The organism is Mycobacterium aquaticum, from assembly GCF_002086485.1.
In the GTDB taxonomy this organism is placed as follows: domain Bacteria; phylum Actinomycetota; class Actinomycetes; order Mycobacteriales; family Mycobacteriaceae; genus Mycobacterium; species Mycobacterium aquaticum.
Genome location: NZ_MVHF01000061.1, coordinates 1 through 40,711 on the forward strand (window position 1 = coordinate 1; position 40,711 = coordinate 40,711).

Consider the following 40,711-nt stretch of genomic DNA (forward strand, 5'->3'; position numbering starts at 1 on the left):
CCCCCCCCCCCCCCCCCCCCCCCCGCGCGCCCCCCCCCCCCCCCCCCCCCCCCCCCCCCCCCCCCCCCCCCCCCCCGCCGCGGGGGGGGGGGGCGGCGCCGATGGTTTTCCGGGTACTTGTGCTCGGCAACGCCGACAGCACTCGTTATAACAGGTCAGACCCTGACAGTTTCAACGAAGCAAATGCGACCAGGGGGTCGACACTACCGGCGGCACACTGGCACGCCGACGGCTCAGACCCCGAAGCGAAGTAGCTCGTCGGGGGTCACCAGGCGTTCGTTCTTGGCCGGAAATTCACGGCTCTTCACGGGGTGGCGGAACCATGACCAGGCGATTCGACCCATCCGCGACCGGCTAAGCGGAATGTTGTACACGGTGATCACTCCTGCGACGTTTTGATAGCTGTACCCGTAGCTCTACGTTACCGCAGCACTCTCATGAAGTCATTAGATACCTGTTCATTGGCAAACAGTGCGAGCCACGCCGCATAAAAAGCCGATGTTTCTGGTGATACTGATGTGATTGTTGTGGCGTCAAATATCGGCCTCCGCGTGGCCTGCATCACGTTGTCGCCGTGTTTGCGCCCCAACATCACGATGGCGTAACAAAGCGGGCAAATATTAAGAAAACTCCGTCAACGCACATCCAGCTCGGCGGTCAGAACGGCTTGGTGGGCAGATACTTCCCATCCAGCGTGATCACCGCGCGCTCCCCGCCTTCGGGGTCGGCGACCTTCTGCACATCGAGCCGGAAGTTGATGGCGCTGATGATGCCGTCGCCGAACTGCTCGTGCACGAGCGCCTTCAGCGTGGTGCCGTACACCTGCAGCATCTCGTAGAAGCGGTAGATGGTCGGATCGGTGGGGACGCCTCCGGGAATCGATCCGCGAGTCGGGATGGTCTGCAGCAGTTGCGCCGCGCCGCTGTCCAGGCCGAGCAGCTCGGCGACAGCCACCGCGGCCTCCGGCGGCAGCGCGTGCTGGCCGAGCACCGCGGCGGTGACGAATGCGACCGAGTATCCGGCGGCATCGGCGATCTGCTGCCAGGTCAGATCTTTGGCGGTCTTGGCAGCGACGGCTTCGGCCGCCAGGATCTCGCGGGCTGTGGGATCGAGTTGTGCGTGTGCCATGGGATGTCCTCGTGGTCTCGTGGTTCTGATGACCCCGCCGAGAGTGCCCGGCCTACTCCCATAGCGTCCAATACCTGTAACCCATTGGCCCGATCGATATCGCCAATAGTCGGGATCAGCCCGGTTGCACCTCGGCCCTGGCCAGCGCGGCGAACGCGTGCGCGGCCGCCGAGTGATAGGCGGCCCCGCGGCGGAGCATCTCGACGGTTCGTGTGGGCATTTCGGGTGTGAGCGCAACGGCGTGCAGGTCAGGGTGCGCCCGGGTGATGGCGTCCGGTAAGACGGTCGCGATGGACCCACGGCGCACCACTTCGACCAGCGCGCTGATCGAGTTGGCTTCGATCGCGATTTGCGGGGCTACCTGGCACGCGGCGAAATACGCATCGATGTGCGTGCGGGTGGCGAAATCCCGGCTGAGCAACGCGAGTGGTTGAGCCGCGAGCCGGCTCACCGCGACCGAACCGGATTCGGCGACGAGCGGATGCGACGATCCGACCACCAGGCCGAGGTATTCGATGAACAACGGCGAGCTGTCGACACCCGCCGCATGGCTGCCGCTGAAGGCCAGGCCCAGGTCCAGGCGGTCGGCCAGCAGATCGGCCTCGATGCGATCCTGCGTGGTCTCGGTGACGGTCAGCGTGATCCCCGGGTGCGCAGTGCGGAACCGATGTACCAGCGGCCCGATCAGGTAGGCGGTGAGGCTGGGTGTCATCGCAATGCGCAGATGGCCGCGGGACAGATCCCGGACGTCGTGCACGGCGCGCTCACCGGCTTCGAGATCGCGCAGCGCGCTACGGGCGTGGTCGGCGAACGCCTCGCCGGCATCGGTGAGCCGGACCGCGCGCCCGGACCGGTCCAGCAGCTGCACCCCCAGCGTCCGCTCAAGCTGGCGGATCTGCTGCGACAGCGTCGGCTGGGAGATGTGCAGGGTCTCGGCGGCGCGCGTGAAGTTTGCGTGCTCGGCGACGGCAAGCAGGTAACGCACGTGGCGCAGCTCCATGCGTCAACGATAGATGTCAGTAATCGCCGCTATGGAGAATCCGTCTGTGCCGCTATCGCGGCTGCACGAGGCGATCGGCGCCGGACCCCGCGTCCTCGACATCCGTCAGCGCCAGCCGCTCATCGAGAAACTCCGGCGGGTAGTCGTCCAGATCAGATGTCGCCATGGCTATCTCGTCACGCCCGCTCAGCTGCAACCAGCTCGCCGCGCCGATCGTGAAGCACAGGAACACCAGCGGATACCAGCCGCTCGCGAGCTGGCCGACCCAAAAAGCGCGTAGATCGATGAAGTTCCAGTACACGCCGCTGAAGTACATGGTGGTGTGGTTGCGTCCGGGGCGGTGCAGCGTCCACATGAACGTCATCGCGACCAGCGCGGCGGCACGGTAGGCCCACCCGCGGGCCCAGTGCCCTCGGGTCGTGCACGCTTTCGCCACGAGCCAGAAGAACGCCGGGGCGAACCACACCCAGTGCGCCGCCCAACTGAACGGCGACACCGCGCAACCCATCAAGCCGACCAGCACTACCGCCAGCACCGGTTCACCGCGTCGCTGGGCCCATGTCGCAACGGCCAGACCGACGGCAACCACCAGTAGGCTCGCGGCGATCCACAGCCACTCCGGGCGGGGATTCGGGGCGAAGAACCGGGCGAGAAAGCCGTTGATCGACTGGTTCGCCAGATGATCCAGACGGCTGATGTGGCTGGTGTCGCCGAGGTGAGTCCAGAACCAGGCGCTGTCGCGCGGCAGCAGCGGCCAGGTCAGTGCTGCGGTGGCACCGAATGTCACTGTGGCAGTGGCAGATGCCCGCCATTGCCGCGTGAGCAGCAGGTACGGCAGGAACACGAGCGGGGTGAGTTTGATACCCGCGGCGATACCCAAACCCGTCCCGCGCCAGCGGGATTCGGCGGGACGCAACAGGTCGAGCAGCACCAGCGCCATGAGCAGGACGTTGATCTGCCCCCACCAGAGCGTCGCCTGCACGGGCTCGAGATCGATGACGATGACGGCCAGCGCACCACTCATCACGCCCAACCGGGCATCGGCGCGAAAGCCGGCCAGGCGCATGATGCGCCACGCGATGAGCCCCAGCACGCAGATCGACAGCGCGAGAAGGGCGTACTTCGCGACGTCGAAGCCGAGCCAGGCGAACGGCGCGAGAACCAGGGTCGCGAACGGCGGGTAGACGAACCACGCTCCGCGCAGCGCCGGCGTGTCGTACAGGCCTCTGCCGTCCCAGACCTGGTGCACAGCCGCCCGGTAGGTGTCCAGATCGTAGTTGTTCTCGGTCAACCCGAAGAACTGCGTCTGGAACGGCACCAGGTGGTTGTGCACCGCGACGGCCAGCACGGCCATGATGACTGCGCCGCAGACCACACGACGGCGCAGTACCATCCCCCTGCCCACCGGGCCTTTACCGCTGCGGCGCGGCGGTCGGCTTGATCGGCGCCGGTAGAGCGCTGTGGCCCATCAGGTAATTGTCGACGCCGGCTGCGGCAGCGCGGCCCTCGGCGATTGCCCACACGATCAGAGACTGTCCGCGCCCCATGTCGCCCGCGACGAACACGCCCGGCTCAGTGGTCTGGAAGTTGTTGTCGCGCGCCACGTTTCCGCGGTCGGTCAGCTCGACACCCAGCTCGGTCAGCAGTCCCTCACGCTCGGGACCGACGAAGCCCATGGCGAGGAACACGATGTCGGCGTCCAGCTCGAAGTCCGACCCGTCGACCTTCTCGAACTTGCCCGCGTTCATGACGACCTCGTGCACCTTGAGCGAGGTCACCCGCCCGTCGGTGCCGACGAACTGCTCGGTGTTCACCGAGAAGACCCGCTCGCCGCCCTCTTCGTGCGCCGAGGACACCCGGAACATCAAGGGATAGGTCGGCCATGGGGTCGAATCCGCACGGGACTCCGGCGGCCGCGGCATGATCTCGAACTGGTGGATGCTGGCCGCGCCCTGCCGGTGTGCGGTGCCGAGGCAGTCCGCGCCGGTGTCGCCGCCGCCGATGATGACGACCTTCTTGCCCTTGGCGGTGATGGGCGGTTCGCCGTCGGGGCCGAGCACATCGTCACCGTTTTGGACGCGGTTGGCCCACGGCAGATACTCCATGGCCTGGTGGATGCCGTCGAGTTCGCGGCCCGGGATCGGCAGGTCGCGCCAGGCGGTCGCACCGCCTGCGAGCACCACCGCGTCGAAGTCCTCGCGCAGCTGCTCGACGGTGAGATCGACACCGACGTTGACGCCCGTGCGGAACTTCGTGCCTTCGGCCTCCATCTGCTCCAGACGGCGGTCGATGTGACGCTTCTCCATCTTGAACTCGGGGATTCCGTAGCGCAGCAGCCCGCCGATGCGGTCGGCGCGCTCGAAGACGGTGACGTCATGCCCGGCGCGGGTCAGCTGCTGCGCGGCGGCCAGGCCTGCGGGGCCGGATCCGACGACGGCAACCTTCTTGCCGGTCAACACCTCCGGCGGCAACGGCTTGACCCAGCCCTGCTCGAAGGCGTTGTCGATGATCTCGACCTCGACCTGCTTGATGGTCACCGGGTCCTGGTTGATCCCGAGCACGCACGACGCCTCGCAGGGCGCCGGGCAGAGCCGACCGGTGAACTCCGGGAAGTTGTTGGTCGCGTGCAGCCGCTCGATGGCGTCCCGCCAGCGGTCCCGGAACACCAGGTCGTTCCACTCGGGAATCAGGTTCCCGAGTGGACAACCGTTGTGGCAGAACGGGATACCGCAGTCCATGCATCGTGATGCCTGAACCTGCAGGGTTTCGTGGGAGAAGTCCTCGTAGACCTCTTTCCAGTCCTGCAGGCGCAGCGGCACCGGCCGCCGGGCCGGCAGTTCGCGTTTGGTGTGCTTGAGGAAGCCGCTCGGATCAGCCACGGGCCGCCGCCATGATCGCATCGTTGACGTCGGAACCGGCGGCCTCGGCCTCGGCAATCGCCGTCAGCACCCGCTTGTAATCCCGCGGCATAACCTTAACGAAGTTCTTCATCTCGCCATCCCAATCGGCCAGGATCCGTTGCCCCACGGCCGAATCCGTCGCGTCGACGTGCGCGGTGATGATGCCGTGCAGCCATTCGCGGTCAGCGTCGTCCAGAGCGTCGAGATCGACCATCTCTGCATTCACGTTCCCCGGCAGTGCGCCCGCCGGGTCGTACACATAGGCCACGCCACCGGACATGCCGGCGGCGAAGTTGCGGCCGGTGGCACCGAGGATGACCACCTTGCCGCCGGTCATGTACTCGCAGCCGTGGTCACCCACGCCTTCCACGACCGCGTGTGCACCCGAATTGCGCACCGCGAACCGCTCGCCCACCACACCGCGCAGGAACGCCTGGCCGCTGGTGGCGCCGAACAGGATCACGTTGCCGCCGATGATGTTGTTCTCGGCGACATAATCGGCCGGGGCGTTATCCGACGGTCGCACCACGATGCGGCCACCCGACAGGCCCTTGCCGACATAGTCGTTGGCGTCGCCGTAGACCCGCAGCGTGATGCCCTTGGGCACGAACGCACCGAAGCTGTTGCCTGCCGAACCGTCGAAGGTGATGTCGATGGTTCCGTCCGGAAGCCCCTGCGCGCCATAGGCCTTGGTGACCTCATGGCCCAGCATGGTGCCCACGGTGCGGTTGACGTTGGTGATCTTGGTGGAGAACCGGACCTTCGTACCCTTGTCCAGGGCCTCACGGCTCTGCACGATGAGCTGCTGATCCAGTGCCTTGTCCAGGCCGTGGTCCTGTCGCGAGCTGCAGTACAGGTCCTGGTTCATGAAGGCCGATTCCGGCTCGTGCAGCACGGGCGCGAGATCGAGCTTGTAGGCCTTCCAGTGCTCTGCGGCCCGGCTGGTGTCCAGCGCGCCGACCTGGCCGACCATCTCGTTGACGGTGCGGAAGCCCAACTGCGCCATGAGTTCCCGGACTTCCTCGGCGATGAACATGAAGAAGTTCTCGACGAACTCGGGCTTGCCGTTGAACCGCTGCCGCAGCACCGGGTTCTGCGTCGCCACGCCCACCGGGCAGGTGTCGAGGTGGCAGACCCGCATCATGATGCAACCCGAGACCACCAGGGGTGCGGTGGCGAAACCGAACTCCTCCGCGCCGAGCAGCGCCGCGACGACCACGTCGCGGCCCGTCTTGAGCTGACCGTCCACCTGCACGACGATCCGGTCGCGAAGCCCGTTGAGCAGCAACGTCTGCTGCGTCTCGGCCAGGCCGAGCTCCCACGGGGCACCGGCGTGCTTCTGCGAGGTCAGCGGCGTGGCGCCGGTACCGCCGTCGTGCCCGGAGATGAGCACCACGTCGGCGTGCGCCTTGGAGACACCGGCGGCCACGGTTCCGACGCCGTTCTCACTGACCAGCTTGACGTGGATACGGGCTGCCGGGTTGGCGTTCTTCAGGTCGTGGATCAGCTGCGCCAGATCCTCGATCGAGTAGATGTCGTGGTGCGGCGGCGGCGAGATGAGCCCGACGCCCGGCGTCGAATGCCGAACCTCGGCCACCCACGGGTACACCTTGTGACCCGGAAGCTGTCCGCCCTCACCGGGCTTGGCGCCCTGGGCCATCTTGATCTGGATGTCGGTGCAGTTGGTCAGGTAGTGGCTGGTGACACCGAACCGGGCCGAGGCCACCTGCTTGATGGCACTGCGCCGCCAGTCGCCGTTGGCGTCGGGGTCGAAGCGGTCGACGCTCTCGCCGCCCTCACCCGAGTTGGACCGGCCGCCAAGGCGGTTCATCGCGATGGCCAGCGTCTCGTGCGCCTCGGCCGAGATGGAGCCGTAGCTCATCGCGCCGGTGGAGAACCGCTTGACGATCTCGCTGGCCGGCTCGACCTCGTCGATCGAAATCGGTTCCCGCACACCTTCTTTGAACTTCAGCAGACCGCGCAGCGACGCCATCCGCTCGCTCTGGTCGTCGACCAGCTGGGTGTACTCCTTGAACACCGAGTACTGCCCGGTGCGGGTCGAGTGCTGCAGCTTGAACACCGTGTCGGGGTTGAACAGGTGGTATTCACCCTCGCGCCGCCACTGGTATTCGCCGCCGACCTCGAGCTCGCGGTGCGCCCACTCGTCGGGACGGTCGAGGTACGCCAGCTCGTGCCGGGCCGCCACGTCCGCGGCGATGTCGTCGAGATCGATACCGCCTGTGGGGCAGTGCAATCCGGTGAAGTACTCGTCGAGCACGCGCTGGCTGACGCCGATGGCCTGGAACAGCTGGGCACCGGTGTAGGAGGCCAGGGTCGAGATGCCCATCTTGGACATCACCTTCAGCACGCCCTTGCCTGCGGCCTTCACGTAGTTCGCCTTGGCCTGGTCACTGGTCAGCCCGGTGATGACCCCGCGGTCGATCATGTCCTCGATCGACTCGAAGGCCATGTACGGGTTGATCGCGGCAGCACCGAACCCGCACAGCATCGCCATGTGGTGCACCTCGCGGGCGTCGCCGGATTCGACGACGAGGCCGACCTGGGTGCGGGTGCGTTCGCGGACCAGGTGGTGGTGCACGGCGGCGACCGACAGCAGCGACGGGATCGGCGCGAGCCATTCGTTGGATTCGCGGTCGGAGAGCACGATGATGCGCGCGCCGTTGCGGATGGCCTGCGACACCTTGGTGCGCACGTCCTCCAGGGCCCGACGCAGGCCGGAGCCGCCGTCGGCGACCGGATACAGGCAGCTCACCACCGCGGCCCGCATGCCGTGCTTGCGACCGCGGATCTCATGGTCGGGGTCGACGTCGATGAGCTTGGACAGCTCGGCGTTGCGCAGGATCGGCTGCGGCAGCACGATCTGGCGACAGGAGTTCTCGTCCGGGTTGAGCAGATCGCCTTCGGGACCGATGACACCCTGCAGGCTGGTGACCACCTCTTCGCGGATGGCGTCCAGCGGCGGGTTGGTCACCTGGGCGAAGAGCTGCTGGAAGTAGTCGAACAGCATCCGTGGCCGCTGCGACAGGACCGCGATGGGCGTGTCGGTGCCCATCGAGCCGAGCGCCTCGGCGCCGGTGCGGGCCATGGGGGCGATCAGCAGGTTGAGCTCTTCGTAGGTGTAGCCGAAGGCCTGCTGGCGCAGCACCACCCGGTGGTGCGGCATCTTGACGTACTTGCCCTGGGGCAGTTCATCGATGTGGAAGAGGCCCGCGTCCAGCCACTCCTGGTAGGGATGCTCGGCGGCCAGCTCGGCCTTGACCTCTTCGTCGGAGACGATGCGGCCCTGCGCGGTGTCCACCAGGAACATGCGGCCGGGCTGCAGGCGCATCTTCTGCACGACGGTCGAGGGGTCGAGATCCAGCACGCCGGCCTCGGATGCCATGACGACCAGGCCGTCTTCGGTCACCCAGATCCGCGACGGGCGAAGGCCGTTGCGGTCGAGCACGGCGCCGACGATGGTGCCGTCGGTGAAGCACACCGAGGCAGGTCCGTCCCACGGCTCCATGAGCGAGCCGTGGTACTGGTAGAACGCCCGGCGGGCCGGGTCCATCTCGGTGTTGCGCTCCCAGGCTTCGGGAATCATCATCAGCACCGCGTGGTGCAGGGGGCGTCCGCCCAGGTGCAGCAGCTCGAGGACCTCGTCGAACCGGGCGGTGTCCGACGCGCCCGGCGTACACACGGGGAAGATCTTGTTCAGGTCGTTGTGGTACCCGAACACGTCGGTGTGGATGAGCGCTTCACGGGCCCGCATCCAGTTCTCGTTGCCGGTGACGGTGTTGATCTCACCGTTGTGCGCGACGCGGCGGAAGGGGTGGGCCAGCGGCCACGACGGGAACGTGTTGGTGGAGAACCGCGAGTGCACGATGCCCAGGGCGCTGGTGAGCCGCTGGTCCTGGAGGTCCAGGTAGAACGCGCGCAGCTGCGGCGTGGTCAGCATGCCTTTGTAGACGATCGTCTTGCCGGACAGGCTGGGGAAGTACACGGTCTCGCGCCCGGGGCCGTCCTGGCCGGGTCCCTTGGTGCCGAGTTCGTGCTCGGCACGCTTGCGGATGACGTAGGCGCGGCGCTCCAGCTCCATGCCTTCGGCGCCGCCGATGAAGACCTGCCGCAGGGTCGGCATGGCGTCGCGGGCCAGGGCGCCCAGCGAGGAATCGTCGTGCGGGACGTCGCGCCAACCCAGCAGTTGCAGGCCCTCGGCCTCGACGATCTTTCCGACGGCCTCGCACGCCAGCTTGGCGTCGCGCGAGGACTGCGGCAGAAAGGCGATGCCGGTCGCATAGCTGCCCTCGGGCGGAAGTTCGAAGCCTTCCTGCTCCTTGCAGACCGCGCGTAGGAACTCGTCGGGCACCTGCAGCAGGATGCCTGCACCGTCGCCGGTGTTGGGCTCAGCGCCCGCGGCACCGCGGTGCTCAAGATTCAGCAGCGCGGTGATCGCTTTGTCGACGATGTCGCGCGAACGACGGCCGTGCATGTCCGCGATCATCGCGACGCCGCAGGAGCCGTGTTCGTACGCCGAGTTGTACAACCCGATTTGCTTTGGAGCCATTATCACCTAGCCCTCCAACCACGCTCTCTTACGAGCTGGCGTTAGCCACTCGGCGAGGGAGGCCGTTCGTGCACCACTGAACGACGGCTATGTCCAACACGCCATAAGTGACAAAACAATAGGGCAAACACCGTGCGACATGCCAACTTAGCTAAGCCTAACCAGGTTGCCCGCCCATCCCATTCGGATCTTGCCGCCCATCCTACGGCAGTCTTGAAATACTTTGTGCGCCTTGCCATTTCGCGTACCTGACAAACAGCTGTGAGGGGTGCACCCCGTCCACTCCGAGTCAACGGCCAGTCTGGACCATTTGCTACATAGACTTAACACAGGCGTTATACAGCCGTTATAAGCGGCTATCCGGTTTGCAGGAAAGCCTAGTCAGATTCTTAGAGTTTGCTCGCGCGACGTTTTGACCGCAGTTTCGGGCCGCAGATCGAGCTTACGCAGCAGCTGCGCGTTGAGGGCGACCACCACCGTCGACACCGACATCAGCACCGCGCCGACCGACATCGGCATCACAAAACCGATCCCTGCCAGCACACCGGCCGCCAACGGAACCGCGATCAGGTTGTAACCCGCTGCCCACCAGAGATTTTGCCGCATCTTTCGGTAGGACTGGCGGGACAATTCGATGACCGACAGCACCGACCGCGGGTCCGAGCTCGCCAGGATCACGCCGGCCGAGGCGATCGCCACGTCGGTGCCTGCGCCGATGGCGATTCCGACATCGGCCTGGGCCAGCGCGGGTGCGTCGTTGACACCGTCGCCGACCATCGCGACCGGACGCCCCTCATGCTGCAGCTCGGCCACCTTGGCTGCCTTGTCCTGCGGCCGCACCCCGGCATAGACGCGATCGATACCGAGATCGGTCGCGACCGCGGCGGCCACCGGTTCGGCGTCACCGGTGATCATCACGACGGTTATGCCCTGCTCCCGCAAGGCATCGACGGTCTGGCGCGATTCCGGCCGCACCTCGTCGGCCAGCCCCAGCGCACCGACCACCTTTCCGTCGACCAGCACGTGCAGCACGGTGGCGCCGTGCCAGCGAGCCGTCTGCTCCGGTGCGGCGGGTTCGAGGCCTTCCTGCTCCAGCAGCCGTGGGCCGCCGACCTGCACGTGCCGGCCGTCGACCGTCGCGCTGACCCCGACCGCCGGGGATGAACTGAATGCGCTCGCCGCGGACAGCGACAGCTCGCGACGCTGCGCGGCCTCCACGATCGCCCTGGCCAGCGGGTGTTCGGAGGCAGATTCGGCCGCCGCGGCCAGGGTCAGCAGTTCGTGCTCCGCCAGGCCCGATGCCAACACCGCGGTCACCGCGGGTTCGCCACGCGTGAGGGTTCCGGTCTTGTCGAAGAGCACCGCACCGACCGTGCGCATCGTCTCCAGGGCCAGCCGATCCTTCACCAACACCCCACCGCGCGCCGCACGTTCGGTGGCGATGGCGACCACCAGCGGGATCGCCAGGCCCAGCGCGTGTGGGCAGGCGATGACCAGGACGGTGATGGTGCGCACCACGGCCTGGTCGGGTTGGCCCAGCAGGGTCCAGACGATCGCGGTCAGCACGGCCGCCCCCAACGCGAACCAGAACAACCAACCCGCGGCCCGGTCCGCCAGCCGCTGGGCCTTCGAGGACGAGTTCATCGCGTCGTCGACGAGCCGCTGAATACCGGCCAGCGCGGTGTCGTCGCCGACTGCCGTCACGCTGATCCGCAACCCTGAGTCGGTGGCCACCGTGCCGGCGATGACGTCGTCCCCGACACTTCGGCGTACCGGACGCGATTCGCCGGTCACCATGGATTCGTCCATGTCGGCAGCGCCGTCGACGATCCGGCCGTCGACGGGCACGCTGCCACCGGGCCGGACCAGCACCACGTCGCCCACGCGAAGCTCGTCGGGGGTGACCGTGACGACGCGCTCGGGGTCGCCCTCGACGCGTTCGGCTTCGTCGGGCAACAGGGCGGCCAGGGAGTCGAGTGCGGACGTGGTCTGGGCCAGCGATCGCATCTCGATCCAGTGCCCGAGCAGCATGATGACGATCAGCAGCGCCAGCTCCCACCAAAAGTCCAGCTGGTGGTGCACCAGCCCGAGGCTGGCTCCCCATGAGGCGACGAACGCTACGGTGATCGCCAGGCCGATGAGCAGCATCATCCCCGGGGCCCGGGAACGGATCTCGCTGACTGCGCCGGTGAGAAACGGTCGCCCGCCCCACAGGTACATCACGGTGCCGAGTACCGGCGACACCCAGCCGACGCCGGGCACGTCCGGGATCGAGTAGCCCAGCAGCATCGCGAACATCGGCGACAGCACCACGGTCGGTACCGCCAGGGCGAGCATGATCCAGAACAGTCTGCGGAATTGCGCCACGTGATCGCCGTGGCCGCCGTGTCCCTCATGCCCGGAATGGCCGTGCTGCGCGTGAGCGGTCATATCCGTGCCCGTCATATCCATATCCACACCATATACCCTCGGGGGGTATATGACCACAGCTGACGGCGTAACTGTTGATCGCAATGCGCTATCCGTCGAATACCCCGTTGGGCCGCTTCCAGATCGAAACACTGGAAGAAAGCGCCGACCGCTGTGTCGCCTCGATCCCGCTCGCGGGCCTGGCGAACCCGCTGACCGGCGCGCCGACCGTCGGTCCGCTGGCCATGCTGGTCGACCACATCGGCGGCCTGGCCAATCACCTGCGCCGCAATCCCGACGAATGGACGGTCACCAGCGAGTTGGCCATCGAATTCACCGGCGCCGCGACACGCGCCATCGCCCGCGCGACCGAGCACCCGGTGACCGCGACGGCGCGGCCGTTCGGCCCCAAAGGCACGACGTCGATGAGCATCTGCGAACTCACGTGTGGCCGCATCCCGGTGGCCACCGCCACCGTGCGGTCGTTTCACATCCGCGCGCCCGAACATCTCGCCCAGTGGCCGCCGAGCTCGCGTGACACCGACACAGCCGGCGTGCCGCCGACGTTGGCCGCGCGGCTGGCGGTCGACGTCGCCGAGGGCGGTGGCGCCAAAGTGCTGCGGCAACTGCCGGACCCGGCGTTGAACAACCTGATCGGCATCGTGCACGGCGGGATCTCGGCCACCGCACTGGAATTGGTGGCCTCCGCCGCGGTCAACGACGGCCGGGCGCAGCATCTGTTGCAGACCGCGTCGCTTCGGGTCAACTATCTGCGCCAGTTCTTGGCCGGCGGAGAATCCCGTTATGAGGCAACGACTTTGCGCGTCGGACGCAGCAGCGGCGTGGCCGATGCGAAAGCCGTCCGCACCGACGGAGAAGTGGCGCTGCTGGCCCGGCTCACGGCGTACCCGGGAACCGACTAGGTGAGGTGGTCGAACTCCCCGCTGACCCAGCGGATGTGGGTCTCGGCCGCCCGGTGCACCACGTCCTTGGCAGCACTGTCGATCTCGTCGCCGCCGAGGGTGTAGAGCCGGTCGTAGTCGTAGGCGTCCAGCCGTGTCACGATGCGCTGCACCACCGCCGCCGACAACGGGATGTTCTTGGGAAAGCTGCGCTGAAAGGACACCCAGTTGCGCGCCAAGCCACCGCTGATGGTGTCCCCCGCCAGCAGCGTGCCATCCGCGGTCACCGCCACCGAGCTACCCCGCATGTGCCCTCCGACGTGCACCAGCCGCACGCCCGGCACCGGCTCGATCTCGTCGCGCCACAGCTCGATCAGCAGATCCTGCTGCGGAAGCCATTCCTGGTCAAGGGCATTCACGTACACCGGCACTCGGTCGAAGGCCCTGCTCCAGCTCAGCTGGGCGCCGAACATGTGTGGGTGGCTGGCTGCGATCGCCGCGACACCGCCGAGCCGGCGCACCAGTTCCACGACGTCGTCATCGAGATAGCTCGGCGCGTCCCACAGCAGATTGCCGCCTGCGGTCTGCACCAGGAACGACCGGTGCCCGATCGCGAACCGGGGCACCCGGCGCAGGCTGTGCACGCCGCGCCCGTGATCGGCGTACTCGGTGTGATGCGGCTGTGCGGCAAGGGCTTCCAGCGTCGTCCAGGTTCCGTGCGGCGGAAGGTCACCGCGCTCCTCGATCGAGACCACCTCCGAGGTGAGCACGCAGCTGTTCTCCGGCGGGCGGGCATCGGAGTGAGGATGTTCGACACCGCATCCGGTGCATATCCAGGTAGGCATGCGTCCCAGGCTGGCACCTCAACCATCGTTGAGGTCAACCGCCGACCTAGAGCGCCCGCAGATTCGGTATCGCCTGCCGGGCGCCCCGGCGCGGATTGCCGGCCATGCCACTGGCATACAGCAACCGCACGGCGCGGTGTCGGTGTGGCCGTAGCGGTTCCAGCAGCTCGACCATGGCGGCGTCGTCGATCGGGGTACCCAGCAGGGTCAGCCCCACCACCGTGGCCAGGTGGTAGTCGCCGACCGATAGCGCATCGGCGTCCCCGAACGCCCGCTGCACGGTCTCGGCGGCCGTCCACTCACCCACCCCAGGCAGTGAGCGCAGGCCCGCCACCGCCCGGTCGGCCGTGAGCCGTTCCAGCGCGTCGGCCCGCTGGGCACAACCGACGATGGTGCGGGCCCGGCCCGGGTCCACGTTGGCGCGGTGAAACTCCCACGACGGGATGCGTCGCCACACCTCTGCACTCGGCGGCACCCGCATCCCGCTGGGCGCGGGGCCGGGCGCCGGAGCGCCGTACTTGGTCACGAGCGCACGCCAGGCCCGCCAGGCATCCATGCCGGAGACCCGCTGTTCGATGATCGCCGGGATCAGCGCCTCAAGCACCCGACCGGTGCGGCCCAGCCGCAGATGGGGCGTGCGCCGATAGGCCGCGGCGATGGTCGGCTCGACAGGGTTGAAGTCGCTGTCGTCATCGGCAGCGCCGAGCAGTTCGGGCAGCCCGTCGAGGAATTCGCCGCTGCCGTCGCCCCAGGCTTCGCACTCGACGGTGTCAGGTGCGGTCTTGACGATCCGCGCGGTCACCGCGCCGGTGCGCATGAGGCTCGTGCGCCAGATCGCCCCGTCGGACGTGGTGCGATAACACGGATCGCGTCCGCTGCGTTGCAGCGGTGCCAGCGTCAGGCCAGGACTCGCCGGGCCGTCGAACACCACACTGGCGGTCGCCACCCGACAAGGTTATGCACCGACGCTGACATCCGCCTTGTCGGTGTAGAAAGCGACTCGTCCGGTGATCTCGGCGACCGCCGGATAGGCCTCTTCGTAGGTCCAGATCGCGTCGTCGACGCCGGCGACGTTGTAGTAGTGGGCCTCGCCCTTGAAGGGACAGTACGTCGTGGTGTCACTACGGGTCAGCGGAGCCACCACGTCGGCCAACGGGATGTACTGGACCGCGGGGTAGGTCGACTCCTGCAGGGTCAACGCGTCGTCGGTCTGCGCGACCACCTCGCCGTTGATCCGGACGGTGACGCGGCGCCCGGTTGGTTCGATGGTGATGGGATGTGCCGCCGTCGGTTGCAGCACCGGTCGGTCTGTCATAGAGATCACAACGCGGGCCGGTAGGCGTCGAATTCCCCGGTTACGATCGGGCCCATGACAGCTTCCGCGCCGGCCTCCGTGACTGCTTCGGTGTCGATCGCCGCCGATCCCGCAGCGGTGTATGCACTGATCACCGACCTGCCGACACTGGCGTCGCTGGCCGAGGAGGCGTACACCATGCGGTGGAAGAAGGGCGATTCGGCCGCGCCCGGTTCGGTGTTCGTCGGCCAGAACCGCAACGGTTCACGCACGTGGACCACCACCTGCACGGTCACCGCCGCCGACCCCGGCAAGACATTTGCGTTCGACGTGAAGTCGCTGGTGTTCCCGGTGGCGCACTGGCGCTACGACATCGCCGCAACCGAAACCGGCTGCACCGTCACCGAGTCCACGTGGGACCAGCGCGCGGGGTGGTTCAAGGTCGTCGGCGGCCTGGCCACCGGGGTTTCCGACCGCGGCGGCGCCAACGCAGAGCACATCGAGCGGACGCTGGAGCGGCTCAAGGAGCGCGCCGAACGGTGACCACTCAGTGCGGCTTGCCGGTGATGACGTCGGCGACCCGCGCGATCGGAGATGTCGACGCCCGGCCACCCGCCTCGTGCCGGTCCGCCAGCTTGTACGCGATGTACAGGCCGCGCACGCCAAGCCAGCGCAGCGGTTCGGGCTCCCAGGTGCGTGATTGGTGCCCGACCCACGGCAGCGCGGTGTTCGGGCTGTCGTGGCCGAGCACCAGATCGGCCAGGGTGCGACCAGCCAGGTTGGTCGCGGTCACGCCGTGGCCGACATAGCCGCCGGCCCAGCCCAATCCGGTGGTTCGATCGAGCGCCAGCCCCGCTTGCCAGTCGCGCGGCACTGCCAGCACCCCGCACCAGCCGTGAGCAATCGGGATGTCACGCACCTGCGGCAGGATCGAGTGCAGCACGTCGGTGAGCTGCCGGATGGTCTTGCCCGGCACCCGGCCGTCCTTGTCGGTGCGCGACGCATAGCGGTACGGCACGCTTCGCCCGCCGATGGCGATGCGGTTGTCGACGGTGCGCTGCGCGTAGAAGAATCCGTGCGCGGCGTCACCGACCGTTTCCCGTGCCTCCCAACCGATTTCGTCCCACCGGTCGGCAGGGATCGGCTCGGTGGCGATCATCGAACTGTTCATCGGCAGCCATCGCCTGCGCAGCCCGGGCAGCGCAGGCGTGAATCCTTCGGTGGTGCGCAGCACGATGGGGGCACGCACGGTTCCGTTGGCCGTGACGGCCCTTCCCGCGACGATGTCGGTGACCGGGGACTGCTCGTAGATCGTGACGCCGAGCCGTTCGACGGCGTCGGCAAGACCGCGTGCCAGCCGGGCGGGTTGAATCCGGGCACAGTGCGGTGTGTGATACGCCGATACCAGACCGGCAAACCGGATACGTTGTGCTGCTTGTTCTCCGGTCAGCTCGGTGACGTCGTTGCCCCACCGGCGTTCCTCGGCTGCGGAGCCGGCCAGGCGGGCGGCCTGCGCCGGGTTGCGGGCGATCTCCAGGGTTCCGCCCTTGACCGCACCCGCGTCGATGCCTTCCCGCTCGGCGACGCCGATGACCTCGTCGACGGCGTCGTTGAGGGCCCGCTGCCACGCCAGTACTTGTTCGCGGCCATGGGTTTTTGCCAATTTGTGCCGGTCGCCGGGGGCCAGGCCCGACAGCCATCCGCCGTTGCGGCCCGACGCACCGAACCCGGCGAACCGCGCCTCCAGGACCGTGATCCGCAAGCTGGGGTCGGCCTGCTTCAGGTAGTAGGCCGTCCACAACCCGGTGTAGCCGGCGCCGACGATGCAGACGTCGGCGTCACGGTCGCCGCCGAGCGCGGGCCGGTATGCGGGCAGTCTGTCGAACCAGTGGGAGACACGGCCGTTCACCGGATTGGAGATCGCGTTGGGCATCGCCAGATTCTGCCAGGACTTGTCGTCGCGCGGGCCCGGAAATCCGGGTGAACATCATTGTTTCTGCCATCCGCCGATCAATTTCTGCCACCGGAATTATCCCTCTGAGCACTGTGTTTGGACAGTCCGAACGGCACGGACCACCCGGAGCCGGAGGTAAAGAGGGAGACAGAGATGAAGAAGTTCGGGATTGCCGTCATCACCGCAAGCGCGCTGGGGGCAGGCCTGCTGGGCCTGGCCGGGCAAGCGCAGGCCGCCGTCCCCGCCACAGCGTCGTCGACGACCATCTCGGCCGGTGTCGATCACCTGGGCTGGCTGGATCAGATCCAGCCGAAGGTGAACGTCCCCAGCGTCGACAACACGGTGCGCCACAGCGGCCGCTGACATACGCAGTCAGAAGGGGCATCCCGCACGGGATGCCCCTTTCTCGTGTGAAGGCCTCAGAATGCGTAGCGGTGGTACTGGGCCATGTACCGCAGCGCGGGCAGCGTCCCCATCGCCTTGACGGTCCAGCGGTAGTACCACACCACGTGGTCGAACGAGTCGTCGTCGAAGGGTGATGTCCAGGCCAGCAACCGGGTACCCGGGACGGCGTCGAGGATGTCCTCGGGTTTGTTGATGGCCCAGTGCAGGTGGGCTCCGGCTCGACGCACGACGGCGTTGGTCCAGTCCCCCTTGATGCCCCACCGGTTGAACGCGTCGAATTGCAGCTCGCCGGTGTCGAAGTGGTCCACGACTCTGCGCAGCAGGGCGATGCCGTCCTGCTCGGTGAGGTACATGGTCAGGCCCTCGGCGATCATCAGGGTGGGCCGTCCGGCCGGAATGCCCTGCAGCCAAGTGGGATCCGTCACAGACGCGGGGACGACGTGATAGTGCTCGGCGGCCGGGTAGAGCTGTGTGCGCAACCGCGCGACGTCGGGATAGTCGATGTCGTACCACTCGACGCCAGGCCCGGGAGCCAGCCGGAAGAACCGGCTGTCCAGCCCGCAACCCAGGTGCAGCACGACGGCGTCGGGATGCACCGCCAGGAATTGGCGGGCCCACCGGTCGAAGTGTGCGCTGCGCGTGGTCACCGCGGGCGACTTGGTCGCCGTGATGGTGGTCTGACTCCAGTCGTAGTCGATGCGGTCGACGATGTCCCTGGCCCAGGTGTCGTGCAGGATCGAGTTGGGCAGGTCGGCGTCGAGAGCCTTGGCGTAGAACGTCGCGAGCATGGTCTGCGGCGCGCCGCGCAGGTCGACCTTGAGCTTTTCGGTCATCTCGCCAGGCTAGCGCGGTAATACAGTTGCAGCACAAGCCTTTAACGCCTACCGGCGTGGCGTTCAGCCCTGCTTCGCGGCGCGTCTGGCCGCGCGCACACCCACCCAGAACTGAGCCGCCTCTCGCACGGAATCCTCGACCGGCCCTGGGCGCCAACCGAGTTCACGCTCGGCCTTGCCGTGGTCGACGGGAGCCTCGGCACGCATCAGCCGCAGCGATGCCAGCGACATCTGCTCTTCGGTGCCTTTGAGTCTGCCTTTGATGGTGCCGATCGTGGCCAGCGCGTAGGTGAGCGGCAGCGGGATGGTTTTCGCCGGCGGCGCGACACCGGCGGCGTCCGCGGCGATGCGGGCCACCTCGGCGTTACTGATCATCTTCGCCGAGATGAGGTAGCGCTCCCCGATGCGACCCTTGTCCGCCGCCAGAATCAGGGCCCGCGCGGCGTCGTTGACGCCGACGGCTTCCAGCTCGATGCCGCTCATCACGAACGGCAGCTTGCCGAACGCTGCCGCCGCGATGATGGAGCCGTGCGGGGTGCGGCCCCAGTCGCGGCCGCCGTAGGTGGTGGAGACGCACATCGCGACGGCGGGTAACCCGCGCTCGCGGGCGTACTGCAGCACCAGGTTCTCGGCAAGCACGCGGGACCGCACGTACGGCGTGAGGCGTTTCATCTGGTTCGGACCGATGACGTCGTCCTCGTTGGACACCCGGGTCCGCCGTCGGTCCACGGTGGCATAACTGCTGGTGAACACGAAACGTCGTAAGCCAGAAGCAATTTCGGGCTCCACGGCGACGTCGAGCACGTTGCGGGTGCCCTCGACGTTGGTGCGGAACAGCGGCGCCGGGTCGCGCAACCAGCCGCGGGTGTCGACGACGCAGTAGTAGACGACGTCGGCGCCGGTCATCGCCTCGCGCAGCACAGCGCTGTCCCAGATGTCGCCGATAAACCGGGTGACATCGAGATCGTCGATGCCGATCGTGTTGGCGCCGGGCCGCACCATCACCCGGACGTCTTCGCCGGCCTCGACGAGCTGGCGGGTGACGTGCGAGCCCAGATATCCGTTGGCGCCGATGACCAGAGCCGTCATGCCTGCCGTCCCATCTTCTCCATCCGCTGCATCCAGTGCGCTGCCTCGTCGCTCAGCGTGCCGAGCTCGGCGGCCTTGCGGCACCACTTCATCGAGGCGGACACAAACCGCAGCGGGTTGTAGATGTCCTCCTGGCGGGACCACATCCCGTCGCCGGCGTAGGTGATGATCGAGATGTTGGTGGCGCTGATGATGGTGCCGTCGCCCGGGTCGACCATCGGGTTGTCCAGCTCGCAGATGATCCGTCCGGTCGATTCGTCGATCACGTGCCACAGCGACGGGAACGCCGTCATGTAGCTGCCCGGGAAGCTCGTCATGGTCTTCCAGATCCAGGCCCGCACCTCGTCGCGGCCCTTCATCGTGCCCGCCGCGTGCTCGATGTACTCGACGTCGGGTGTGTAGTGCTCCACCCACACGTCCCAGTCCTTGGTCGTGGCGGCGCGGTCCACGGTTTTTTCGAAGGTCGCGAACGCCGCGGCCAGCTCCTCGCGGCTGAACGTCTTGCTCACCCAAGAACTAGAACACGTTCTACCATTCGACGGCAAGCACCTTCCGGTCCCCCAGCGGCGCGGACAGCGGCACGTCCACCGTTGCGCGGACCGCCAGCGCGATACACATTCTTCCCACCGATTCCGGTGGCGTGCCGCCACGCAGATCCACGGTGACAGTCTGGTCGGTCTCCTGCGCGCTGACGTGCACACCGAAGCAGTCGGGGGTGCCCGCGGTGAAATTCACCGCGAGGCCCTCACCGCTGCGCGCCCAGGATGCGATGCGGGTGACGTGCGGGGCGACGATGGCCGGGTCGTCGACGAAGACCGTGCGCGCGGGGTCCGGCGCCACCTCCGGCACGGCCGTCGGCTCCGCGGCGGCCCGCCCGGCTCCGGCTGTCAGGAGTAAACCGGCCAGAGCTGCGGTTACAGCTATGCGCATGGGTCCCACGGTAGCGGCGGAGCACAATGGGACCCACCGGCCGACAGACCCTATTGAAGGAGCGAGCGCAATGAGCAACTACTCCACGGCAATCCTCGCGGGCGGCTGCTTCTGGGGCATGCAGGATCTGATCCGCAAGCAGCCGGGCGTGGTGTCGACACGCGTGGGCTACACCGGTGGCCGCAACGACCACCCCACATACCGCAACCATCCCGGCCACGCCGAGGCCGTCGAGATCGTCTACGACCCCGCCAAGACCGACTACCGGGCACTGCTGGAGTTCTTCTTCCAGATTCACGATCCGAGCACCAAGGACCGGCAGGGCAACGACGTCGGCACCAGCTACCGGTCGGCGATCTTCTACCTCGACGATGAGCAGAAGCGCGTCGCACTGGAAACCATCGCCGACGTGGACGCGTCGGGTTTGTGGCCGGGCAAGGTGGTCACCGAGGTCACGCCCGCCGTCGACTTCTGGGAGGCCGAGCCCGAGCACCAGGATTACCTGCAGCACTTCCCCAACGGCTACACCTGCCACTTCCCGCGGCCGGGCTGGAAGCTGCCGAAGCGGCAGACCGCCAACCAGTAACCGCTACTGCCCCAGCGGCGTGGCGCGCCGGTGCATGACGACCCGGCCGCCCGACTTCGGCGTGTACGCCACCCCGCGCGAGTGCACCTTCTCGCCGGGTGCGGTCGTGGTCTCGATGACGAAGTGCCGCAACACCGTTCGCAGCACGACATCCATCTCGACGTTGGCGAACGCCGCTCCCACGCAACGCCGCGTGCCACCGCCGAACGGGATCCAGCCCAGGCCGGGGCGGCTGCCGACGAACCGCTGCGGGTCGAACCGGCCCGGGTCCGGGAACTCCTCGGGCCGTTCCTGGATCGCGGCGAGCGCGACGATGACCGAGTAGCCCTGCGGGATCACCCAGTCGCCGAGTTCGAATGCCGGCGCGTAGACGTGGCGGCCTGCGAAATCGATGACGGTCCTGACCCGCTGTATCTCCAGGATGGTCGCCTGGCGGTACTCGTTGCCGTCGGTCGCGGCCTCGGCGACGAGTTCGGCGAGCACCTCGGGATGGCGGCTGATGCGTTCGAACGCCCACCCCAGCGTGGACGCCGTGGTTTCGTGACCGGCAGCCAGCAGCGTCAGTAGCTCGTCGCCGATGTCTTTGCGGGACATCGCCGAACCGTCTTCGTAAGTGCTGCGCAGCAGCAGCGCGAGGATGTCGTCACGGTGCTCGAACTCGGGGTCGGATTCGATCCGTTCGATCAGCTGGTCGATCACCGCGTCGTACTGGCTGCGATATCTGGCCAGCCGCGCCCATGGGCTGAACCGGCCGTAGTCCCGCGTCGGGTTGGGCAGCACGGCGAGCCGTGACCCGAGGGTCACCCAGGGCGGGATGATGCGCCGCAGCTCGTCGAGTTGTTCGCCGTCGGCACCGAATACCGCACGCAGGATGGCGTTGAGGGTGATGCGCATCATCGGCTCGAGGGTTTCGAACTCCCTGCCCTCCGGCCAGTTCGCCGCCTCGCGCAGCGTTTCCTCCTCGAAGATGGCCTCGTAGTTGCGGATGCTCTTGCCGTGGAACGGCGGGGTCAGCAGCTTGCGCCGGCGCCGGTGATCGGTGCCGTCGAGGGCGAAGACAGATCCCGAGCCGAGGATGCGGCTCAGGTTGGGCTGGACGTTGCCGACGTCCTCGGTGTTGGCCTGGAACAGCTGCTTGGCCAGCTGCGGCTCGGCGACGATGACCGTGCGGCCGAACATCGGCAGCCGCAGGGTGAAGATGTCGCCGTAGCGCCGCGAGATCCGCTTGACCATCCACCGCCGGGCAAGCGCATACCCGGCACCCTGCAGCACGACGGGAATCCGGGGGCCCGGCGGTATCCGCGCCTCGGTGATTTCGGGTTGTACGACGGTCACTGTTTCGGTCATGCCATCTCCAGCCACATGTTGGTACTGCCGTGTACCACTAACGTGTGTAGTACGGTACTCGCAGGTACCAAGCGACGCAAGGGTGGTGACATGACTGCTGCACTCGCGGGTTCCGGGTCTCCGGCCGGAACGGACGCCTTCCGGCTGCGCCTGCTCGACGGGCTCGCGGCAGCCATCACCGACAAGGGCTATCGCGAAACCACGGTCGCCGACGTCGTCCGGCACGCCCGCACCTCCAAACGCACCTTCTACGACCAGTTCTCCAGCAAGGAAGCGTGTTTCATCGAGTTGCTGCGGCTCAACAACGCGCGCCTGGTCGGCGAGATCCGGACCGCCGTCGACGCCGACGCGCCGTGGCAGGACCAGATCGCACAAGCCGTCGGCGCTTACGTCGACCACATCGAATCCGCCCCTGCCGTCACCTTGAGTTGGATCCGGGAACTGCCCGCGCTCGGCGCCCAGGCGCGCCCGTTGCAGCGCGAAGCCATGCGTGAACTCACCGATCTGCTCATCGATCTCAGCGCGAACGCAGGCTTCCGGCACGCCGAGCTGCCCGAGCTGACCCGCCCGATGGCGATCATCCTGCTGGGCGGACTGCGTGAACTGACCGCGATGATCGTCGAAGACGGCCGCGAGATCCGCGAGATCTACGGTCCGGCCGTGGCCGCGTCGCAGGCCATCCTCGGCCCCCGCGCCGACTCAGCCGAGCATCAGCCGCGCTGATTTCTCCAGTCGGCGCGCGATGGCCGGGTACGCCTCGTAACCCATACCGGCCCGCACCAGTGCCCCGGAGTAGAGCAGCTCCAGCGATTCGATGACGTCGGGATCGGTTTCCGGGCCCAGCGCGGCGGCGAGCCTGCCACGGATGTCGGCGCCGATGCGCTGACGCAGCACCTCGACGTCGGGATCCCTGCCGAGCAGGGCATTGGTCACCGCACCGGCGAATTCGGGCTCGTCGGCCACCAGCGATGCGATGTGCTGCAGCACCTCCACCACCCGGGTCGCGGGGTCCGGCGACGTGTGCGGTGCGGGCGGTGCGCCGGCGAGCCTGCGCCAGAACACCTCGGCGACAAGGTGTTCCTTGGACGAGAAGTATGTATAGGCGGTCGCCGATCCGACGCCCGCCTCAGCCGCCACCCTTCGCACGGTCAACCCGGCGAAACCTTCGCGGCTGATCAGCTCGACCGCAGCGCGGCCCAGACGTTCGACGGTGTCGGCTTGCCGTGCGGTCAGCCGACGACGAGTCGACTCCAAGGCCGGATCGGACACGTGTCCGGACGCTACTACAACGCCCTGAGACCAGCAACGTAGATTGTGATCCCATGAGCTCCGCCGACACTGTGTCATCGCCGTTGTCACCGCGCGCCGAGCGCCTTTTCGCGCTGGCAGAGCAGGTCACCGGTTTCATGCCTGCCGACGAGGGACGCGCTCTCTACGACGCCGCGGTCCGCTACCTCGACGGCGGGGTCGGCGTGGAGATCGGGACGTACTGCGGGAAGTCGACAGTGTTGCTCGGTGCGGCCGCGCAGGAGACCGGTGCGGTGGTGTACACCGTCGATCATCACCATGGTTCCGAAGAGCACCAGCCGGGCTGGGAGTACCACGACGCCTCGCTGGTCGATCCCGTCACCGGGCTGTTCGACACGTTGCCCACCATGCGGCACACCCTGGACGCCGCCGGTCTCGACGAGCACGTCGTGGCAGTGGTCGGAAAGTCGCCGATCGTGGCCCGGGGCTGGCGAATGCCGTTGCGGCTGTTGTTCATCGACGGCGGCCATACAGAGGAGGCGGCGCAGCGGGATTTCGACGGCTGGGCCCGTTGGGTCGAGGTCGGCGGTGCGCTCATCATCCACGACGTGTTCCCCAACCCCGCCGACGGCGGCCAGGCCCCGTTCCACATTTATCAGCGCGCGCTCGACACCGGGGTGTTCCGAGAGGTGGCCGTGGTGGGTTCGATGCGGGTGCTGGAGCGGATCTCTGGACCCGCACGCGAGGAGGACTAGCGGTCGCTGACGACGCATTCGCAGTCGAAGTCGCCTTCCAGACCCCGGGGTAGGCCCTCGCCCCGGAAGATGCCACTGGCGGGCGTGGTCGACGACAGCGCGTCGGCCGCCAGGATCATCGCCGCACCCGTCCAGGTGGTGCGTTCTTCGGGCCAGCGTTTGCCGTCGGCGAAAACCAGTCCGGTCCAATAGGATCCGTCGCCCTCCCGCAGGTGCTGCATGGCGGTGAACTGCTGGTGCGCACGGCGGGTGTCACCGATCGCGTCCAGCGCCATCACCAGTTCGCACGTCTCGGCGCCGGTGACCCATGGCCGGTGATCCACACAGCGGATGCCCAGCCCTGGTACCACGAAGTCGTTCCAGCGCTCCTCGATACGGGCCAGGGCAGCCGCTCCCTGCAGCGCCCCGCCCAGCACCGGGTAGTACCACTCCATCGCGTGGGTGTCCTTGGCGGAGAAGGCTTCCGGATGCGCGACGATGGTGTGGCCGAGTCTCCCCAGCGCGACCTCCCATTCCGGCTGAGGATCGTCGAGGTAGTCGGCGAGCGCCAATCCGCACCGGATGCTGTGGTAGATGCTCGCGCAGCCCGTCAGTAGCGCCTCGCGCACCGGGCCCGAGGGTGTACTGGCCCAATAGATCTCGCCGCCGGAGGCTTGCAGGCCGAGGACGAAGTCGATGGCCGCGGACACCACGGGCCACATCGTCTCGGCGAACCGGCGGTCGCGGGTGATCAACACGTGATGCCAGACCCCGGTCGCCACGTACGCGCAGAAGTTGCTGTCGCTGTTGGCATCCTCGATGACGCCGGCGCGCAACTGGATGGGCCATGAGCCGTCCGGCCGCTGCACCGTGCGGCACCAGTCGAACGCAGCCCTGGCCGGTTCGATGAGTCCGGCTGTGGTGAGCGCCATGGCGTTCTCGACATGGTCCCACGGGTCGGTGTGCCCGCCGTCGAACCACGGCAGGGCGCCCGAAGACTCCTGGGTCGCCGCGATCGACTCTGCGGTCTGGCGGCACGCGGCAGGCGTCAGGACACCTGCCACCCCCGGAGCTTCAGGCAGTCGCAACGTCGACCGCCGGTTTGGTGAAGTACAGTGCGACGCTCTTACCGATCACCGGGTTGAGCAGCGACTCGGCGGCCCTGGTCACCCACGGCCTGCCCATCATGTCCCACACCAGCAGCTGGTGATACGCCTTGACTGCCGGGTGATCGTTCTTGTCGGTTCCCACAAGGCATTTCAGCCACCAGTACGGCGAATGCAGGGCGTGGGCGTGATGGGTGTGGGTCAGCTCCAGGCCGTGGGCCAGCACCTTGTCGCGCAACACGTCGGCGTGGTAGATCCTGATGTGCCCGCCCTCGTTGGCGTGGTATTCGTCGGACAGCAGCCAGCACACCTTCTCCGGTAGCCAGCGCGGCACCGTGATGGCCAGCGCGCCACCGGGTTTGAGCACCCGCACCAGTTCAGCGATGGCGCGGTCGTCCTCGGGCACGTGTTCGAGGATCTCCGAGGCGATGACGCAGTCGAAACTGCCGTCGGCGTATGGCAGGTCGAGCGCGTCGCCCTTCACGGCCTCACCCTTGGCCGAGAGCGGGACATGCCCCTCGTCCCGCATGGCGCGCAGCATCGCCTCGACGTCGTTGAGGTCTGACACACTCTGGTCGAAGCCCACCACGTCGGCGCCCCGGCGGTAGGCCTCGAAGGTGTGCCGGCCCGCACCGCAGCCCACATCGATCACCGATGTGCCCGGTCCGATCCCGAGCCGGTCGAAATCAACGGTCAGCATCTTGTCACCCCTCCGCACCTGGCACGCGCCATCTCGTACACCGAAACAGTCTGTGCAGCAACAGATTCCCAACTGAACACGTCGAGCGCCCGCCGCCGGCCGGCCGCGCCGAGCCTGCGTCGCTCCAACGGCGAATCGAGCAACTGGCCGAGCACCGCCGTCAGCTCGTCGACGTCGGCGGGCCGGACGAGCCGGGCGCACTCGCCGTCGTTGCCGACCACCTCGGGCAGGGCTCCCGCTCGGCTCGCGACGATCGGCGTGCCGCTGGCCATCGCCTCCACCGCGGGCAGCGAAAAGCCTTCGTAGAGAGAGGGAATGCAGGCGACCTCGGCAGAAGCCAGCAGTTCGGCCAGTTCTGCGTCGGACAGCCCGCTGGAGCTGTGCACGATGTCGGAGATACCGAGCTCGGCGATGAGTTTCTCGGTGGGGCCGTTGGGTTCGAGCTTGGACACCAGCTGGACGTCCAGGTTGCGTTCGACCCGCAACCTGGTGACGGCGTGCAGCAGGTGGCTGATGCCCTTGAGCGGCACGTCGGCGCTGGCGATCGCGATGATCCGGCCGCTGACCTGCTGCGCCGACGGCTTGAACAGCTCGGTGTTCACCCCGAGCGGCACGACGTGCAGCTGCCCCGGGGCCACTCCGAAGTCCTCGGCGATATCGGCCGCCGAGGACGACGACACCGTCAGCAGTTCCGGCATCCGCCGGGCCACCTGCTTCTGCATCTCCGCGAAGCCATACCACCTGCGTACCAACGGTTTACGCCACCAGGTGGCAGCGGCGACCTCGACCTGCCGATCCCGGGTGATGGGGTGGTGCACCGTGGCGACCACCGGAAGCCCCAGGTGAGCGATCTTCAGCAGCCCCGTGCCCAGGCTCTGGTTGTCGTGTACGACGTCGAACTCGTCACGGCGTCGGGCCAGCATCCGCGCGGCCCGCATGGTGAACGTGCGGGGTTCCGGGAAGCCCGCGGTCCACATCGTCAGCAGTTCGAGCGCATCGATGTGGTCGCGAATCTCGCTGAGTCGCGGCACCCGGAACGGGTCGGGCTCGCGGTACAGGTCGAGGCTGGGGACCTCGGTCAGCTTGACCCTGGGGTCCAGGATCTCCGGATAGGGCTGGCCGGAGAACACCTCGACCTGATGACCCAACTCGGCCAGCCCGGCGCTGAGATGACGGACATATACGCCCTGCCCGCCACAGTGGGTCTTGCTCCGATAGGACAGCAACGCGATACGCATAGTCAGCTCACTCGTCGGCGGAAACGGCGCTGAACAGGGCAGACGGACTCACGCAGCGACTCCGCACCCTCTGGACATGTGTCCAGACTATAGTTTGACGTGCTAGCAGACGCAACGCATCCGATTTGACACCTCTACCGCCCGGCCGGCCGACGCTGAGCAGTCGACTGGCAGTTCTGACTCTGCGGTGTGGGCGCAAAACTTCGAGATGCTCACGCCGTCAGCGCAGTGTCAACGCCGAGACCGGCGCCACGACCGGGCGTCACTCCGGAGGAAACCCGCCCGTGGCCACCGGGCCCCAGCGGCGCGGCGTCAGCCGGATGAGGCACTTGCCCTGGTCGACCATCGCTTGCCGGTACTCGTCCCAGTCCGGATGCTCACCGGCGATCGAGCGGTAGTAGTCGACGAGCGGTTCGACGGCGTCGGGCAGAGCAATGACTTCGGCGTCGCCGTCGACCTGGACGTACGGCCCGTTGAACTCATCGGAGAGCACCGTCACGCTCGCAAGCGGGGTCCGGCGGATGTTGGCCGCCTTGGCGCGCTGCGGATAACTCGCGACGATGATCCGTCCCTGTTCGTCCACCCCACCCGTCACGGGCGAGCTCTGCAACGTGCCGTCTGCGCGAAATGTCGTCAGCACCATCCGATGTCGCGGGCGAACGAAGTCGAGTAGGGCTGTGAGATCCACGGCGTCTGCCGTCGCATACTTTCGGGCCATGGCTTCGACGCTACTCACCGACTGCCCCTCGGCAGGACGAACGCGAACGGCCGCGGAAATCCCAGCCCGGTGAGACGCGCTTCGCGGACCGCCGCGATCTCGACGGGCACCACCATTCCCGATGACGGCTCGTAACACTGCAGCGCGTTGCCGGCCGCCGCCACGATCAGCACCCAGTGCCGTGGAATTCCGTGGCCACCGACCAGCATGGCTACCGGCCGGTCGGCGGTGAGCGCACCCAGGACATCGGCCAAGCCATCGTCAGTACCGCGAAAGGGTCGCCAACGGTAGGGGACGTCGGGTCTGCTCAGTGCCCGTGCCATGCCTGCCGGGGTCGCGCCGAGCCGGCGGGGCCACAGGCGGTTGATCTCGTCGTGAACCCGATGCTGCTCGGCGGAGAACCACTCCCGGCCGCCAGGACCGAGCAGCCTCGCGCGGTATGCGGGATCCATCAGCACACCCGCCACCACCGCGACGGTCGGGCCGCAGGTGACCCCGTCACGTTGCCGCAACCCCAGCGCGGCCAGCTGCGCCGGTCTCACCGCCCGCAGCCTACCGCCGCCGCAGACTGACGCCGGGCGACTTGTGGCAGCATCGATCAGGTGGCCAACAGCCCCGACGTGCAACGACTGCGCGACCTCGCGCTGCTGCGCCGTGTGCGCGACCGGATGGACCGCGACTACGCCCAGCCGCTCGACGTCGAAGCTCTCGCGCGCGGGGTGAACATGTCGGCCGGGCATCTGTCCCGGCAGTTCAAGCTGGCGTACGGAGAATCGCCGTACAGCTACCTGATGACCCGGCGTATCGAACGCGCCATGGCGCTGCTTCGCGTCGGCGATCTCACGGTCACGGAAGTCTGCTTCGCAGTCGGGTTCTCGTCGCTGGGCACCTTCAGCACCCGCTTCACCGAACTCGTCGGCATCCCGCCAAGCACCTACCGCCAGCAGATGGCCGACTCGGCCGAGGGCATCCCGTCGTGCGTCGCCAAGCAGGTGACCAGACCGATCAGGAATCGAGAAGCGTCGAGCACCAAACCGCAATTAGCGTGACGGACATGGACATCACCATCAGCTCAAGCTTCCTTCCTCAGAACGACCCGGAGGCCGCCAGGACGTTCTACCGCGACGTCCTCGGCTTCGAAATCCGCAAGGACGTCGGCTACAACGGCATGCACTGGATCACCGTCGGACCTGTGGACCAGCCCGATGTCTCCATCGTGCTGTTCCCGCCGGAGGCCACCCCCGGCATCACCGACGAGGAGCAACGCGTCATCTCCGAGATGATGGCCAAGGGCACCTTCGCGAGCCTGCTGCTGGCCACCAAGGATCTCGACAGCACCTTCGAAAAGCTGCAGGCGACGGATGCCGAGATCATTCAGGAACCGACCGATCAGCCGTACGGCATCCGCGACTGCGCGTTGCGTGACCCGGCAGGCAACCTCATCCGTCTCCAGGAGATCCGCTGAATGGCCAAGAGCCCCAAGACCACCCAGGTCCACCCGGCTGACACCCACGACCTCATCCGCGTGCACGGCGCCCGCGTGAACAACCTCAAAGACATCAGTGTGGAGCTGCCCAAGCGGCGCCTGACGGTGTTCACCGGGGTGTCCGGTTCGGGCAAGAGTTCGCTGGTGTTCAGCACGATCGCTGCAGAATCCCAGCGGCTGATCAACGAGACCTACAGTTCGTTCGTCCAGGGTTTCATGCCGAACCTGGCGCGCCCCGAGGTCGATGTGCTCGACGGCCTGACCACGGCGATCATCGTCGACCAGCAGCGGATGGGTACCGATCCACGGTCCACGGTCGGCACGGCCACGGACACGGGTGCACTGCTGCGCATCCTGTTCAGCCGGATCGGCAAACCGTATATCGGTTCACCACAGGCGTTTTCGTTCAATGTGGCATCGATCAGTGGCGCGGGTGCGGTCACCGTCTCCAAGGGTGGCCGCACCACCAAGGAACGCCGCAGCTTCAGCATCACCGGTGGGATGTGCCCGCGCTGCGAGGGCCGCGGATCGGTCAGCGACATCGACCTGACCGCGCTGTACGACGACAGCAAGTCGCTCAACGAGAACGCCCTGACCATTCCCGGCTACAGCATGGACGGCTGGTACGGCCGAATCTACCGGGGCTGCGGCTATTTCGATCCGGACAAGCCGATCCGCAAGTTCACCAAGAAGGAACTCGACGCGCTGCTGTACCAGGAGCCGACGCGCATCAAGGTCGACGGCGTCAATCTGACCTACGCCGGGCTGATACCGCAGATCCAGAAGTCGTTCTTGTCCAAGGACGTCGACTCCATGCAGCCGCACATCCGCGCGTTCGTGGAACGTGCGGTGACGTTCGCCGTCTGCCCGGACTGTGCCGGCACCAGGCTCACGGCGGAAGCCCGGTCGTCGAAGATCAAGGGGCTCAACATCGCCGAGGTCTGCGCCATGCAGATCAGCGATCTCGCCGACTGGATCAAGGGCATCGACGACAATGGGGGTACCGCCCGCGCGTACAGTGGCGCCAGCCACGCGCGGGGGACGGTGGCACCGCTGCTGACGTCGTTGCGCCATACGCTGGACTCCTTCGTCACGATCGGGTTGGGCTACCTGTCGCTGGACCGCCCGTCGGGCACGCTGTCAGGTGGAGAAGCCCAGCGCACCAAGATGATCCGGCATCTCGGCTCATCGCTCACCGACGTCACCTATGTGTTCGACGAGCCCACCATCGGGCTGCACCCGCACGACATCGCCCGGATGAACGAACTGCTGCTCGCATTACGGGACAAGGGCAACACCGTGCTGGTCGTCGAACACAAACCCGAGGCCATCGCGATCGCCGATCATGTCGTCGACCTCGGGCCGGGCGCGGGCACCGCAGGCGGCACCGTCTGCTTCGAGGGCACGGTGGAGGAGCTGCGGGCCAGCGACACGGTCACCGGTCGCCATCTCGACGACCGTGCTGCGCTGAAACCCGAGGTCCGAAAGGCCGACGGTGCACTGGAGATCCGCGGCGCCAACACGCACAATCTGCGCGACGTCGACGTGGACATCCCGCTGGGGGTGCTCGTCGTCGTGACCGGGGTCGCGGGGTCCGGCAAGAGCTCGTTGATCGACGGATCGGTCTCGGGGCGCGACGGCGTGGTGACGGTCGACCAGACCCCGATCAGGGGCTCGCGGCGCAGCAACCCGGCCACCTACACCGGCCTGCTGGAGCCCATCCGCAAGGCGTTCGCGAAGGCCAACGGCGTGAAACCCGCTCTGTTCAGCGCCAATTCGGAGGGCGCCTGCCCGTCGTGCAACGGCGCCGGCGTCATCTACACCGACCTCGGCGTGATGGCCACCGTCGAGTCACTGTGCGAGGTGTGTGAAGGGCGCCGGTTCGACGCGTCGGTACTGGAATACACCTTCGGCGGTCGCGACATCAGCGAGGTGCTCGCGATGTCGGTCACCGAGGCAACCGAGTTCTTTGCCGGCGGCGAGGCGAAAGTCCCTGCTGCGCACAAGATCCTGGAACGTCTGGGCGACGTCGGCCTCGGCTATCTGAGCCTCGGCCAGCCGCTGACCACGTTGTCCGGCGGTGAGCGGCAACGGCTCAAACTGGCCACCCACATGGGTGAGGCCGGCAACGTGCTGATCCTCGACGAGCCCACCACCGGGCTGCATCTGGCCGACGTCGACCAATTGCTGGCCCTGCTGGACCGGTTGGTGGATGCGGGGCAGTCGGTGATCGTGATCGAACACCACCAGGCCGTCATGGCACACGCCGACTGGATCATCGATCTGGGTCCCGGCGCGGGCCACGACGGCGGCCAGGTGGTCTTCGAGGGCACCCCGGCCGATCTGATCGCATCCCGGGCCACGCTGACCGGGAAACACCTCGCGGATTACGTCGGTACCTGACAGTTGTCGGCCAAGCGGCCGATAATGGTCGGCATGGCCGCCAAGGTGTCGAACCTACTGGCAGAACGTCTGAACTCGCTTCGCTATCAACCGACGGCGAAACGCATCCGTGCCTGCATGGGCGGTGAGCCGGTCGCCGATACCTGCGAGGCCGTGCTGGTGTGGGAACCGCGTCGGGTTGTCCCGACCTACGCGGTGCCCCGCACGGCCCTCACCGCCGGACTGGTGCCTGCGGGCGCCGCGGGCAACGACGACGAGATCCCCGGGTTTCTCGACCCGTCCGTCCCGTTCACCACCCATAGTTGTCCGGGCACCACCTACGACGTGATCGCGGGTGAAGAGACCGGCGCCGCCGCTGCCTATCAGCCCGACGATCCGGACCTCGACGGGTACCTGATCCTCGACTTCGCCGCCTTCGAGTGGCGCGAGGAAGACGAGCCGATCGTCGCCCACCCGCGCGACCCGTTCCACCGCATCGACGTCCTACGCAGCAGCCGGCACATCCGCATCGAGCTCGACGGCCGCTTGCTGGCCGAATCCGACCATCCCACATTACTTTTCGAGACGCTGTTGCCGACTCGGTTCTACCTTCCGCGCCAGGACGTGGCGGTGGCGCTCGCCGACAGCAACACGATCAGCTTCTGCGCGTACAAGGGTCGGGCAAGCTACTACTCGCTGCCGGACGGCCCCGCCGATGTGGCGTGGAGTTACCACGATCCGTTGCAGGACGCCGGGCCCGTGCGGGGACTGATCTGCTTCTTCGACGAGCGAGTCGAGGTCACGCTCGACGATGTGCCGCGCGAACGCCCTGTGACCCCGTGGAGTACCCGCTAACAGCTGATTTGGAAGGTCTGGTTTTGACCTGACCAGTTCTGGCAACATCACCACTGACCAAGTCATCCGGACATAGTCAGTGGGTGGGGATCATGATGGGTTCACCGGCGGTCTCGATCCCAGCGGTTTCGTACTGGGCCGCCGCCGGGACGGAAGGCGGCGGCGCCGCCCTTGACCAGGTCATCGGCATGTCGGCTGCCGCGCTGGTGGTCAGCGTTGCCTTGTTGTGGGTGGGATACCTGCACCGGATGCGACGTATCACGTGGCTGAGCAGCTTCGCAGAACGCCTGGGCCGCAAGTTCCATCGTCCACCATGGGTCGCGCTGCAGGTGTTCCTGTTCACCGCAACCATCATCTGCGCGCTGTTCGGGTTCATCTGGGATGTGAGCCTGCACATCGGCAAAGGCCGCGATCCCGGTCCGCTGGCCAACCCCGCGCACTATTTCATCCTTGTCGGGCTCTTCCTGCTGTTCATCGCCGGATCGATGGCCATCGTGCTGCCCTACGACAAGCCAGGGCCCGCCGCGATCAGGATCACGCGCACCTGGTACGCCCCCGTGGGCGGCGTCCTGATGGCGTTGTGCGGCCTGTACGCGCTGATCGGCTTTCCGCTCGACGACATCTGGCATCGCATCTTCGGTCAAGACGTAACCCTTTGGGGTCCAACACATCTGATGCTGATCGGCGGCGCGGGCCTGTCTTTGATCGCGGTGCTGCTGCTCGAGCACGAGGGCCGGGTGGCCATGGGACCGGACGCGCCCGAGGACAGCAAGTTCAACAAGTTCCTGTACTTCCTGTCCTTCGGCGGCCTGTTCATCGGGCTGTCGGTGTTCCAGATCGAGTACGACTTCGGCGTCGAGCAGTTCCGTCTCGTGCTGCAGCCGATGATGATCGCGGGCGCGGCCGCCCTGGCCGCCGTCGCAGCGCGGCTCGTACTCGGCCCGGGTGCCGCGCTCATCGCGGCCGCGTTCGCCGTCGCGCTGCGCGGTGCCGTCGCCTTCATCGTCGGCCCCATTCTGGGCGCACCGATCAGCTGGTTCGCGCTGTATCTCGGGCCCGCGCTGGTGGTCGAACTGCTGGCACTTACCCCACTTGTCAAGCGGCCCATCATCTTCGGTGCGGTCGGCGGGCTGGGTGTGGCCACCGTGGGGCTGTGGCTGGAATCGTTGTGGATCGGCGCGGTCTACCACTATCCGTGGCCACACAGCATGTGGGGCGAAGCACTGGCGATGGCAATTCCCGTCGCGATCGCCATGGGTGTGTGCGGCGCACTGCTAGCCCTCGTGCTGACGGGGCAACGGCTCCCCCGCCCGGCGATCGGCATCTCGATCATCGTCGTCACGGTCCTGGTGCTCGGCGGCGCGGTGGCCAACGGCCTACGCACCGAGGTACCGCAAAATGCCGGAGCCACCATCAGTTTGACCGAGCTGTCCAACACCGGCGGGCAGCGGATGGTGGCCGCCGACGTACAGGTCACCCCGCCCGGCCTGATCAGCGACGACCCGGAATGGGTGTCGATCCTCTCGTGGCAGGGCGGCCTGGCGCACCACCGGGGGCTCGTGGTGGACCGGCTCGACAAGGTGGGCCCCGGTCGCTACCGGTCCACTCAGCCGATCCCGGTGTCGGGCTCCTGGAAGACCCTGCTGCGTGTGCAGGACGGCACCACGATGAGCGGGATACCGATCTTCCTGCCCGCCGACCCCGGTATCGGTGCACCCGAGACACCCGCGCTGCAGTCGACGACGCGTCCCTTCGTGCAGGAGATCACGATCCTGCAGCGCGAACGGAACCTCAACCACCCGTCCTGGCTCTACAACGTCGCGTCACTCGTGGTCCTCGTGTGCACGCTGGTGCTGATCGCGGGCCTGACCTGGGGCGCAGGCCGCATCAACGCCAAGGAGTTGGAGACCGGCAGCAAGGCCTCCGGCCCGCGACCCGTACAGCCACAGACGTGACCCAGACATATCTGGCCGACCACACGCTGCTCCTTGCCCTGCCTGCGTTCGTCCCCGCGGTCGTGGTTGTCGGGGTGATCGTCTACATCGCCCGCCGCGACCGCCGCAACCCCGACACCGGCGCAGAACCGGGGGATGAACAGGAAACGCGGGGCAGTACAGGCGAAGATGATTCACCGTGACCACGCGTACAAGCAGACTGATCGTTCTGGCCGCCGCTGCAGCACTCCTGGCCGCAGGATGCAGCGGCTCGGACAAGTCCAAGACCGCCGAAAGCGCCACCTCAACGACCCCGTCGGTGACGACCGTCAATCCGTCGGACATGACCAACCAGCAGCAGGCGCCCAATCGCCTGGTGATCGACGTGACCATCAAGGGCGGTGAGGTGACCCCGACCAACGCATCGCTGCAGAGCAAGGTGAAGGAGCCCATCGTGGTTCGCGTCAACAGTGACGCCGCCGACGAACTGCACGTGCACTCGACGCCGGACCACACGTTCAAGATCGAGCCACGCGCCGGCCAGCAGTTCCAGTTCACCGTCGACGTGCCCGGCACGGTCGAGATCGAGCTGCACCAGCTGAACCGCACCATAGCCAGCGTGCAAGTGCAGCAGTGAACCGGGACGGGACCGCCATCCTGGCCCACGGCCTGGGCGGTTCGACCGATCTCCCGATTCCCTACACGTATGCGCTGCTCGGGGCTGCGTGGACGCTGACCTTCACGTTCGCTGTCGTCGCGTTCGCCTGGCGCCGGCCGCGGTTCGATCCGGCCAAGCCGGGCCGGGCCCTGCCGGGCTGGGTCCAGCGGACCGTGGATTCACCGGCCACCCGGTGGGCCGTGCGGTTGATCGCCCTTGGGTTCGCCGGATGGGTGGTCGTCGCCTCGTCGATCGGCCCGCAGGACGCCAAGAATCCGCTCCCCGGAGTGTTCTACGTGCTGCTGTGGGTCGGCCTGGTGGCGTTGTCCCTGGCGTTCGGCCCGGTGTGGCGGGTGCTCTCCCCCGTCCGCACGGTCTACCGCGTCGTCTGCCTCGTGGTCCGCCGGCGGCCATGGCACTACCCGGAACGGCTGGGCTACTGGCCCGCTGCCGCCGGGCTGTTCGCGTTCGTCTGGCTGGAGCTGGCCAGCCCGGACCCGGCTTCGCTCGCCGCGATCCGGTACTGGCTTCTGGCGTACGTCGCGGTGACGTTCGCCGGCGCGATGTGCTGCGGTGAGCCGTGGCTTTCCCGGGCCGATCCGTTCGACGTCTACAGCATGGTCGCGTCGCGGCTGTCCCCGCTGCGGCGGCACGACGGGCGGATCGTCATCGGCAATCCGTTCAACCACCTGCCGACGCTTCCGGTGCGCTCGGGTGTCATCGCGACGCTCGCGGTGCTGCTGGGCTCCACGGCGTTCGACAGCTTCTCGGCGATGCCGCAGTGGCGCAACTTCGTCGACGCGCACTCCGGGTCCCCGGCCGGGGCGTCGCTCATCCGCACGGCCGGCCTGCTGGTGTTCGCGACCACAGTGGCCGTCACCTTCACCGCCGCCGCGCGCGCCACCGGCGGCGTGGACCGGCAGCGCCGCCGCGAACTACCCGGCCTGATGGCGCATTCGCTCATCCCCATCGTCATCGGCTACGTATTCGCGCACTACCTGTCCTACCTCGTCGAGCGTGGCCAGCAGACCGTGATCCTGCTGCTGGGGCACGACAACGTCAGCGTGAATTACATTCTGTCGCTTCATCCTTCGGTACTCGCGAGCCTCAAGGTCGGGTTCGTGCTCGCAGGGCACGTCGCCGGTGTGATCGCGGCCCACGACCGCGCGTTGCAGTTGCTGCCCAAACGCCACCAGCTCACCGGTCAGCTGTCGATGATGCTGGTGATGGTCGGCTACACATTCACCGGCTTGTATCTGTTGTTCGGCGGATGACGCCGCAGCGCACAATGAACACCATGCGCGCACTCATCGTCGTGGACGTCCAGAACGACTTCTGTGAAGGCGGCTCACTGGCAGTGGCCGGCGGGGCCGCCGTCGCCCGCTCGATCACCGAACTGCTCGCAGGCGACCACGGGTATGACCACGTCGTGGCCACCAAGGACTTCCACATCGACCCGGGTGAGCACTTCTCCGAGCACCCCGATTACCAGAAGTCGTGGCCGCGGCACTGTGTGGCCGAGACGCCGGGCGCGGCGTTTCACGCCGAGTTCGACGCCAGTGCGGTGGAGGCCGTGTTCAAGAAGGGGCACTATTCGGCCGCCTACAGCGGTTTCGAGGGAGCCGACGATTCCGGCACGACGTTGACGGACTGGCTGCGCGGCCACGACGTGGATGCCGTCGACGTCGTGGGCATCGCGACCGATTACTGCGTGGCGGCGACGGCAGCCGACGCAGCCAAAGCCGGTCTGAAGACCCGCGTGCTCACCGGGCTCACGGCCGGAGTCGCCCCGCAGAGCACCGCCGCGGCGCTCGACGAATTGCGTTCGGCGGGCGTCGAAGTCAGTTAGTCGGATCCTGCGGCAAGCCCGTCCAGCGCGGTTCCCGACGCTCGATGTAGGCCCGCACGCCCTCGCGGGCATCGTCGTGGGCCATCAGCTGCAGATGAATCTCGGTTTCCCGGGCGCCCACCGCCGTTCGGTCCAGTTCGAGCGAATCCCACAACAGACGTTTGCTGGCTGCCACCGCCATAGGTGCGGTGTTGGTCGCGATGTCATGGGCGAGGTCGAGCGCAGCGGGCAACACCTGGTCAGCAGGCAGCACCCGGCTGCCCAGCCCGAGCTCGACGGCCCGGTGGCCGTCGAAAGTGCCACCGCCCAAAAGGATTTCGGCTGCATTGGAGATACCGGCCAACCGGGGCAGGATCCAGTGGGAGTATGCGTCGCCGATCATGCCGCGCCGGGCCTGCACGACGCCGTAGCGCGCATCGGCGGCGAAGATGCGGATATCGCACTGCAGGGCCAGCGTCAGCCCCAGGCCGACGGCGTGTCCGTTGACCGCGGCGATGACCGGCTTGGCCAGCGTCCACGCCGGCACCGCGACACCCGCCGCGCTGAAGCCCGAGCCCGGCGCGGTGAACGTGTCCTCGCCCGCCGTGAGGTCCGCACCCGCGCAGAACGCGGGCGGTTCGCCGGTGAGCACGATCACCCGGACGGCATCATCGCGGTCACACCGGGTGTAGGCGTCGGCCAGTTCCTCGCGCATACCGTCCCCGACAGCGTTGCGATGCTCCGGACGGTGCAATGTGACGGTCGCGACGCCACGGTCCACGACAACCCGCAGCGTGCGGTATTTCGGCAGCTCAGAGCTGATAAACACGGCGATTCCCCTCCCGTCCGGCGAATGGTCCGCGATCCGTCCGATGGTCACGCGACGCAGCGGACCCGTAAAGTCGGATTGTGAATCCAGCCGAGCGAACCACGGAACCCGAACTCGAAATCTGGCGGGGTAAGGCTTACCCCCTTGGCGCCACCTACGACGGTTCGGGCACCAATTTCGCGCTGTTCAGCGAGGTCGCCGAGCGTGTCGAGTTGTGCCTGTTCGACGCCGACGGCACGGAGAAACGGCTGGTACTGCCCGAGGTCGACGGGTTCGTCTGGCACGGCTTCGTGCCCAATGTCGAGCCGGGTCAGCATTACGGCTACCGGGTGTACGGCCCGTACGATCCGGCCGCCGGGCAACGGTGCAATCCGAACAAGCTGCTGATCGATCCGTACGCGAAGGCCATCGACGGAGTGTTCGACTGGGGCCAGCCGCTGTTCGGCTACAACTTCGGTGACCCGGACAGCCGCAACGACGAGGACTCGGCTGCGCACATGCCGAAGTCCGTGGTGATCAATCCGTACTTCGACTGGGGCACCGACCGGCCGCCGCGTCATGAGTATGCCGACACGGTCATCTACGAAGCACATGTCAAGGGGCTGACTGAAACGCATCCGGACATTCCCGAACAGATTCGCGGCACCTACTCGGCGGTCGCGCATCCGGTGATCATCGACCATCTGAAGTCGTTGGGCGTGACCGCGATCGAACTGATGCCGGTGCATCACTTCGTCGACGATTCGACTCTGCAGGAAAAGGGACTGTCGAACTACTGGGGATACAACACCATCGGGTTCCTGGCTCCCGATCCGCGATACAGCTCCAGCGCCACACCCGGCGGCCACGTGCAGGAGTTCAAGGCGATGGTGCGCGCGCTGCACGAGGCCGACATCGAGGTGATCCTCGACGTCGTCTACAACCACACGGCCGAGGGCAATCACATGGGGCCCACGCTGTCCATGCGCGGCATCGACAATGCCGCCTACTACCGGCTCGTCGACGACGACAAGCGCTACTACATGGACTACACCGGTACCGGCAACAGCCTCAACGTCGGCCACCCGCATTCGCTGCAGCTGATCATGGATTCGCTGCGCTACTGGGTGCTCGAGATGCACGTGGACGGTTTCCGGTTCGACCTGGCGGCCACCCTGGCCCGCGAGTTCTACGATGTCGACCGACTGAGCTCGTTTTTCGAACTCGTGCAACAGGATCCGACGGTCAGCCAGGTCAAGCTGATCGCCGAGCCGTGGGACGTGGGTCCCGGCGGTTACCAGGTGGGCAACTTCCCGCCTCTGTGGACCGAGTGGAACGGCAAGTACCGCGACACCGTGCGCGACTACTGGCGTGGCGAGCCGGCGACCCTCGACGAGTTCGCTTCCCGGCTCACGGGATCCTCGGACCTCTATGAGCAGACCGGTCGCCGCCCGTTCGCGTCGATCAACTTCGTCACCGCTCACGACGGCTTCACGCTGCGGGATCTGGTGTCCTACAACGAGAAACACAACGAGGCCAACGGCGAGGACAACCGCGACGGCGAGAGCAACAACAAATCGTGGAACTGCGGCGCGGAAGGCCCGACCACCGATGCGGCCGTCAACGAACTGCGGGCCCGGCAGCAACGTAACTTCCTCACCACTCTGCTGCTGTCCCAAGGTGTTCCGATGATCTCGCACGGCGACGAGCTCGGCCGCACCCAGGGCGGAAACAACAATGTCTACTGCCAGGACAACGAGGTGTCCTGGATCGACTGGGCCGCAGCCGATTCGGAGTTGATCGAGTTCACCCGGACGGTGTCGGCGCTGCGGGCCGCCCACCCGGTATTCCGGCGGCGACGCTTTTTCGACGGCAGGCCCGTCCGCCAGCCCGGTGCGCCCAGTGCGCCCGACATCGCCTGGCTCGCACCCGACGGCTCCGATATGACGGCCGAGGACTGGGAGACCGGCTACGCCAAGTCGGTGGCCGTGTACCTGAACGGGCACGGCATTCCGGATCTGGACGTGCGCGGCCAGCAGGTGGTCGACGACTCTTTCCTGTTGTGTTTCAACGCGCACTACGAACCGATCGAGTTCGTGTTGCCTCCGAAGGACTTCGCGGATCAGTGGACGCCGGTGATCAGCACCGCCGCAAACCTCGACGACACGCCTCTGGCACCCGGAGCAAAGGTCAGCGTGGAATCCCGAGCGGTCTTGGTGCTGCGCGCCGAAAAGGATTGAGCGCCACGGTGAGCGTTGCTCACTGTATCGATACGCCGGTCCGTACCAGGAAGTATGGTACCTTCGGCAAGTAGCAGCCGTGGCCGCCTTGCAGGCACCGAGCTTTCGAGTTCGTGCCACCGGCCGGGCGGGCCGGGGGTAGCAGCCGAAGAGCGGCGGCAACTACCCTGCGGCCACGGCTGCGGCAATCCTGGCGCACCGCGACACCATTGCGACACCCGAGGATTGTCGGCTACCGGTGGCATAATAGAACATGTGTTCGATGCCCTCGCTGATGCTGACCTGATCGACGGGTTGAGCGATGCGGGGCGCGCGGAGGCCGCGGCCATCGCCCGCCGCCTGGCCCTGATCGGCGAACTCGATGCACGCCGGGAACGCGACCTGGCCGAAACCATCTTCTGGCGCACCGACCCCTTCGAAGAAGTCGCCGCCGAAGTATCAGCAGCATTGGCCATCAGCCGCGCCCGCGCCGGCGGACAAATCCAGTACGCCCGCGCCTTGCGGGACAAACTGCCCCTGGTGGCGGCGGTGTTCGCCGCCGGGGCCATCGACTACCGGGTGGTCCGCACCATCATCACCCGCACCGC

At 67.1% G+C, this 40,711-nt stretch carries 39 protein-coding genes; 17 read left to right on the plus strand and 22 right to left on the minus strand.

The genetic code is table 11. The features are described 5' to 3' along the window. Window positions 1-657 precede the first annotated feature (657 nt). The 6 genes from cynS to BST13_RS34955 form a co-directional block, all read right to left on the minus strand. Window positions 658-1,128, minus strand: coding sequence for a cyanase (cynS, locus tag BST13_RS34930; protein WP_083170392.1), 471 nt, complete (start codon window positions 1,126-1,128; stop codon window positions 658-660). 115 nt (window positions 1,129-1,243) lie between these two features. After that, complete coding sequence (gene cynR / locus BST13_RS34935) at window positions 1,244-2,128, minus strand: transcriptional regulator CynR (protein WP_083170393.1); 885 nt, start codon at window positions 2,126-2,128, stop codon at window positions 1,244-1,246. A 52-nt stretch (window positions 2,129-2,180) separates the two neighbouring features. Next, window positions 2,181-3,521, minus strand: coding sequence for a glycosyltransferase 87 family protein (locus BST13_RS34940; RefSeq protein WP_083170395.1), 1,341 nt, complete (start codon window positions 3,519-3,521; stop codon window positions 2,181-2,183). 19 nt (window positions 3,522-3,540) lie between these two features. Beyond that, window positions 3,541-5,007, minus strand: coding sequence for a glutamate synthase subunit beta (locus BST13_RS34945; RefSeq protein ID WP_083170396.1), 1,467 nt, complete (start codon window positions 5,005-5,007; stop codon window positions 3,541-3,543). Next, window positions 5,000-9,595, minus strand: coding sequence for a glutamate synthase large subunit (gene gltB, locus BST13_RS34950; protein WP_083170398.1), 4,596 nt, complete (start codon window positions 9,593-9,595; stop codon window positions 5,000-5,002). The genes BST13_RS34945 and gltB overlap by 8 nt, the downstream gene beginning before the upstream one ends. A 381-nt stretch (window positions 9,596-9,976) precedes the next feature. Then, window positions 9,977-12,046: a heavy metal translocating P-type ATPase gene (locus BST13_RS34955; protein ID WP_425437095.1), complete on the minus strand. Its 2,070-nt coding sequence runs from the start codon at window positions 12,044-12,046 to the stop codon at window positions 9,977-9,979. 62 nt (window positions 12,047-12,108) lie between these two features. On the opposite strand from BST13_RS34955, the gene BST13_RS34960 reads away from it, so the two are divergent. Then, entirely contained in the window at window positions 12,109-12,927 is an 819-nt protein-coding gene (locus BST13_RS34960; protein WP_083170402.1) for a PaaI family thioesterase, read from the plus strand. On the opposite strand, the gene BST13_RS34965 is transcribed toward BST13_RS34960, so the two are convergent. Genes BST13_RS34965 through BST13_RS34975 form a run of 3 tightly spaced genes read right to left on the minus strand, consistent with a single transcriptional unit; the run spans window position 12,924 to window position 15,066 of the window. After that, complete coding sequence (locus BST13_RS34965) at window positions 12,924-13,751, minus strand: MBL fold metallo-hydrolase (protein ID WP_211296261.1); 828 nt, start codon at window positions 13,749-13,751, stop codon at window positions 12,924-12,926. The genes BST13_RS34960 and BST13_RS34965 overlap by 4 nt on opposite strands. A gap of 46 nt (window positions 13,752-13,797) precedes the next feature. After that, window positions 13,798-14,697 carry a DNA-3-methyladenine glycosylase family protein gene (locus BST13_RS34970; RefSeq protein ID WP_211296262.1) on the minus strand — a complete coding sequence of 300 codons (900 nt, stop codon included), beginning with the start codon at window positions 14,695-14,697 and terminating at the stop codon, window positions 13,798-13,800. A 9-nt stretch (window positions 14,698-14,706) separates the two neighbouring features. Further along, the gene (locus tag BST13_RS34975; RefSeq protein WP_083170404.1) at window positions 14,707-15,066 is read right to left on the minus strand and encodes a DUF427 domain-containing protein; all 360 of its coding nucleotides are present in this window, start codon (window positions 15,064-15,066) and stop codon (window positions 14,707-14,709) included. A gap of 54 nt (window positions 15,067-15,120) precedes the next feature. On the opposite strand from BST13_RS34975, the gene BST13_RS34980 reads away from it, so the two are divergent. Next, window positions 15,121-15,588, plus strand: a complete 468-nt coding sequence (locus BST13_RS34980) for an SRPBCC family protein (protein ID WP_083170406.1) — start codon at window positions 15,121-15,123, stop codon at window positions 15,586-15,588. Window positions 15,589-15,592: 4 nt separating this feature from the next. On the opposite strand, the gene BST13_RS34985 is transcribed toward BST13_RS34980, so the two are convergent. Beyond that, on the minus strand, window positions 15,593-16,978 hold the full coding sequence (locus BST13_RS34985; RefSeq protein WP_083170408.1) for an NAD(P)/FAD-dependent oxidoreductase: 1,386 nt from the start codon (window positions 16,976-16,978) through the stop codon (window positions 15,593-15,595). A 174-nt stretch (window positions 16,979-17,152) separates the two neighbouring features. Here BST13_RS34985 and BST13_RS34990 point away from each other — a divergent pair, with 174 nt between their 5' ends. Further along, complete coding sequence (locus BST13_RS34990) at window positions 17,153-17,362, plus strand: hypothetical protein (protein WP_083170410.1); 210 nt, start codon at window positions 17,153-17,155, stop codon at window positions 17,360-17,362. Between the two features lie 56 nt (window positions 17,363-17,418). On the opposite strand, the gene BST13_RS34995 is transcribed toward BST13_RS34990, so the two are convergent. The 4 genes from BST13_RS34995 to BST13_RS35010 form a co-directional block, all read right to left on the minus strand. Next, window positions 17,419-18,237: a class I SAM-dependent methyltransferase gene (locus tag BST13_RS34995; protein WP_083170412.1), complete on the minus strand. Its 819-nt coding sequence runs from the start codon at window positions 18,235-18,237 to the stop codon at window positions 17,419-17,421. 63 nt (window positions 18,238-18,300) lie between these two features. Next, entirely contained in the window at window positions 18,301-19,326 is a 1,026-nt protein-coding gene (locus BST13_RS35000) for an NAD-dependent epimerase/dehydratase family protein (RefSeq protein WP_083170414.1), read from the minus strand. Next, on the minus strand, window positions 19,323-19,835 hold the full coding sequence (locus BST13_RS35005; RefSeq protein ID WP_083170416.1) for a nuclear transport factor 2 family protein: 513 nt from the start codon (window positions 19,833-19,835) through the stop codon (window positions 19,323-19,325). Before BST13_RS35005 ends, BST13_RS35000 begins: the two co-directional genes overlap by 4 nt. Window positions 19,836-19,854: 19 nt before the next feature. After that, entirely contained in the window at window positions 19,855-20,256 is a 402-nt protein-coding gene (locus BST13_RS35010; RefSeq protein ID WP_095533838.1) for a hypothetical protein, read from the minus strand. Between the two features lie 70 nt (window positions 20,257-20,326). Here BST13_RS35010 and msrA point away from each other — a divergent pair, with 70 nt between their 5' ends. Next, complete coding sequence (gene msrA / locus BST13_RS35015; RefSeq protein WP_083170420.1) at window positions 20,327-20,842, plus strand: peptide-methionine (S)-S-oxide reductase MsrA; 516 nt, start codon at window positions 20,327-20,329, stop codon at window positions 20,840-20,842. 3 nt (window positions 20,843-20,845) lie between these two features. Here the strand turns inward: msrA and BST13_RS35020 are convergent, their stop codons facing one another. Next, window positions 20,846-22,189 carry a cytochrome P450 gene (locus BST13_RS35020; protein WP_083170422.1) on the minus strand — a complete coding sequence of 448 codons (1,344 nt, stop codon included), beginning with the start codon at window positions 22,187-22,189 and terminating at the stop codon, window positions 20,846-20,848. Window positions 22,190-22,279: 90 nt separating this feature from the next. Between BST13_RS35020 and BST13_RS35025 the strand changes: the two genes are divergently transcribed. After that, a complete protein-coding gene (locus BST13_RS35025; protein ID WP_083170423.1) occupies window positions 22,280-22,912 on the plus strand; it encodes a TetR/AcrR family transcriptional regulator in 633 nt (210 codons plus the stop codon). On the opposite strand, the gene BST13_RS35030 is transcribed toward BST13_RS35025, so the two are convergent. After that, entirely contained in the window at window positions 22,889-23,458 is a 570-nt protein-coding gene (locus tag BST13_RS35030) for a TetR/AcrR family transcriptional regulator (RefSeq protein WP_083170424.1), read from the minus strand. The genes BST13_RS35025 and BST13_RS35030 overlap by 24 nt on opposite strands. 53 nt (window positions 23,459-23,511) lie before the next feature. On the opposite strand from BST13_RS35030, the gene BST13_RS35035 reads away from it, so the two are divergent. Then, window positions 23,512-24,192 (plus strand): class I SAM-dependent methyltransferase, encoded by a 681-nt coding sequence (locus tag BST13_RS35035; protein WP_083170425.1) that lies wholly within the window; start codon window positions 23,512-23,514, stop codon window positions 24,190-24,192. Here BST13_RS35035 and mmpH read toward each other — a convergent pair. The 5 genes from mmpH to BST13_RS35060 all read right to left on the minus strand — a co-directional run bounded on the left by mmpH (window position 24,189) and on the right by BST13_RS35060 (window position 28,475). Then, on the minus strand, window positions 24,189-25,253 hold the full coding sequence (gene mmpH / locus BST13_RS35040; RefSeq protein WP_083170451.1) for an MMP endo-(1,4)-3-O-methyl-alpha-D-mannosidase: 1,065 nt from the start codon (window positions 25,251-25,253) through the stop codon (window positions 24,189-24,191). The genes BST13_RS35035 and mmpH overlap by 4 nt on opposite strands. Beyond that, complete coding sequence (locus BST13_RS35045; RefSeq protein WP_083170426.1) at window positions 25,246-25,977, minus strand: class I SAM-dependent methyltransferase; 732 nt, start codon at window positions 25,975-25,977, stop codon at window positions 25,246-25,248. Before BST13_RS35045 ends, mmpH begins: the two co-directional genes overlap by 8 nt. Then, window positions 25,971-27,215, minus strand: a complete 1,245-nt coding sequence (manT, locus tag BST13_RS35050) for an MMP alpha-(1->4)-mannosyltransferase (protein ID WP_083170427.1) — start codon at window positions 27,213-27,215, stop codon at window positions 25,971-25,973. Before manT ends, BST13_RS35045 begins: the two co-directional genes overlap by 7 nt. Before the next feature lie 262 nt (window positions 27,216-27,477). Then, a complete protein-coding gene (locus tag BST13_RS35055; protein WP_083170452.1) occupies window positions 27,478-27,933 on the minus strand; it encodes a PPOX class F420-dependent oxidoreductase in 456 nt (151 codons plus the stop codon). Between the two features lie 14 nt (window positions 27,934-27,947). Next, complete coding sequence (locus tag BST13_RS35060) at window positions 27,948-28,475, minus strand: hypothetical protein (protein ID WP_083170428.1); 528 nt, start codon at window positions 28,473-28,475, stop codon at window positions 27,948-27,950. Between the two features lie 126 nt (window positions 28,476-28,601). On the opposite strand from BST13_RS35060, the gene BST13_RS35065 reads away from it, so the two are divergent. The 9 genes from BST13_RS35065 (at window position 28,602) to BST13_RS35105 (ending at window position 37,097) form a co-directional block, all read left to right on the plus strand. Further along, entirely contained in the window at window positions 28,602-28,982 is a 381-nt protein-coding gene (locus BST13_RS35065) for a helix-turn-helix transcriptional regulator (protein WP_425437096.1), read from the plus strand. Between the two features lie 5 nt (window positions 28,983-28,987). Further along, window positions 28,988-29,398, plus strand: a complete 411-nt coding sequence (locus BST13_RS35070; RefSeq protein ID WP_083170453.1) for a VOC family protein — start codon at window positions 28,988-28,990, stop codon at window positions 29,396-29,398. Further along, complete coding sequence (locus BST13_RS35075) at window positions 29,399-31,822, plus strand: ATP-binding cassette domain-containing protein (protein WP_083170430.1); 2,424 nt, start codon at window positions 29,399-29,401, stop codon at window positions 31,820-31,822. A 33-nt stretch (window positions 31,823-31,855) separates the two neighbouring features. Then, entirely contained in the window at window positions 31,856-32,656 is an 801-nt protein-coding gene (locus BST13_RS35080) for a DUF427 domain-containing protein (RefSeq protein ID WP_083170454.1), read from the plus strand. A gap of 95 nt (window positions 32,657-32,751) precedes the next feature. Continuing rightward, a complete protein-coding gene (locus BST13_RS35085) occupies window positions 32,752-34,611 on the plus strand; it encodes a hypothetical protein (protein ID WP_425437097.1) in 1,860 nt (619 codons plus the stop codon). After that, a complete protein-coding gene (locus tag BST13_RS35090) occupies window positions 34,608-34,793 on the plus strand; it encodes a hypothetical protein (protein ID WP_083170431.1) in 186 nt (61 codons plus the stop codon). Before BST13_RS35085 ends, BST13_RS35090 begins: the two co-directional genes overlap by 4 nt. Then, the gene (locus tag BST13_RS35095; RefSeq protein ID WP_083170433.1) at window positions 34,790-35,227 is read left to right on the plus strand and encodes a hypothetical protein; all 438 of its coding nucleotides are present in this window, start codon (window positions 34,790-34,792) and stop codon (window positions 35,225-35,227) included. Before BST13_RS35090 ends, BST13_RS35095 begins: the two co-directional genes overlap by 4 nt. Further along, window positions 35,224-36,522 (plus strand): hypothetical protein, encoded by a 1,299-nt coding sequence (locus BST13_RS35100; protein WP_083170434.1) that lies wholly within the window; start codon window positions 35,224-35,226, stop codon window positions 36,520-36,522. The genes BST13_RS35095 and BST13_RS35100 overlap by 4 nt, the downstream gene beginning before the upstream one ends. A gap of 23 nt (window positions 36,523-36,545) precedes the next feature. Further along, window positions 36,546-37,097: an isochorismatase family protein gene (locus BST13_RS35105; RefSeq protein WP_083170457.1), complete on the plus strand. Its 552-nt coding sequence runs from the start codon at window positions 36,546-36,548 to the stop codon at window positions 37,095-37,097. Here BST13_RS35105 and BST13_RS35110 read toward each other — a convergent pair. Then, window positions 37,090-37,905 (minus strand): enoyl-CoA hydratase/isomerase family protein, encoded by an 816-nt coding sequence (locus BST13_RS35110; RefSeq protein WP_245839931.1) that lies wholly within the window; start codon window positions 37,903-37,905, stop codon window positions 37,090-37,092. The genes BST13_RS35105 and BST13_RS35110 overlap by 8 nt on opposite strands. Window positions 37,906-37,985: 80 nt before the next feature. Between BST13_RS35110 and glgX the strand changes: the two genes are divergently transcribed. Continuing rightward, window positions 37,986-40,124 (plus strand): glycogen debranching protein GlgX, encoded by a 2,139-nt coding sequence (gene glgX / locus BST13_RS35115; RefSeq protein ID WP_083170447.1) that lies wholly within the window; start codon window positions 37,986-37,988, stop codon window positions 40,122-40,124. 255 nt (window positions 40,125-40,379) lie between these two features. Continuing rightward, window positions 40,380-40,711: DUF222 domain-containing protein (locus BST13_RS35120; RefSeq protein WP_142282923.1), on the plus strand; the 332-nt coding region annotated here is incomplete at its 3' end.

Excerpts from the sequence above, each read along its gene's own strand:
- cynS (WP_083170392.1), bottom strand. The coding sequence starts at position 1,128 with ATGGCACACGCACAACTCGATCCCACAGCCCGCGAGATCCTGGCGGCC.
- cynR (WP_083170393.1), bottom strand. The coding sequence starts at position 2,128 with ATGGAGCTGCGCCACGTGCGTTACCTGCTTGCCGTCGCCGAGCACGCA.
- BST13_RS34940 (WP_083170395.1), bottom strand. The coding sequence starts at position 3,521 with ATGGTACTGCGCCGTCGTGTGGTCTGCGGCGCAGTCATCATGGCCGTG.
- gltB (WP_083170398.1), bottom strand. The coding sequence starts at position 9,595 with ATGGCTCCAAAGCAAATCGGGTTGTACAACTCGGCGTACGAACACGGC.
- BST13_RS34955 (WP_425437095.1), bottom strand. The coding sequence starts at position 12,046 with ATGGATATGACGGGCACGGATATGACCGCTCACGCGCAGCACGGCCAT.
- BST13_RS34960 (WP_083170402.1), top strand. The coding sequence starts at position 12,109 with ATGCGCTATCCGTCGAATACCCCGTTGGGCCGCTTCCAGATCGAAACA.
- BST13_RS34965 (WP_211296261.1), bottom strand. The coding sequence starts at position 13,751 with ATGCCTACCTGGATATGCACCGGATGCGGTGTCGAACATCCTCACTCC.
- BST13_RS34975 (WP_083170404.1), bottom strand. The coding sequence starts at position 15,066 with ATGACAGACCGACCGGTGCTGCAACCGACGGCGGCACATCCCATCACC.
- BST13_RS34980 (WP_083170406.1), top strand. The coding sequence starts at position 15,121 with ATGACAGCTTCCGCGCCGGCCTCCGTGACTGCTTCGGTGTCGATCGCC.
- BST13_RS34985 (WP_083170408.1), bottom strand. The coding sequence starts at position 16,978 with ATGCCCAACGCGATCTCCAATCCGGTGAACGGCCGTGTCTCCCACTGG.
- BST13_RS34990 (WP_083170410.1), top strand. The coding sequence starts at position 17,153 with ATGAAGAAGTTCGGGATTGCCGTCATCACCGCAAGCGCGCTGGGGGCA.
- BST13_RS34995 (WP_083170412.1), bottom strand. The coding sequence starts at position 18,237 with ATGACCGAAAAGCTCAAGGTCGACCTGCGCGGCGCGCCGCAGACCATG.
- BST13_RS35000 (WP_083170414.1), bottom strand. The coding sequence starts at position 19,326 with ATGACGGCTCTGGTCATCGGCGCCAACGGATATCTGGGCTCGCACGTC.
- BST13_RS35010 (WP_095533838.1), bottom strand. The coding sequence starts at position 20,256 with ATGCGCATAGCTGTAACCGCAGCTCTGGCCGGTTTACTCCTGACAGCC.
- msrA (WP_083170420.1), top strand. The coding sequence starts at position 20,327 with ATGAGCAACTACTCCACGGCAATCCTCGCGGGCGGCTGCTTCTGGGGC.
- BST13_RS35020 (WP_083170422.1), bottom strand. The coding sequence starts at position 22,189 with ATGACCGAAACAGTGACCGTCGTACAACCCGAAATCACCGAGGCGCGG.
- BST13_RS35025 (WP_083170423.1), top strand. The coding sequence starts at position 22,280 with ATGACTGCTGCACTCGCGGGTTCCGGGTCTCCGGCCGGAACGGACGCC.
- BST13_RS35035 (WP_083170425.1), top strand. The coding sequence starts at position 23,512 with ATGAGCTCCGCCGACACTGTGTCATCGCCGTTGTCACCGCGCGCCGAG.
- BST13_RS35045 (WP_083170426.1), bottom strand. The coding sequence starts at position 25,977 with ATGCTGACCGTTGATTTCGACCGGCTCGGGATCGGACCGGGCACATCG.
- manT (WP_083170427.1), bottom strand. The coding sequence starts at position 27,215 with ATGCGTATCGCGTTGCTGTCCTATCGGAGCAAGACCCACTGTGGCGGG.
- BST13_RS35055 (WP_083170452.1), bottom strand. The coding sequence starts at position 27,933 with ATGGCCCGAAAGTATGCGACGGCAGACGCCGTGGATCTCACAGCCCTA.
- BST13_RS35065 (WP_425437096.1), top strand. The coding sequence starts at position 28,602 with ATGGACCGCGACTACGCCCAGCCGCTCGACGTCGAAGCTCTCGCGCGC.
- BST13_RS35070 (WP_083170453.1), top strand. The coding sequence starts at position 28,988 with ATGGACATCACCATCAGCTCAAGCTTCCTTCCTCAGAACGACCCGGAG.
- BST13_RS35075 (WP_083170430.1), top strand. The coding sequence starts at position 29,399 with ATGGCCAAGAGCCCCAAGACCACCCAGGTCCACCCGGCTGACACCCAC.
- BST13_RS35080 (WP_083170454.1), top strand. The coding sequence starts at position 31,856 with ATGGCCGCCAAGGTGTCGAACCTACTGGCAGAACGTCTGAACTCGCTT.
- BST13_RS35085 (WP_425437097.1), top strand. The coding sequence starts at position 32,752 with ATGGGTTCACCGGCGGTCTCGATCCCAGCGGTTTCGTACTGGGCCGCC.
- BST13_RS35105 (WP_083170457.1), top strand. The coding sequence starts at position 36,546 with ATGCGCGCACTCATCGTCGTGGACGTCCAGAACGACTTCTGTGAAGGC.